Origin of the sequence: Buttiauxella izardii (assembly GCF_003601925.1) — a bacterium.
In the GTDB taxonomy this organism is placed as follows: Bacteria; Pseudomonadota; Gammaproteobacteria; order Enterobacterales; family Enterobacteriaceae; genus Buttiauxella; species Buttiauxella izardii.
In genome coordinates this window covers 57,672-114,017 of the sequence record NZ_QZWH01000012.1, presented here as the reverse complement: position 1 = coordinate 114,017, position 56,346 = coordinate 57,672, and the positions used below count along the sequence as shown (strand labels likewise).

Genomic DNA, 56,346 nt, shown 5'->3' with positions numbered 1-56,346 from the left:
AGAATATGGCGTGGGGTGATTTGCTCAACGGGCGTATTGACGCCTCGCTGGTGATGTCCGCAGCAGGCCAGGCGGGCTTCCTGAGCAAGCCGCAGGGCAAAGGTTTTGGCTTTGTGGGCAAACCTGTCAGCGATGACACAATTCTGGGCAGCGGTATCGGTTATGGCCTGCGTAAAGGCGATGCAGAAACCAAGAAACAGCTGGATGCGGCTATCGACAAAGTGCGGGCCGACGGCACGATCACCACACTTGCGAAGAAGTATTTCCCTGGTATTGATGTCGCGGTGAAGTAAGTTTTTTGTCCGACAAACGGTCCACTTTGTGGGCCGTTTTTTCATCGTATTCCCATGTACATGAAAATAATGCTTCCCGGCGCGTAAAGCTCTGTGTAGGTGATTGGATTTGTCGTGATTTTTGTCTAGAGTGTGCGGTCTAGATTTTGCCGTTGTTCTGCCCCGCGCGGAGCGAAACACATCGACATGAAGGACAATCTTTCAGGCATGAACCGTAGACGTTTTATCAAAGCCTCAATGGCTCTCGCCGCAGTCAGCGGCACCACTTCAATTGCCACGCTGTTCTCCCGTGCCGCTTATGCGAGCGAGTCCGAAATTGCCGATGGTCGCACCACTGAATTCGATTTCTCCGTGCTTCAGTCAATGGCTCATGACCTGTCGAAGAAACCCTGGGTCGGCAAACCGCGCCCGTTGCCTGATACGCTGGCGAACTTAACGCCGCAGGCTTATAACGCGATTCAGTATGACGCCGAGCATTCGTTGTGGAACAACATCGAAAACCGCCAGCTCGACGTGCAGTTTTTCCACGTTGGCATGGGGTTCCGCCGCCGTGTGCGCATGTTCTCTGTTGACCCGGCATCCCATCAGGCGCGTGAGATTCACTTCCGCCCTGAGCTTTTCAACTATAACGATGCGGGCGTAGACACCAAACAACTCGAAGGCCAGATCGATCTTGGATTTGCGGGTTTTAAAGCCTTCAAAGCGCCAGAACTGGCGCGTCGCGACGTGGTTTCATTCCTCGGCGCGAGCTACTTCCGTGCGGTCGATAGCACTTATCAATATGGCCTGTCTGCACGCGGGCTGGCGGTGAACACTTATACCGATCAGCTTGAAGAGTTCCCGGACTTCACTTCGTTCTGGTTTGAAACCGCGAAAGCGGGCGACACCAAATTTGTGGTTTACGCACTGCTCGACAGCGCAAGCGTCACCGGGGCGTACAAATTCACCATCAATTGCGAAGCCGAACGCGTGGTGATGGATGTCGATAATCACCTGTATGCCCGCGAAGATATCAAGCAATTGGGCATCGCGCCGATGACCAGTATGTTCGCCTGTGGCACCAACGAACGCCGCATGTGCGACACCATTCACCCACAAATTCACGACTCCGATCGCCTGGCGATGTGGCGTGGCAACGGCGAGTGGGTGACGCGCCCGCTGAACAATCCGCAGAAATTGCAGTTCAACGCTTATCTCGATAACAACCCGAAAGGCTTCGGTTTGCTGCAACTCGACCACGAGTTTGCCAATTATCAGGACATTATGGGTTGGTATAACAAACGCCCAAGCCTGTGGGTTGAGCCGCTGAACAAGTGGGGCAAGGGCGCCATCGGCCTGATGGAAATCCCAACCACGGGTGAGACGCTCGATAACATCGTCTGCTTCTGGCAGCCAGAAAAACCGGTCAAAGCCGGTGACGAGCTGGAGTTTAAATACCGACTCTACTGGAGCGGTTTGCCGCCAATCCAGTCGCCGCTGGCACGTGTTTACGCGACACGCACCGGTATGGGCAGCTTCCCGGAAGGCTGGGCGCCAGGTGAACACTTCCCGGAAAAATGGTCGCGCCGTTTCGCGATTGATTTCATCGGCGGAGATTTGAAAGCCGCGGCACCGAAAGGTATCGAGCCGGTGATTACGCTGTCTAACGGCGAAGCCCGTCAAATTGAAATTCTGTACGTGGAGCCATTCGACGGCTACCGGATTCTGTTCGACTGGTATCCAACGGACGACTCAACGGCCCCGGTGGATATGCGCATGTTCCTGCGCTGCCAGGGCGATGCCATCAGTGAAACCTGGCTGTATCACTACTTCCCGCCAGCGCCGGATAAACGTAAATACGTTGATGACCGGATTATGAAATAACTGATGAAGCCCCGTAAAAAATGCGGGGCTTTTTTTATGGTGGATGACGCTTATTCTTCGGACGTCAGTTTTGTGTGTCGGGTTTTGTAGGTCGGATAAGCGCAGCGTCATCCGACACGACCAGAACCAAAATCTATTCCAACGGCCCGCCGAGAATGGTTTCACACATCCCGGAAAGCACGCGCTCGCCGGTTTCGCTTTTCAATTCTTCATACCAGCTATGGGTGATGTTCATATCCTTGCCGTGGGTCACATCGCAGCGTTTACGCGCTTTAAGTACCAGATCTTTAACGCGATAAGCGCGTTTTTCCTGGTAGCGTAACAACGCATCTTCAACCCCTAGTGAGTTAGTTTGCAATGCCATCGCTAGCACAACGGCATCTTCCATGGCGGCGCATCCACCCTGGCCGATATCTGGCGTGGTGCTGTGACCTGAATCACCCAGCAGTGCAACACGCCCGCGAACCAGTTGCATAAATGGTTCGATATCATGAATTTCTATGCGATTTGTGGTTTCCGGGTTAATTGTAGAAATCAGTTTTTGTACGGGATCTGCCCAGCCAGCGAAATAACGGGTTAAATCCACCTTCACCGTGGTGCGGTCTTCTGGCAAACCTTTCTCCAGCGGCACATCAAAGAAGAAGTAAAAGCGATTCCCGGAAACGGGCATTAACGAAACGCGTTTTCCTTCACCCACGAATGTCGTCCATTGATTCGCTGGGGCAATAGATTCGTCAATTTCCACCAGTCCATTCCAGTTAACGTAACCGGCATAACGGCGCTCGGTCTGGTGGCCTAATACATAAGGGCGGATCACCGAGTGGGTGCCGTCGGCGGCAATTAATACGTCACCCTCGGCGACATGACCATCTTCAAACCAGGCCCGCACGCCGCCATCGAACTCTTCAATACGCGCCACGCGTTTGCCAAACTGGATATCTGCGCGGCCATAAGTATAAATCAACATGTCTTGCAGTTCTGCCCGCGCCACCGGGTAAGGGCGCTCGCCAACACTTTTGATTAAAGGATCGAGACTAAAACGCGTCAAGGTTTGGCCGTGGACAAATTCCTTGTAGGCCATAAATTCCATCGGCCCGCCCAATTTTTGGAGTGGCTCTTTCATGCCAAGCCAGTTCAGGCATTTCACGCCATTGGGCCAAATTGAAATCGCCGCACCGACGGGTTTGATTTCTTTCACCGCTTCATAGACTTCCGTGGCAATGCCACATCTTTTCAGGGCAATTGCTGCCGAAAGTCCGCCAATGCCGCCGCCAATTATGATCGCTTTCATCTCAGTCTCCTTTGGGTTACAAAGATGTTAAGCAATATCTATACCAGGCCTTAAAGCCGCGTGAGTGCTGTAAAGTTACATACAATTGGGCAATGGTGGGGATCGCCGCTGGTGCAGCGTGGATTTCTGCACCATTATTTTCCACAGAACATGATTAATGAAGGAGACGATGGGTGCGGGATTCAGATAACTGGCCGGATGATGTGATTACAGTGGATGAGAATATTGCGCTGCATTCCATTCATGAAAGTCACGCTGATGAAATTTTTGCGCTGGTGCAAAAGAATAAAGCCTGGCTACAAACGGCGATGGATTGGCCGCAATATGTCATCTCTGTAGAAGATTCACGCAAAATGGCCCAGGGAAATTACATTCTGCATCATCGCGGTTTCGCCAAAATGTTTCTGATTAGGCTCAATGGAAATATGATCGGCGTGGTTTCGTTTAACCAAATTGAGCCAACCAACAAAACGGCGTACATCGGTTATTGGCTCGATGAGAATGTTCTTGGGCAAGGTGTGATTTCCCGCGCCTTAGACGCGGTGATGCAGAAATATGCAAATGAAGGCCTGGTGCGCCGTTTTGTTATCAAATGCATTGTGAGCAACACCGCCAGCAATCGTGTGGCGCAACGCAATGGCTTTGCACTTGAGGGGCGTTTGAAACAAGCCGAATATCTTAACGGCGAGTTTCACGATCAGAATATTTATGGGCGAATAATCGAAAAGCTTTAAAACACCCCATAAAACGGCGAGCGCGTAACACGCTGTTCGCCATTAATATCTTTAATGCCGCGAATATGAATCAGCTCGCCATCCAGGCCGTCGACCGCGGCTTTATCGTAAATCTGCACATTATTCTCTATCAGAACGTTCCCGGTGACTCGCGCCTGGCCGTAAATTTGTACCTGGTTATCGAGCTGAATAGGGCCGCCGATAAGCGTGGCGTCATCGAAAATATGCACCTGGTGTTTGAGGACGCAGTCGCCTTCAATAAGCGCGTTGCCGTAAACCTGAGAAGAATAACGAATGGTGGGGATTTGGTCGTCACCGCGTCCGGCAATAATTCGTGCGTTATCAAACACGCGAGCGCAGTCGCAAACCCAGATATTGTTTTCGTCGTTGCCCTCCAGAATCGCCTGGCCGAAGACTTCAGCGCGGTGCTCAATAAAGGCGTTATTCACCACGGCGTTGCCAAATATCTGAGCCTGATGAACCACGCGTGAGGCATTTACCGTGGCGTTGCCATAAATTTGCAGCAGTTTATCGTTGTCGGCGGTTAGCCCACGAACGGCGATCACCTGGCTGCCATTAAGAATGCGAGCAGCATCGTAAATTCGGCATTCGCCGCTGATTAAAGATTCCTTCACGACACTTTGCCCACTGACGTGCGCCTGGTGGCAAAGGGTGGATTCCCCATGAATTTGTGCGTCATCATTAACGCTTGAACCGCCGTAAACCACGCTTTCGCCGCCATAAATCCAGCAGTTTCCGTGCTGACTGAGGTTGTCTTCGCATTCAATCCAGCCACCGAGTTGCCCGGTTTTAACATCACTGAAATCGTAAAGCGCGACCACTTGCCACAGTTTGACCTGCTGTTTTTTGCCGTCGACCAGATAGTCGTGCAGCCGCGAGTCGCCGGTTAATTGATACTTGTTCATCGCTTTATCCCAGAGAGTTCCCTTTTAAACCGTAGCAGATTAATCCCCATATGGCGTTCTGCGGCGCATTCGCATAAAATGCATCTAAAATACATTTTATAATTTAAACGAAATGAATAAATCAGTAACACGCACCATGCTCAATCTCCCGGCTGGTTATTTTGGGATGGTGCTTGGGACCATTGGGATGGGGTTTGCGTGGCGTTATGCTGCCACGATTTGGTCGGTTTCCCCCCGGATTGGCGAGGCATTTGAAAGCCTGGCGATCGCCATCTGGCTGGCGTTGGCGCTGGCATTTGTGGTGCGGCTGGTGAAATATCCACAAACGATTCTCGACGAAATCCGTCATCCACAAAAGGGCAGTTTTATCAGCCTGTTTCCGGCAACCACCTTGCTGGTTTCAATTGCTATCGCACCTTATATTCGCCCGTTAGCGGTGGGGTTGTTTGCCTTCGGCGCGGTGGTGCAACTGGCTTATGCCGCCTGGCAGAGTGCCGGTTTATGGCGTGGCAGCCACCCGCATACTGACACCACACCCGGATTATATTTGCCGACCGTTGCCAATAACTTTATCAGCGCGATGGCCTGCGGGGCGTTGGGATATCACGACTTGGGGATTCTGTTTTTCGGCGCGGGCGTGTTTTCATGGTTAAGCCTGGAACCCGCTATTTTGCATCGTTTACGCAGCGCCGGGGAACTCCCGCCGCCAGCTCGCACAGCGCTTGGGATTCAGCTGGCACCCGCCCTGGTCGCCTGTAACGCTTATCTGAGTGTCAACGACGGCCAGCCTGATTTCTTTGCCAAAATGCTGTTCGGTTACGGTCTACTGCAATTGTTGTTTATGCTCCGCCTGATGCCCTGGTATTTGAAGCAGCCGTTTAATGCTTCGTTCTGGAGTTTCTCATTTGGTATTTCAGCCCTTGCTGGCACAGCGCTGCACCTTAGCCATGCCAGTAATGACGGGCTTTTTACCGCACTCGCGGTGCCGCTGTTTATCTTCACTAATTTCATTATTGGCCTGCTACTGCTGCGCACGGTTATCCTGCTTTATCAGGGGAAATTGCTGTTGCGAGTTGAACGGCCTGCAAAAAGGATAAATTAAAATGCTTTCTGAAAATTATTACACCGAGAAATACGGCTTAACGCGTACCCATTCTGATGTGCTAAATGCAGCAACGATCGTCTCGCCGGGTAAAACGCTGGATCTGGGCTGTGGGAGCGGGCGCAACAGTTTGTATCTGAATCAGAAAGGGTTCGATGTTACCGCCTGGGATAAAAACCCAATGAGTATCAGCAATCTGAATAAAATCATTGAAGCGGAAGGGCTGAAAAATATCACCACTGATAATGTGGACTTGAACGCATTAAAATTCGATGGTGAATATGATTTTATTCTTTCAACCGTGGTGATGATGTTTCTTGAGCGTAATACCATCCCCGGCCTTATTGAAAATATGCAGCGTTGCACCAAAGCGGGGGCTTATAATTTAATTGTCGCCGCGATGGATACCGAAGATTTTCCTTGTAATGTCGGTTTCCCGTTTGCTTTTAAAACAGGCGAATTACGTGATTACTACGCGGAATGGGAATTAATTAAATACAATGAAGACGTCGGCGAATTGCATAAAACCGACGCACAAGGGAATCGGATTAAATTACGCTTTGCAACGATGCTGGTGCGTAAAAATTAAGCGGGTGGCCAGGCGCGATTTTGTAACACAATGCGATAACCATCGTGATCAATAAACGTACGCCCGGCAACATCCCAATACGGATTAAAACTATTAATGGTTAAAAAACCTGCATTCAGCATTTGCTGACAGGTTTTTTGCCATTGGTCTTTATCCGGGTAATAAAGCACCAATAAGTCATCAACCGTGGCCGCAGGCTCCACGGGATGGCGGTGGCAAACCGTGAATTCCAGGTGCCAGCTTGCATCCTCCGGCCCAAGCATCACGCCGCTAAAACCATCATGCTCACTAAACTCGCCGATTTCTTTTAAGCCTAAACCCAGGCAATACATCTCTTTGCTTTGGCTGAGATTTGTCACCGGTCGAGCAATCCGTAGATGAGGTGTCATGTCTGCTCCTGTTATTTTACCTACGCTTAATCCTAATTCATCTGCAACTAAACTGTTAATTTTTCGTCATTCATGCTTTTGAAACAAAATTTACAAGCAATTTCCGAATTTGAAATAAGTAGCATTTAAACCTCATTATTCCCAGGGCTTTGTTGTTATAACGCGCACGCTTACATGAAATCTACAGGGAGTAAGAGTAATAATGCGTACATCAATTTGTTTTAAAGCGGCATGTCTGGCGGGAGTATTAGCGCTAACGGGTTGTGCTTCTAAGTTACCCGCGCCTGAAAAATACTCAGGTTTTCTAAAAGATTATTCTGGCCTACAGGAAACAAAATCCAACTCAGGCAAAGATATTATGCGTTGGATTGATCCTGATTTTAAAGGCAGTAATTACGACAGCCTGGTTTATAACCCTGTCACCTATTATCCGGTGCCAAAACCATCAACGCAGGTGGGGCAAAAAGTACTGGATGGATTATTAAACTACACCAACACCCAGCTTAAAGCGGCGGCCGCAGCACGTAAGCCGCTGGTGACGACGCCGGGCAAGCATAGCCTGATTTTCCGTGGTGCCATTACTGCGGTGGATTGTTCTAAAGAAGGTCTGCAATTCTACGAAGTGGTGCCAATCGCGCTGGTCGTAGCGGGTACACAAGTCGCCACCGGGCATCGCACCATGGACACCAACCTGTACTTTGAGGCTGAGTTAATTGATGCGGCGACCAACAAAACCGTGATGCGTGTGGTGCGCAAAGGGGAAGGTAAAGACCTGAGCAACGAAAATACCCCAATGACAATTGATACGCTCAAGCAAGTGGTCGATGACCTGGCGACCGACGCCACGGTATTCGATACCGAACAGAAGCAGTAAATGAGAAAAGGGAGCCTGGCTCCCTTTTTTGGTTTTCTACGCCGTCCGTTTGCGCCACGGCAGGGCGCTAAACATCCCCGGTTTTGAGAACATCACCAGGTTGCCGAGTAAAATCATACACAGCCCGATAATCGCATTACTGTGCCAGACATACCCTTCATAAATCGTCGAAAGACTCAGCGCCACCAGCGGGAACAGCAGGGTGCTGTAAGCCGCCTGGCTGGCACCAATGCGCCCGACCAGCGTGAAGTAAGCGCCAAACGCAATCACCGAACCAAAAATCGCCAGGTAGAACAGCGAACCAAGATAGCGCAGCGTCAATTCCGGTATAAACGAATCTCCGCGAACCAGCGCCAGCACACCCATAATAATGGTGCCGTAAAACATCGCGTAGGTATTAGTGGAAAGCGTTTCAAGCCCACGGCGCTGATGGCGAGTGCTAATCATATTCCCCAGTGAAAAACCGAAGGTGCCCAGGGCGCTTAAACCAATGCCCAACAGCAACGAAGGCGCGAGTTGTGTGGCGACTAAATCATGCCAGAACAGGGCGATCACACCGGCAATGCCGAGCACCGCCGCAGGCAGCAAGTTTTTGCTCGGGCGCTGGCGGAAGAAAATCATACTGTTGACCGCATTAAACAGCACCGCCATCGAGAAAATGACTGATTCCAGGCCGGAGCTGATGTATGCCGCCGCATGATAAAAGCAGACGAAGTTAAAGCCGAAAACGCAGCCGCCTTGCAGCATACAAAACAGATGGTCACGCAGGCTGATACGGCGCAAACGTCCCATCGCCGACAGAACCACCAGCATCACCACCGCTGCCACCGCAAAACGCCAGAAAATAGAAACCGGCACCGACACCACGCCTTGCTGCATGTAAATCGCCAGCCAGGTTGTGCCCCAAATCACCACCACCGAAATATAAAGTAATGCATTCATTTTGTTATCTCCCCAAACGGATTGCGGGAGTATTCGTCAAACCGAGCGTTAATGCTTTCACGTGGTTGCGCGGCTTGCATATTCTTGCGGTTTTATTTGCCCGGCAATTTGTTAAAGGCTGGTAACAGGCGCGCGCACTCCTTAAACTGTCATTCCCAACCTGATGGTAACGCGCCATGACCCAGCCCTATCACGCATTTGAAAATCTTCGCCAGCACAACGCGGTGCTGGAAGATAACGTGCAGCTAGGTTCTGGCATTCAGCTGTCGGCCTGGTCCAATAGCCTCGATCGTGTGACGCAATGCAGCAACCACCACACGTTGAGCATGTACGTGAATGAAGGTTATGAAACCTATCAGAAAACGTCGGCAGGCTGGAAAAACGGCGGCGGGCCAGATCGCTTTTGCCTGATGCCGGAAGAGAGTGAAACGACCTGGGATATCCGTAATCAGTTTTCGTTTGTGCATCTGTACTGCACCGACGAACATCTGCGCCATATCGCCGAACAAATCTGGGATCGCAGCCCGGCGGCAATTCAGCTGGATGAGAAAACCTTTAGCGAAGACCCGCGTATCACGCAGCTGTATCGCCACTTTTTGTTAAGCAGCGACTGGCAGCAGCAGGCGAACCATTTGATGTTAAGCACCGCATCGACCTTGTTGATGACCCACATGGTGCAGAATTACAGCAACGTGCAATGGCGCTTGCCGGATGTGCGTGGCGGGCTGGCACCTGCGGTGTTACGCAATATTCAGGCGTATATCGAACAGCACCTTAGCGAGCCGTTAACCTTGAGCGAACTGGCGCTGGAGGCGGGGTTAAGCGAGTTTCATTTTGCGCGAATGTTCAAGCAATCGACCCAGCTCGCGCCGCATCAATATGTGATGCTCCGCCGTATGTCACGCGCTGAAGAATTAGTGAAAAACAGCCCGTTATCACTGACGGATATCGCGATGGCCTGTGGGTTTAGCTCCGCAAGCCATTTCAGTAACCGCTTTAAAGCCACGCTTGGCGTGACGCCATCGCAGTTACGCGCGACGAGTAAATGAGAACAGGGCGTAGCAAATTCCGCCCGCCACCAACCCCCAAAACGCCGAACCAATCCCCAGCAAATTCACGCCCGAAGCGGTGACCAGAAACGTCACAATCGCCGCATCGCGCTCGCGTTCATGATTAAGCGCCTGATACAAACTCCCGGCGATGGTACTCAGCAGCGCCAGCCCCGCCAGCGTATGAATATAGGCGACAGGCAAGGCCGTGAGCAGCGTGGTGATCGAACCGCCAAACACACCCGCCAGCAAATAAAACACGCCAGCCGCAGTGGCGGCCAGCCAGCGTTTTGCCGGGTCAGGATGCGCTTCGCTGCCCTGGCAAATTGCGGCGGTGATCGCCGCGATACAAATGGAAAACACGCCAAACGGAGCCAGAATCAGGGCAATCAGCGCGGTGACGACAATCAATGGCGACACCGGAACGTCATAGCCCGACGCTTTTAACGTCGCAACGCCCGGCGCATTTTGCGAAGCCATGGTGACGAGGAAGAAGGGAACACCGATGCCCAGCAGGCTGGAAAGCGAGAAATGCGGCATTGTGAATTCCGGCATCACCACCGCGACCGGCACGCTGCCGCTTTGCAGATTTCCGCTGACCAGGCAAACCACCAGACCCACGATCATCGCAACCACCACGGCGTAGCGCGGAGCCCAGGTTTTTGCCAGCAACCAGCCCAGCAACATGCTGGCGCACATTAAGAAATTGCCTTGCAGCGAAGTAAAAGCATCAAGGCCGAAGCGCAGTAAAATACCGGCTAACATGGCGGCGGAAAGCGTTGAAGGGATCAGGCGCATCAGGCGGGCGAACAAACCCGTTGCGCCGCAAATCAGAATCAAAAATGAAGCGAAAATAAACACGCCGATGGCTTCATTGAGTGAATGGCCCGGCAAGCTGGTAGCCAGTAGCGCAGCACCCGGCGTTGACCATGCGGTCAGAATCGGCGTGCGATACCAAATCGTCAGCGCTAAGGTGCTGATTCCCATGCCGATACCCAGCATCGTCAACCAGCCTGCGATTTGCATGGTGTTGGCACCCGCAGCTTCTGCGGCCTGCCAGATAATCGCCGCTGAACTGGCGTAACCCACTAATACCGCAACAAACCCTGCCAAAACCGTGGGTAACGGAATCGAAATTGAGCGCATCTTATTTTCCTTATTGTTGACGGCAAAACTATAGCATTACCCCGCTATAGATTTACAAGCCGTTAACAACAGGAGGTGACTCAAGCGCCTGATCGAGGTAAACCAATGCGTTCTGGCGCTCAAGCGGGCGTGAAAAATAATAGCCCTGCATAAACGGAATGCCGCATTCTTCAAGCAACTGGCGTTGTTTGTCGGTTTCCACGCCTTCCGCGATCACGCTGAAATTAAGGCTGCGGGAAATATTCATCATCGCCTGCACAATCGAAAGGCCTTTCAGCTCGATATTCTGAATAAACGAACGGTCGATTTTGATGTAATCAATATTCATATTCTGAATAACCGACAGGCTGGAATATCCGGTGCCAAAATCATCCACCGAGAACTTCACGCCGCGCTGCTGCAACTGGCTGACTTTCTGGTTGATCATCATTTGATCGGACTGGAATATCGACTCCGTCACTTCGAGATGCAGTAAATGGCCGGGAATGGCGTAACGTTCAATCAGGCGATTCACGTTATTCACAAACCCTTTGTCATAAAATTGAATCAGCGAAATATTCACGCACATGCAAATTCCTGCATTGTGCTTATTCATTTGCGCCAGGGTTTTGCACGCTTCTTCTAATACCCAGTGCCCGGTCTGCACAATGCGCCCGCTTTGCTCCATTAAAGGAATAAATTCGACCGGGGATATTTCTTTTTCCTGATAACGCCAGCGCATCAGGGCTTCAAAACTCACGACCTGGCCCGTGGCATCGACAATCGGTTGATACATCAGGCGAAATTCATTGCGCTCAAGCGCGCCTTTTAGCGCTTCATTTAGCGTGATTTTACGATGTAGATCGCGCTCCAGCCCCATATTGTAAAAAGCTAAACGCTCCGGATATTTGCCCTTTTGCGAATACATAGCGATATCCGCCAGTTGGATAAGCCGCGTAATTGAGCTTTCGTGTTCCGGGCAAACTGAAATACCGATAGTGGCGTTCAGGGTGACGTTTTGCTCATCCAGGCGGATAGGGCGTGACAGGCTCTCGATGATTTTATCGGCCAGTTCGCTGATTAAAACCGGGCAATGCTCTTTCAACAGCAGGATAAATTCATCGCCTCCCCAACGGCAGATTAAATTCCCGCTATCAATAAATTTCTTCAATCGGTCGCTTAACGCGACTAACACCCGGTCGCCGACATTGTGCCCAAGTGTGTCGTTAATGTTTTTAAAGCCATCAAGGTCAATAAAGAAAATCGAAAAGCCCGAGATTTTTTGCTCTTTAAATTCCAGCTCAACATTCTGTGCGGCTAATAAAAACGCGCTGCGGTTATACAACCCAGTGAGGGAATCTTTATTGGATATTTCGTAGACTTCACGCGTTCTGACGCGAATGGTTTCTTCCATACGTGAAACCAGTTTTTTGTTTCTGTAGCGCAGTAATATCGCTTCTTTGATGTATTTTGACGAACGAACAGACGAGACAATCATGATGGCGGTAAAGCAAATTCCCAGGCCGCCGAGATTAATTTTATATTGCTCCGGTTGCATCAGCAGCAATATCGACATGGGCATTAAAATAAGAATGTTGTAAAACGAGGCGAGCAGCAGATTGCCGGAAAGAATACTGGTGGCACCGCCCGCCATAGCGGCGAGAATCACATTAGTGGTGCTTAATTCTTCAATCGAGAATTGGGGGTAGAAGATGACAGCGTACAAACTCCACATCGCTGCACTAAGCAAACACCCGCAGCCAAAACGCAGTAACCAGGTCTTTCTGGTTTTAAATTCTGCATTACTTTTTAACCACATACGCGTATCAATGACCCGCATGATGAGGATCAAACTCATCACCAGCCACCAGGCGAATTTGTCATTGAAATTCGTGTCATCAATGAATGTGAAGGCGAGAGCACTGGAAGCAACGAAAGTAATCAGAATGCCCGGTAATGAGTTGTTGTATAACAGCCTGACGCCTTCAGATTGATAAAGCTTTGAGTGTTCTATATTTTTTGTCATTTCCCATCATCTTTAACCGAATCATTCAGAAGGCATCTACATCAATAAGCCTAATGTGATTACATTATGTAATTATTTTTCCTGTAATTATAATTAAAAATGGCTCGCCGTAGAAGGTCGATTTTCGCCAAACGCCAGCCAACGGGCTGCCGGGTATATGCTTACGCGTCCATTCTGACTACAATAGCCGCCTTTCGTCCATAACACAGAAAATAGACCCACTATGCGCCTGCACGCCAATCATCTCGAATTACTCAGCCCAGCCCGTGACACGTCCATCGCCCGCGAAGCCATTCTGCATGGCGCGGATGCGGTCTATATTGGCGGGCCTGGTTTTGGCGCACGCCATAATGCGGGCAACAGCCTGCACGATCTCGCAGAACTGGTGCCGTTTGCACACCGTTATGGAGCGAAGATTTTCGTCACGCTTAACACTATTTTGCACGACAACGAACTCGAGCCTGCGCGCCGCATGATCCACGACCTGTATCAGGTTGGCGTCGATGCGCTGATCGTGCAGGATATGGGCGTGCTGGAAATGGACTTGCCGCCGATTGAGCTGCACGCCAGTACCCAGTGCGACATTCGCAGTGTAGAAAAAGCTAAATTTTTGTCTGATGCGGGCTTCTCGCAAATCGTTTTAGCCCGTGAACTGAACCTCAACCAAATTCGCGCCATTCATGAAAACGTTGACGCGACGATTGAGTTCTTCATTCATGGCGCGTTGTGTGTGGCGTATTCCGGCCAATGTAATATCTCTCACGCTCAGACCGGGCGCAGTGCAAACCGTGGTGATTGCTCCCAGGCTTGCCGCTTGCCGTACACGCTAAAAGACGATCAGGGCCGCGTGGTGGCTTATGAAAAACACCTGCTGTCGATGAAAGACAACGATCAGAGCGCCAACCTGGCGGCGCTGGTGGATGCGGGCGTGCGTTCCTTCAAAATCGAAGGGCGCTATAAAGATATGAGCTATGTGAAAAACATCACCTCATATTATCGCCAGTTGCTTGATGAATTAATGGAGCAGCGCACGGATTTAGTTCGCGCTTCTTCTGGCGTGACCTCGCACTTCTTTATTCCGTCGCCGGATAAAACCTTCCACCGTGGCAGCACGGATTACTTCGTTAACGAGCGCAAAATCGACATCGGCGCGTTTGATTCGCCGAAATACATTGGCCTGCCGGTGGGTGAAGTGCTGAAGGTTGGCAAAGATTTCCTCGATGTGACGGTGACCGATTCGCTGACCAACGGCGATGGCCTGAACGTGCTGATCAAGCGCGATATCGTCGGCTTCCGCGCCAATACCGTGGAAAAAACCGGTAAAAATCAGTATCGCGTCTGGCCGAATGAAATGCCGGAAACGCTGAAAAACGTCCGTCCGAACCATCCGCTAAACCGCAACCTCGACCACAACTGGCAGCAGGCGTTGACCAAAACCTCCAGCGAGCGCCGCATCCGTGTGGATCTGGAACTCGGCGGTTGGGAAGAACAACTGGTGTTAACCGCAACCTGCGAAGACGGCGTGAGCGTGACGAAAACGCTGGAAGGGCAGTTCGACGTGGCGAACAACCCGGAAAAAGCGTATTCCAGCCTGCGCGATAGCCTGGCAAAACTCGGCCAGACCATGTATCAGGCTCGTAAAGTTGACCTGAATTTGCCTGCGCCGTTATTCGTGCCAAACAGCCAACTCAACCAACTGCGCCGTGAAGTGATTGATGCGCTGACGGATGCGCGTATTGAGCAATATCAGCGTGGAACCCGTAAGCCGGTCAGCGTTCCCGCGCCGGTTTATCCGGAAGAACACCTGACTTTCCTCGCCAACGTTTACAACCATAAAGCGCGTGAGTTTTACCAGCGTTACGGCGTGAAACTGATTGATGCCGCTTATGAAGCGCACGAAGAAAAGGGCGAAGTGCCGGTGATGATCACTAAACATTGCCTGCGTTTTGCGTTTAACTTATGCCCGAAACAGGCGAAAGGTTCAGTGAAAAGCTGGAAAGCGACGCCGATGCAGCTGGTGCATCAGGATGAAGTGTTGACGCTGAAATTCGATTGCCGCCCGTGTGAGATGCACGTGATTGGCAAGATGAAAAATCACATCCTGAAGATGCCATTGCCGGGCAGCGATATTGTGGCGTCCATCAGCCCGGACGAGTTGTTGAAGACGATGCCGAAGCGCAAGTAATCTTTGATTGTCGGATGACGCTTGCGCTTATCCGACCTACAAAACCCGACGGGGCATTTGATGCCCCGTTTTTAATTCTGCGCCCGCAACTGGTCGATCATCCAACGCCCGGCGGGGCCTGGCGGCGTTTTATTCGACCACAACACATCCACGTCAATACGCTGCGGCCAGCCCGCCACCGGCAATTCTTGCAACACATCGTGACCAAATTGCTCCACCAGCCAGCGCGGCAAAATCCCCCAGCCAAACCCTTGTTCCGCCATTTCTAACAACATCAATAACGAAGGTGACGACCACATCGGGCCGCCGCTTTTATTGCGCATCGGGTCGGTGAAAGTACTCAAACTGAGCTGGCGCACGGTTTGTAACGTGTCCATTTCGACCATCGGCAAATGGGCTAACTCATGCTGGCGGTGAATAAAAATCGCCATTTCCGCGCCAACCTGCAAACGCGCCACCGTCACATCCAGCGGGTAACGCGGCTGCACGCGCAACACGCCAACATGGGCGCGACCAATCTGAATCAGGTCGATCACATCCTCATCTTCAGCAATCAAACACTCAAACTCGATATCCGGAAAGCGCTGCGAAAATCGTTGGAGAATGGACTCGTGATGCGTCGTTTGCCAGACATCCGACAGCACAAAACTCAGGCGTGGCTCGACATTTCCCGCCAGGCGCACCGAGACTTCATTAAGCCGTTCGCTCGCCGCCACTATCGACTGGATATACGGCAGAACATGTTTGCCCTGCTCGGTGAGCGCGGGCTGGCGGCTCTGGCGGTCAAATAACGTGACACCTAAATCTGCCTCCAGATTGGCAATCGCGCTGCTCACCGTCGACTGGCTTTTTTTGAGTTTGCGCGCCGCCGCAGAAAACGATCCGGTTTCAACTGCCTGCAAAAACGCTTCAAGAGATTCGGGAGAGTAATTCATCGTCTATCATCCAAAATAATTCGAGATGCAGGAAGGCGGCAAGTGAACGAGTCCCGATGAGCTTACATTAGTAAGTGATTCGGGCGAGTAAACGTAGCCAACGCACCTGCAACTCGAAGTATGACGGATGTATCGCTTTTGTCGATGGCTAATCACTTAACTCTACCACTAATACCGATGATAATGCGTGCCATAGCCCTATTGCTAAAAGTGAATCTGGAGTTGAATGATGCAGTCCCAAAAAAGAACATTTGCCGAGCGCGTTATCCACGCGGTGGGTTTTGAAGTTATCGCCATTGCGATCTGTGCGCCGCTGGCGGCGTGGATTATGAATAAGCCGCTGTTCCAGATGGGCGCGCTGGCGATCATGCTGTCGACCGTCGCGATGGTGTGGAACATGATTTATAACGCCGGTTTCGACAAGTTCTTCCCGGTCGGGCAAAAACGCCGCTTGCCTTTGCGCATCGCGCACTCGCTGGGCTTTGAAGGAGGCTTTATCCTGATTGGCCTGCCGCTGGCGGCCTGGATGCTGAACATTTCTTTATTGCAGGCGTTTATGGTTGAGATTGGATTCTTCCTGTTCTTCCTGCCATATAGCGTGATTTATAACTGGGCGTATGACACTTTGCGCGCCCGCTGGACGCAATGTCCGGCGCAATAACTTCCCTCAGAGCGCACCGTCACGGTGCGTTCTTTTTTTTGCCCGCGTCTTTTGCCACCAAATCGCGCAAATCCCCCCGCAAAATGCACTAAAACTGACATGGCATATTTCCTGCTTAAATCATGAAACGGCTACATGACCTTAAGCGAGGGAATTATGATCAATATGGACCCTGGTGCTGCGTCTTTTTTTGATGAAATGTTTGCGCTCGACGGCAATCATCGTGGCCATTACGGCAATTACTGGAACTGGCTACAGCGTGCCGACAGTTCGGCGGTAATGCGCAAGAAGCAGGAAGCGGCGCTGTTGTTCCACCGCGTCGGAATTACTTTTAACGTCTATGGCGACGAAGACGGGGCCGAGCGCTTAATTCCCTTTGATAGCGTGCCGCGCATTATTCCCGCCGCCGAATGGGCGATGCTCGATGCCGGGATTCGCCAGCGGGTGCAGGCGCTAAACCTCTTTTTGCACGATATCTATCACGATCAAAATATCCTCAAAGCGGGCGTGATCCCGGCTGAACAAGTGCTGGCAAATGACCAGTATCAGCCGTGTATGCAGGGCATCAACCTGCACCGCGATATTTACGCGCACATCATTGGCGTGGATATGGTGCGCGGCGGCGACGGGCAATATTACGTGCTGGAAGACAACCTGCGCACGCCGTCCGGCGTTTCATACATGCTCGAAAACCGCAAAATGATGATGCGGCTTTACCCAGAATTATTCGCCCAACAGCGCATTCGCCCGGTCGAACGTTACCCTTCGCACCTACTGCAAACCCTGCGGGAAAGCTCGCCGGTTAATGACCCGACCGTCGTCGTTCTCACGCCAGGCCGCTTTAACAGCGCCTATTTTGAACACAGCTTCCTGGCGCAACAAATGGGCGTCGAGCTGGTGGAAAGCGCGGATTTGTTTGTCAAAGAGGGCGCGGTATTTATGCGCACTACGCTGGGGCCATGCAAAGTCGACGTGATTTATCGCCGGGTGGACGATGGGTTTCTCGACCCGCTGGCGTTTCGCCCGGATTCGATGCTTGGCGTGCCGGGTTTGCTGTCGGTGTATCGCACTGGCGGCGTGGTGCTGGCGAATGCGATTGGCACCGGCGTGGCTGATGACAAATCCATTTATCCCTATGTGCCCGCCATGATCCGTTTTTATCTCTCCGAAGAACCGATTCTGAATAACGTGCCCACCTGGCAGTGCCGCCATGCGGATCAACTCGGTTACGTGCTGTCTCGCCTTGAACAAATGGTGGTGAAAGAGGTCCACGGCGCAGGCGGTTACGGCATGTTGATTGGCCCGGCGGCCAGCAAAGCGGAAATCGAAGCCTTCCGCGCGGTGCTCAAAGCTCGCCCGCAAAACTATATCGCCCAGGACACGCTGGCGCTGTCAACGTGCCCGACGTTTGTCGAAGAAGGCTTGGCACCGCGCCATATCGATCTGCGCCCGTTCGCATTGTATGGCGCTGAAACGCGCTTAATCGCAGGCGGCTTAACGCGTGTGGCGCTCAAAAAAGGCTCGCTGGTGGTGAACTCATCGCAAGGCGGCGGCACCAAAGACACCTGGGTTCTGGAGGACGACACATCATGCTAAGCCGCACCGCCAGTGAACTGTATTGGATGGCTCGTTATCTGGAACGCGCTGAAAACATTGCCCGCGTATTAGACGTCACCAACCGTTTATCAATGATGCCATTTCGCGAAACCGGGCATCAGGATTTGCAGGTGCCGCTGAATTTAACCGGCAGCGGGGCTGCGTACTGGGAGTATTACCAGCAACTCACCATGCCGGGGATTTTCGACTACTTTGCGTTGGATACCCGCAACCCGAGCAGCATTTATAGCTGTTTCCAGTCGGCTTGGGAGAACGCCCATGCGGTGCGCGGTAGCTTGTCATCAGAAGTGTGGGAAAGCATCAACTCGGCGTGGATTGAGATGAAACGGCTGCGCAAAGAAGGCGTCAACAGCAGCAATGCCGATGACTTTTTTGACTGGGTGAAAGAGCGTTCACACCTGTTTCGTGGCGCGATGTTTGGCACCATGCTGCGCAACGATGCGATGTCGTTTATCCGCATCGGCACATTACTGGAACGCGCCGACAGCACCGCGCGTTTATTGGGCGTGAAAAACCAACTGCTGGATAACGACCCGGACGCCGTGCGCGAGCATTACCGCATGGACACTTTGCTGCGCGCAGTGAGTGCGCGCGAGGCGTATCACAGTATCTACAAGCAGCAACTGGTGCGCGAAATGGTGGCTGATTTGCTGATATTACGTAGCGAAAGCCCGCGTTCTTTGCGGTCGTGCATCGAAGAAGTGGTCAACCAACTGGAATTGATTGGCGGCCACAGCGCCAACGCACCACGCCGCCTGGCGCATGTTCTGCATGCCGAGCTACGCTTTAGCACATTGGATGACGTCATAGATTCCGGCCTGCAACCCTGGCTGACGCGCTTTTTAAGCCAGGTCAACGCGATTTCCGAAAGCATCCAATACACCTATCTGGAGGCACAATGAGACTGACAATCGAACACAGCACGCATTACAGCTATGACGAGTTGGTTAAGCACAGCACGCAGTATTTGCGCCTCACGCCGCAGGAATCGCTGCATCAGCACATTATTTCCTGGGAGCTGGCGCTACCGGAAGAGGCGGTACAAACCACCGATGCTTTTGGCAATATTCTGCATGTTTTGACGCTCGACCGTCCGCATCAGTCGATCAGCATTAAAGCGACGGGCGTGGTGGAAATTGCCGAAGGAGAAGCGCTGGACGATGGCACTCACGAAGCACTTTCGCCGCTGGTGTGGTTGCGCCATACGCCGTTAACGCAGCCGGATGGCGCGATTCTGGCCTTTGCCAATCTGCACTGGCGCGAAACCGCGCCGCTGGAAAGCCTGACGGTGATGATGGGTGAAGTGCTGGAACGCATGCCCTATACGCCGGGCGGCACGGACGTTAAAGACAGCGCCGCGCAGGCATTCGAGGCTGGCGTGGGCGTTTGCCAGGATCACGCGCATGTGTTTGTCGCCTGTTGCCGCAGCCTGAATATCCCGGCGCGTTACATCAGCGGTTATCTCTACACGCCGGACAGCGCGCATGTGGCGATGCACGCCTGGGTTGAAGCGCTGGTAGAAGGGCGCTGGCACAGTTTTGATATCACCAACAACACGCGCAATACCTGCCACCACCTGAAGCTTGCGGTGGGGTTTGATTATCTCGATGCCTGCCCGGTGCGCGGCGTGCGCATTGGCGGTGGCGACGAAGGGATGGAAACGGTGGCGGCGGTGCAGCGCATGCAGGGCCAGCAATAACTCACATCAGGAATTAACTATGACTTACTGCGTTGCCATGCGCTTAGCCAGCGGCATGATTTTTGTCAGCGACTCGCGCACTAACGCGGGCGTTGATCACATCTCGACCTTCAAAAAATTGCACGTCTTCCAGCGTGGCGATGACCGCACGCTGATCATGCAAAGTGCCGGTAATCTGGCGACCACGCAAAGCGTCATCAACCTGTTGCAACACCGCGCACAAGACGCCACCACGCAAAATCTCTACACCGTCAGCTCACTTTACGACGCCGCCGTTCTGGTGGGGCAAACTTTAAAAGAGGTAATCGCCCGTGACGGGGCAGATTTCACCGCCACGTTTATTCTCGGCGGCCAAATTCGCGGCGAATCCACGCGCCTGTTTCACATTTATGCCGAAGGGAATTTCATCGAAGCGACCAGCGACACGCCGTATTTCCAGATTGGCGAAAGCAAATACGGCAAACCGATCATTGACCGGATCGTCAGTTACGACACCAGTCTGGAACAGGCGGTGCAGTGCGCGTTGATTTCCATGGACTCGACGCTCAACTCGAATTTATCCGTTGGCCTGCCGCTGGATGTGATGATGTATCAGGCCGAGAGTTTTGACGATTCACAACAATACGCCATCACCGCGCAACACGAGTATTTCAGCGAGATTCGCAATATGTGGGGCAGTTGCCTGCGCTCGGTGTTTGACCAATTACCACCGCTGCGGCTGAGGGGATAATCCGGCACATTTGCAGGATTGTGCAATCATCTGACAGCATTGCTCTAAAGAAAAACCAGCCTCCAGGCGACACTGAACCGGTCAAAACACACCTGGAGCGCAACATGAAAACCATCAATAAAATCTATATCAACGGCCAGTTTGTTACCCCGCACGGTGTAGAAATCATCGACCTGATTAATCCGACTAACGAAGAGAAAATTGCCGAGGTTCAACTGGCTGATGTGGACGATACGCGCCTCGCCATTGCCGCCGCGAAAGCTGCATTCCCGGCGATGCGTCTATCAACGCGTGAACAGCGCATGGCCTGGTTGCAACAATTGCATGATGCGCTAAAAGCTCGCGAAACCGAGCTTATCGACACCATGGTTGAAGAGTATGGTTGCCCGCGATCCTTTGCAGAAAGTACCGTTCAACGTTCTTACCTCGGTTTTTTACAAATGCGCGATATTCTTGCCGACTATGCTTTTGAAACCCGCGTCGGCGGCGCAAACGTGGTGATGGAACCACACGGTGTTGTCGGGCTGATCACGCCGTGGAACGCAAATTACGGTTTTATTGCGGGCAAACTCTCAACGGTGATTGCCTCGGGTTCAACCGCCGTCATTAAACCCAGCGAAATGAGCGCCCAACAAACGGCGCTGATCACCGAATGTTTGCACGCCGCGGGCTTGCCGGATGGCGTGATTAACATTGTGACCGGGCGTGGCGACGTGGTGGGGGCGGAAATTACCCGTCATCCTGATATTGCTAAAATTTCGTTTACCGGCTCAACCGTTGTTGGCAAAACCATTGCTCGTGGCGCGGTGGATACGCTCAAACGTGTGACGCTGGAATTGGGTGGGAAGTCAGCCAATGTGCTGCTCGACGATGCGGATCTGGAACGGGCGATTCCGCTCGCGTTACAGGTGATGTCGTGGAACAGCGGCCAGGCGTGCATTGCGGGCACCCGATTGCTGGTGGCGGAAAGCCAACTTGAAGCGGTGAAAACGCAACTGTGCAAACATATTTCGCAGCTGGTTCCGGGCGAAAACATCGGTACTTCGGTGACGGCGCAGCAGTTTCAACGCGTGCAGGATTACATCCGCAAGGGCATAGAAGAAGGTGCTGAATTACTGTGTGGTGGCGAAGGGCGCGCAGAAGGTTTCGAACGCGGTTACTATGTGAAACCGACTGTTTTTGTTAATGTTCGCAACGATATGACTATCGCCCAGCAAGAGATTTTTGGCCCCGTGTTATCGGTAATCACTTATAAAGATGACGCCGAGGCTGTGGCAATCGCCAACGACACGATTTACGGCTTGCAAGCTTATGTGAGCGGCAAAGATGCGGCGCGTACCGCAGCGGTGGCGGACCAGTTAATTGCCGGGCGGGTGTTTGTAAACGGTGTTTATGACGAACCGAATGCGCCATTTGGCGGCTTTAAACAATCAGGGCTTGGGCGCGAGTTTGGCACTTACGGGCTGGAAGGGTATCTTGAACCGAAAGCCATTATGGGGCATTGATATGCCAGAAGAAGTGAATATTCAGCGGCCTGAGGGCCGCATTTTAGCGGAACTCTGCCAGCGCGTGGCGGAACATTATCAGCGTAGTGGCTCGTCGGAACGTGATTTTGTGACGGCGTTGCCATGGCTGAGTTTTGTGCGCATGCCTGAGCCGACCGTGCTCAATCGCGGCATGTTGCAACCCTCGATGTGCATCGTGTTGCAGGGGCGCAAAAAGATGTTAATCGGTGACAACGTCACTGAGTATGGGCCGGGCAGTTATTCGCTGGCAGCAGTCGATATGCCGGTTTCCGGGCAGGTCACGCAAGCTTGTGAATCCGCGCCTTATTATGGTTTGCGTATCGATCTGGACAGCAAAGAAATCGCCGACTTAATCGTTTCTTTGCAAATCACCCTGCCAGAAAAACAGCAAGAAGTGGCGAATGTCGGAGCCTGGGTCACGCAATCAGATGAAGCGTTACAGGATGCCTTTTTGCGCCTGGTTAAACTGCTGGATGCGCCTGACGACCTGCCGGTTTTATCAAAACTCGTCAAACAGGAAATCCTTTATCGCCTGGTCACAGCCCCCGCGGGTTCGGCATTCTGGAAACAGACGCTCGCGTGGACGCAGGGTAAAGGCGTAAACGAAGCTCTGGCGTGGATTAAGCGTCATTTTGCCGAACCCCTGAAAATTGACGAGCTGGCAAAACGTGTCGGGATGAGTTCATCGAGCCTGCATCACCGCTTTAAAGCGCTGACCATTATGAGCCCGTTGCAATATCAAAAGCAGATCCGCCTGCTTGAAGCGCGACGATTGCTTCTGACCGGCAGCCTGGATGTGGCGAACGTTGCCTGGCAAGTGGGTTACGAATCGCCGTCGCAATTTAATCGTGAATACCGCCGTTCGTTTGGCGCAGCCCCATTGCAGGATGTGGAAACGCTGCGCCAGATGGGCGTTACGCTGTAGTTTTGCGCGCCACAATAAACAAACGTGGGAATAGCATCAGCACATTTCCGTCGTGCTGCGGCGGGTAAGCCAGCTGCAAAAGCGAGTGGTAACGTGCCAAAAAGGCCTGCTGCTGAATATTGTCCAACCCCGCCAGATAAGGGCGCAACCCGGTCGAACTCAGCCATTCAATAATCGCCTGCGCCGATGGCATGACGTGGAAATAAGTGGTGCGCCAGATGTCCACCGTGCAACCTGATTGCGCCAGCAGATCGTAATATTGCTGCGCGGGCAGCAACTCTTCGCGCCCGGAGTCCGGTTGACCTAATTCAGCCGCCACCTGGCGCATTAATGTGTGCGTCGGTTCCTGCCAGTTATCCGGCATCTGCACCGCTAACACGCCGCCTTCAGCCAGTTGCGCGGCAAGGTGTGGAAACAGCGACGAATGATCCCCCAGCCATTGCAATGACGCATTCGCATAAATCACATCCTGTTTCACCGCCGGTTGCCAGTGGGCGATATCGGCGCTCTCAAACTGACAATTCGGCAGTGCGACACGCGCTTTTTCCAGCATCGCCGGAGAATTGTCGACACCCGTTACGGTCGAATGTGGAAAGGCTTTATGTAATAGCGCCGTGCTATTGCCGGGGCCACAGCCTAAATCAGAAATATTCCGCGCTTCGGGATGTTGAATGCGTGCGGCTAATTCGGCAGCCGGGCGTGTGCGCTCAGCTTCAAACTGCAAGTAAAGGGCGGGGTTCCAGTCCTGCATGTCTCTTCCTCCGGCTAAAATGAAATATAAGTCTTAATGATTCAGAATTGTGCTTCTCATAGATTACGACAATATGTTGTAACGTAATGCGTAAAATCAGGTAAGGAAAACCGTTATGAAAGTGACACGCAAACAGGAAAAAGTCATTCGGCACGCGCTGGAAGGCTGGCGTAAAGAAGGGGTTCTCGACGAAACCGAGCAACAGCGGTTGCAGCAAAATCTCTCAATTCAACTTTTCGACTGGCAGCGCCTGAGTCGTTACGCCTTCTGGATTGCGCTGGCCTGCGCGATTATTGCTATTGGAAGCCTGGTCGCCGACGAATATTTGATGGCTCTGTTATTCGATTTTGGCTACGTCACCCGCGCCGTGATTCTGGCAATTATCGCCGCCGCACTTTATTTCTGGGGTTTCCGTCGGCAAAAACTCACGCCGGAAAAACGCTACAGCAATGAAGCTATTTTATTCCTCGGCGTGTTATTCACCGCGTTATGTTTATCGCAGGTTGGCATGGCACTGGATACCGGCAGCGGCAATGTCGCACCACTCTTTTTACTCGGCTGCGCAATCTACGCCGCAATTGGCTATTTGAGCCGTTCCGGGCTTATCTGGTTATTCTGTTTATTGGCGTTGGGCAGCTATTTCGGCACGTCAACAGGCTACGCTTCCGGTTGGGGCGCTTATTGGCTTGGCATGAATTACCCGATTCGCTTTGTATTATTTGGCGGCGTATTACTGGCGGCCTGTTACGTGCTGAAAACGCCTTTACAGCAACGTAATTTATTCAGCGTCAGTAAAGCAATGGGGTTGCTATATTTGTTTATCGCGTTGTGGATTTTGTCGATATTTGGCAATTATGACTTCGACGTCTGGCAAAGCGTGCGCCAGATTGAATTACTGCACTGGTCATTATTATTCGCGCTGGCGGCGATTGCCTGTATCTGGATTAGCCTGAAAACCGAGGACGGTATGCTGCGCGGATTTGGCCTGACGTTTCTTGGGATTAATCTCTACACGCGCTATTTCGAAATGTTCTGGGATGACACCAATAAGGTGATTTTCTTCCTGCTGCTCGCCATCTCGCTAGCCCTTGTCGGGCGCTACGCGGAGAAGATTTGGCGGGTTGGAGAAGGGCGTTAGTTTTAAATTGGGGTGGGTGCCGATTAAAATCTGGAATGACAGGAAGACTTAGATTTCAAGTGCAGCAAGGATTGCTGCTTCCATTTTTTCCGGGGTGGAGTACGGTGCAAAACGCTTGAGCGGTTTGCCATCGCGCCCGATCAGGAACTTAGTGAAGTTCCACTTGATCCGTCCCCCCAGCACGCCGGGCAATTCGTCTTTCAGGTAACGAAACACCGGGTGTGCAGCGGCGCCGTTGACCTCCACTTTCTCAAACATCGGGAAGCTCACGCCGTAATTAATGTGACAGGTCTGCGCGATTTCTTCGGCGCCGCCGGGTTCCTGTTTACCGAATTGATTGCAGGGGAAACCCAGCACCACCAATCCTTGGGCGGCGTATTTCTTGTAGAGTGTTTCAAGGCCAGCGTATTGCGGCGTGAAGCCACAATGGCTGGCGGTATTCACCACCAGAACCAGCTTACCCGCGTAGTCGGCCATTGAGATAAGCTGGCCGCCCAAACTGGTTGCTGTAAGTTGATGAAAGGGGGGCATAAAGGAATCCTCAAAGTCGAACGAAAAGAACAACAAACCTGCGACCATTAACCTGCTCACGTTGAATAATACAGCATGATGTTAGTCGCGGGGGAGTTTGGCACTAAACCAAACGCCGTGCCAACAATGGTATAAGGCTCTCAGGCTTATTGAGGTGAAAAATAAGCCTAAAATCATTAAGTATTCATTTTTCACTGGAGGGCAACATAATGCGCGTCAGTCAGCTTCCTCACTCAGCTTCTCACGCATAAATTCAATAAACACCTGTGTTTTCGCGGGTAGCAGTCGCGTTTCAGTCAGAGCATAAATCGTGACCGCTTCCCCCTTCCAGTCAGGCAATACCCGGGTCAGTTTATTATCCGCAACGTCTTCCCCGACAATTTTGTCAGGCAAAATCGCAATGCCTGCTCCCATTGAGGCAAAACGACGCATCATACCAATGCTGTTCATCTGAAAACGCCCGGAAGTTCTGATGCTTATCCGGTTTTCTTCGCGCTGTAAGTGCCATTGACCGGGCTTATCCTGCCGCATACCAATACATTCATGATCCGTCAGCTCATCAGGGTTACCGGGAGTGCCATTCTGAACTAAATAGTCGGGGGATGCGTAAAGGCTGCGTGTAAGCGACCCGAGCTTGCGTGCAATGAGGCCAGAATCGGGCAGACTTCCCATGCGCACAGCCAGATCATAGGGCTCTGACACCAAATCAACATTTCTCGGTGTTAAATCAAAATCGAAGCTGATACCCGGATAGCAATCTGAGAACGCTTTGATAATCGGCGCGAGAATAACTACCGCAAAATCGGCTGGTAAAGAGACCCGCAGCATGCCCTGCGGCTGAGCCAGGAGAGAACCCAGTTGTTCATGTGCCAAACGCGCTTCATCAATGATGCGCCGGCTTCGTTCGTAATAAATCAGACCGGCTTCGGTCAGTTCAATCTTACGCGTTGTCCTATGTAACAGCCTGAGACCGATAAACTTTTCGAGCTCGTTTATCTTACGCGACAGCGTGGAATTAGGCATGCCGAGGGCTTCAGCAGCGCCACGAAAACTGCGTGCTTTGACGACCTCGACAAAGTAAGACATGTGGTTGAGAAGTTCCATGTTGATTGTGCCATGAGTGGAATATTCAATTCTGATATTAACTATTTATCCCAAAAACTAACAGGCTATACTTTGATTATTCGCAGGGGAGATAAAAAAACGCCTGCTTAAATCCTGATAAGAGTTGTTAAGTATCAGGTGCTTAATCATAACCTACAGGATAACTATCATGAGTTTTGAAAAATTCACCGCAGACAACGCTGCCATGCTGTTAATTGACCATCAGGTCGGCACTATGGGCTGGGCCAAATCCATGCCTTTTGAAGAACTGAAACGTAATGCGCTGATGCTGGCCAAATCTGCTGCAATTCTGAATATGCCGGTGGTACTGACCTCAAGCATGGAAGAGTATGCACAGGGCCCGCTGGTTGAAGAACTGAAAACCATTCTGCCAACAGAATTTGAAGCAAGAATCAAACGCCTCGGCATCGTTAACGCCATGGATGATGAGAACTTTGCAGCCGCAGTTAAGGCGACTGGCAGGAAGAAACTGATTATCGCGGGCGTGACCAATGACGTTTGTACGGTATACCCGGCACTGACGCTGGTTGCTGCAGGCTTTGACGTGCAGGTCGTTGCTGACGCCGGTGCTTCACCAACCAAAATGGCTGATGAGATTGCGCTACGCCGCATGGACAAAAATGGCATTACCCTGACCACAACCAACCAGCTGATTGCTGAGCTGGCAGGAAGCTGGGCAACACCTCAAGGTGAGAAACTGGTCCAGGTATTAATGGAATCCTTTCAGTAATAAATAAGCCAGCAGGCTCGTGCGGCAGCGTTTACGCCTTCCGTGCGGGTCAGTCTTCCCTGACAGGCGAGTAACGACAATGCTTAAAATTGAAAACAGCAGTAAACATCAGCATGGCTCTGGCGGTTTCGGTATTGATATTCTCTGGCCGGGAATGGTGCAGGATTCAGACGACAGTGGTATCGGTGCAATCGGCCGTATTGACCAGGCAAACGTCAAACCCGGTACGGTAATTTCCATGCATCCTCATAAAGATGATGAAATTCTCACCTACATGCGTAAAGGCAGAATGCTGCATCTGGACACGGTAGGTAATGAGGAGGAAATTTCTGATACCCGACTGATGCTTATGAACGCCGGGCACACCTTCCAGCATGAGGAACGTATTCTGGGTGAAAAAGGCGAATCAATGCAGTGTCTGCAGATATTCATCCGTCCCTCTGAAAACGACCTGGCGCCACAGGTTCAGTTTCATGACTTTGGCACGCCTTACAGTGACAATAACTGGCGGCTGATTGCCGGCCCTGAAGACGCGCCGTTAACTTTTCGTTCTCAGACATGGATACAGGACACGCGGCTTGCTGAAGGTTGCGAGCTGAAGCTGCCGGTTGTTCCGGTCAGTAATGTGGTGCGCCTGTTATATGTCTTTGAGGGCGAAGCCCGGATTGGTGATGCCATTCTGAATACGGGTGAAAGCATTATTATCGAAGACGACGACGTTCACACCGTCACCGCGCTGGATACCACTGATCTGGTGCTCTTCACCACTGACCCGGCGGCAAAAGTTTTCCGTGGCGGGATGTTCAGTGGAAATATGCGCCCGCGCCTGTAAAGGCATTTATAAAATTTCAAAAGCAGCGCAGTCATTCTTTTCAGCTTATTGGCAGTAATACTGCATTGTTTTACCGACCTATCTTCTTATCAGGCTACAGGAAAGAAAAATGGATAAAATATTCACCCCGTTCAAACTCGGGCATTTAACGCTGAACAACCGTCTGGTGATGGCCCCGATGACCCGTAGCCGTGCTGAATATGACGGCACGCCGGCTGAACTTGCGGTTGAATACTACGCACAGCGCGCCGGGGTGGGTCTTATTGTTGCAGAAGGGACACAGCCCAGCGATGACGGACAGGGTTACTTAATGACGCCCGGCATTTACACCGACGCGCATGTGGCTGGCTGGAAACAAATCACTTCAGCCGTTCACAATAAAGGCGGTCATCTGTTCATCCAGCTTATGCATACCGGCCGCATGAATCATCCTGACAATACGCCGCACCACCGTCAGGGCGTGGCTCCTTCCGCTATTGCCCCCGGTGTACAGATGTTTACTGCAACCGGCATGCAGGATATTCCGGTGCCTCGCGAACTGACAACGGAAGAAATCCACAACACGGTTGCTGATTTCCGTTATGCGGCACGGCGTGCGGTTGAGGCCGGTGCCGACGGCGTGGAAATCCACGGTGCTAATGCCTATCTGATACACCAGTTTTTAGCACCAAGCGCCAACCAGCGCAGCGATGAATATGGCGGCTCCATCGAGAACCGTGCCCGTTTTGCGCTGGAGGTGGCGGCAGCTATCGCAGAAGAAATTGGTGCAGACAAAACCGCGATCCGTTTATCCCCGGGCAGCCAGATTTGGGGTATTAATGAAGGTGAAGAAGGTCCGGCGCTTTATCGTTACCTGGTTGCTGAGCTGAATAAGCTCGGACTGAGCTACCTGCACATTATGCATATGGGCAATGAGACACTGCTGGGTGAATTGCGGGCATTATGGACACAGTCGCTGATACTGAATCGCCCCGGGAAAAGCAGAGAAAACATCGGTGATGATATCCAGTCCGGACTTGCGGATCTGGAATCTTACGGACAGATGATTCTGGCAAACCCGGACTTCATCAACCGTATTAAAACAGGGGCTCCACTGAACAATGCCGATCCGGCAACCTATTATGGCGGTGGTGTCGAAGGATATATTGATTATCCCGAAATGCAGTAATTTATTATGCCAATTATAAGGATAAGCCTGTAGGCATATCCTTATAATGACTTATCCAATTTTAAATGAATCCATAATAACTTCTTCAATATCCTTATAAGCAAAGTGAGAAACAGGAATGCATTCGAGCATTTTAACCCATAGATAATGAGCTTTCCTGCATGCAACTTTCTATTGTTTCGCCAAATATTTCCGCATCAGTGCATTTTGTAGTGTCACGCCACGACGGACTGGAAAACCCCGTTCCACTACATGAAAGCCGTGTCGTAGAAAGAACTCTTCCGCAGCCTTACTCACATTTGAAGTAAGTTCAGCAATTCCAAGTTGTCTGGCTTCTTCATGAATGCAATTCATCAGTAGTGTCCCTACTCCCTGTCTCGGGTAGGTTCCCGAGACAAAGAAATGGTCAATGTACCCATTTGTCTGAACATCTGCATATCCAGCTATTTCACCATCCACTTCAACAACAAAGGGGCGCAGCTCCTTCATGTGATTGGCCCATTGTTCGGGGTCGATATCTGGTGGAGCCCAGGCCTCTAATTGTTCATGTGTGTAGTAGTGTGATGCGATGGTATGTACAGATGATAAAAAGACCCTGAATAACGCAATTTCATCCCCCTTAGTGAACCTTCTGATTTTCATAAAACCTCATTTGAAGAATTGGTTTAGCAGCGTTAAAAAAGCCGCTAACAATAAGCGGCTTTTAATATAAATCATTCAGAATAGCAGTGTTCCTGTGCCGGGAAGCTACCGTCTTTGACAGCGGCAATGTAGCTTTTTACCGCGCCCTGAATGTCATCCTGTCCCCTCATGAAATTTTTCACGAATTTTGGTGCCTTGCCGGTGATGCTCAGGCCAAGCATATCGTGAAGAACCAGTACCTGCCCGTCGGTGTCAGGGCCAGCACCGATGCCGATGACCGGTATTGAAACCGCCTCGCTCAACGCTTTTCCCAGCGAAGCCGGTACTGCCTCAACCAGCACCATCGCCGCACCCGCCTGCTCAAACTTTTTCGCGGTTTCGATCAACGCTTCTGCTTGCTTGCTGTCACGACCCTGAACCTTAAATCCACCAAAGACGTTAACCGACTGCGGGGTGAGACCGATATGAGCACACACAGGTATGCCGTTGCGCGTCAGTTGCTGCACCGTGTCACACAGCCACTCCCCGCCCTCAATCTTGACCATCTGGGCACCCGCCTGCATCAGCTGTGCCGAGCTGTGCAGGGCCTGCTCTGTCGAGGAGCAGGTCATGAAAGAAAGGTCGGCGATGACGAAGGCACCGTTGTTTCCGCGCTTTACGCAGGCCGTGTGATAAACCATATCTTCCAGTCTGACCGGCAAGGTGCTGTCATGGCCCTGCAAAATCATCCCCAGTGTATCGCCGATGAGGAGCATCTCAACGCCCGCCGTGCTCAACTCGTGTGCAAACGTGGCGTCGTAGCAGGTGAGCATGGTGATCTTCTCGCCACGCTGCTTGAGTTTTTTCAGGTATGTCAGAGTGATTGATGGCATGGTGTTCTCTGTTAACTCGTTGGGTTAATAAAGGTTGTTGCGGGTGCGATAATACTGATTTTCGCAACGCTTAATTGTATTTGTCGATTTGCCAGATGCCTTCGACCCCCGGCGTGCCGCAGCGCACATAGGGTATCTGCTGCATGATATGTTGTTAATTATCCTGTTTGGTCGTGCGTCAGAGAAACTGCTCTGCCAGCAGCAGGGTCGCAATAATAATCATCAGGCCGCCCGAAATCCGGCTGACATTCTGCGCCGCACGCGGGCGCGTCCGAAGCACCGTGCCGGAGCCATAGCCCACAAGCAGGTAGACCACGCCGCAGCTGAACACATGTAACAGCCCCAGCGCGATCATCTGCAGCGGAAGCGGCCATGCTGCGTGGACGTCGGTGAACTGAGGCAGCAGGGCCAGAAACAGCAGAAAGACCTTTGGATTAAGCCCGCTGATGCAAAAGCCCTTGAGCGCCCACTTCATTCGCGAACCGGCATCTCCATTCTGCCCCGCCGCTGGCGCGGACGGGTGACGCAGCATGCCTATGCCGAGCCAGAGCAGATAGCCAGCCCCGGCCACGGTCAGAACGGTCAGCACGCCCGGCGCTCCCGTAATGACCGAGCCGACTCCCGCTGCCACGATGAGCGTTGCAACAAGATGGCCGCTTAGCATACCGGCAACTGCTGGTACAACACGGCGTCCCTTGATGCCGGCTGAAATGGCGTAAGCCCAGTCGGCACCGGGCGTGATAACGAAAAGCACGGAAACAGCCCAGAATGCAACGAACATATTCAGTGACATATGCCGTTATCCTTATTGACCCCATCTCTTAGCGGTCTTTTATCAATTACTGAAACCTGCATGTAGGAAAACCTTAACCTGTCTGATACGTTTGGAAGAGAAGAAAGAATATCGCTTTTAATACGGAATGTGCTTTCATATAAAGCTCAAAAACGTATGAGAGTCGGGAGGTTTTCAGGAATGGATCGAACAAACTGCAATATTCTTGCGCAGCTCCAGCGAGATGGGAGACTTTCGCTCACTGACCTGGCGGAACGGATAGGGATCAGCCTGTCATCCTGCCAGCGTCGGGTCAGAGCGCTTGAACAGGAAGGTGTGATCAGCGGCTACCGGGCGTATCTGGATCCGGCCAGATTAGGACTAAGCTTTTCAGCCATAGTTTTCGTTACCTTGCGCGAGGGAGACCGACAGGCTGTCAACGCCTTCGAGGCGGCGGTAGAAGAGATACCGCAAATTATCCAGGCGCAGCGACTGTTTGGCGACCCGGATTATCTGCTCCACGTTATCACCCGGGATTTGCCGGCTTTTCAGGAGTTGTATGATGAAAAACTCTCCGGTTTAGCAGGCGTGCAGAGACTTACCTCAACGCTGGTGATGAAAACGGTCGTTAAAGATCGCGCGCTGCCTGTCTGACGCTTGTGATGGGCGTCAGATTCGATATTTTTAAGATGTGTTGTGGCGTGGAGAAAACGTTGTGCTGAGGATCTGTAAAAAGTTGAACTTCCGCTCCTGGCACGGAGCGGAAGGGGCATGGTACTGAGGGTCCGCTAAGAGCGATCAGCGGAAATTAACATACCTTAGAAAGTGGCCAAATTTAGTTATCCACTACACAGAGCAAGAAAATGCATCTTCTAGCATAAATGCTCGTAACCGATAAGGTACCGGGCTATTACGAAACCTTATTTCTAAGCCAGCCCGCCAACCCGGTGTCCAGTATGAGTTTTGCAAGCCTCGTGGGCCCAATCATAGTAACGCCTTCAGCACGGAGATCCTCACTCAATGCACCTCGATGCCAGACAAAGAACATCCGATCATAGCTGTTACTTGTCTGGAACATTGACAGATATTCAGAGAATACAGACTGCTCAGCAACAGACTTCACTTGCACAAATGCCCGTTCTCCGGTGGTGGGAAGCTCAAGCTCAATATCGACCGTCTTCTGTGTCCTGCCAAGGCTCCCGGTTCTTCTCCATCCGCTGGCGGAGAAAATCAGATCTACGAGCAACTCAAAGTCCTGCCAGGTAAGCAAACTACACAGTCTGTTAATAGCTTTCAGGTACTGAGCTTCAGCAATATCCGCGTCGATGATTTCCGGCGATTGCTCATCATTGATTTTTCGCAGGGCGTAATCGGCCAAATGCACATCACAGATGGTTCCCCGGTAATTCTGTGTAGCGAGTAAAGCACCGCTCAGGATGGAGTGAGAGAGAAGGTTCCCGGCCAGACTATGGCTGTGCCATCCGTTCACTGTGGAGCGGGTTCTGCTGCCATCATCCAATTCGGTGACCTCTCCGGAAGGTTGGCACCAATGCAATAACCCTTGGCTGAACGTAATGAAGAGTATATCGGGGGTGGCGGTGTAAAACGTCCTTATCTGCCTGACATCACTGGTGGCAGTGGACTGGTTATTTTTCCTTACTTTTAACCAGACTTTATTCACTTCCTCCCACTTCCCCTCAAGGCACATCTGATGGGGCGTCTCGTGGTACCCAAACTTAATAATGCCAGATGTCAGGCACTCATGTTCCCATTCGCCTCCCTCTCCCAGCTTGATATATTTAACCGCAGTCGCCTGGATCTTTTCCAAAATATAATCACTCCGCTAAACTAATATTCCTGACTGAATATTTCTTACTTTACGTCTGAACTGGGCGCAAAGGCGCGTATTTCTTTTACCGAGATAAATCAGCGTGGTGACAGATGGTGATGACATTACGCATCATAAAGATCTAATAGTTTGAATATCCCATCCAAGCTGAACATGAGCTTTTAAATATCTGACCTGCCGCCATGTTCGTACAGTCCGCTCCTGACCCGGAGCGGACTGGATACAAGACCATGAGGTCCGCTGTGAGCGAACAACGGACGTTGGCCTTTCATATATATACGATTTACTCACTGGCCTTCTCTGACGTATATATCATAGATTCAGGGACTCATTAGTATGATCGGAGATTGCATATGTTGATATATAACGTTTTTGGGCGGCATATTGGCGTTCAACGTAAGAATGAACGATGGCTGGTATTTCGTGCTGACCTGACGGAGAGAAAGTTTTCTCGACTTTATGACATAGCTATACCAGACGATATGACAGAAGGCGAGATTGCCGGCTGGTTGGGTGACATTTTCCATGAAGCCGCAACCGAGCGTCATCCAAATGTGGAACGCATCGAATAAGGATTTAACGGATAGCATTACATTGAGTCCGCTCCTGGCACACAGCGGACAAATGCTTGGCGATTATAGTCCGCTATGCGCGGGAAAGACGCTAGCCACAAACGTGCAAATCAAGCTGTTTGAATGTCTCCAAACGTCAATGGTATGACTACGCGCAATACCAGCCTGCGACCTTACTCCTGACAACTTCGAACCAGCAAAAGTTTAAGTGTTAATATTTTGTATTCCAATATGGCGAAATGTAACTCCTTGGTTATATTTAAAAACGACAATACTCCATAGTCGTAAATGTTATTTAAACCAATGAATTATTACTCGATGTAACTACTCGGATAATCTGAGTAATTTGAGGGATCACCTATGAGGAATAGAAATGAGACTTAAATTAATAGTCAAAAGTCTTGCTCTGGCAGGGCTGCTTTCATCCACAGTACTGACTCCACTGTTTGCGCAGGAAGCCCCCAAAGAGGCAACGGCATCAACAAAACAAGCCAATGATGCACTCTATAACCAACTTCCCTTCTCTGATAACACCGATTTTACCAACGCACATAAAGGCTTTATTGCTGCAATTCCCACTGATGTCATAAAAGGCGAGCAGGGGAATGTGGTCTGGGATCCGCAGAAATATGCCTTTATTAAAGAAGGGGATAAATCGCCGGATAGTGTCAACCCCAGCCTGTGGCGTCAGTCCCAATTAATTAACATCAGCGGCCTTTTTGAAGTGACCGAGGGTGTATACCAAATCCGTAATCTCGACTTATCCAATATGACCATTATTGAGGGTAAAGAGGGTATTACTGTCGTTGACCCACTGGTTTCTGCTGAAACAGCAAAAGTCGGCATGGATTTGTACTTTAAAAATCGTGGCAATAAACCTGTGGTCGCGGTGATTTACACCCACAGCCACGTTGACCATTACGGTGGTGTGCGTGGGGTTGTCGACGAAGCTGACGTGAAATCAGGCAAGGTGAAGATTTACGCCCCGGCAGGCTTTATGGATGAAGCCGTGTCCGAGAACATTATGGCGGGGAACGTCATGAGCCGCCGCGCCAGCTACATGTACGGCAACCTGCTGAAGCCTGATGTTAAAGGCCAGGTGGGTGCGGGTCTGGGTACTACGACTTCTGCCGGGACGGTGACATTAATCGCCCCGACGAACTACATCACCAAAACCGGACAGAAAGAGACGATTGACGGCCTGACCTACGATTTCATGATGGCGCCTGGCTCTGAAGCACCGTCCGAAATGCTGTGGTACATCGAAGAGAAAAAACTCATCGAAGCTGCGGAAGATGTCACCCACACCCTGCACAATACCTATTCCCTGCGCGGCGCGAAAATTCGTGACCCGCTGGCATGGTCGAAATATATCAACGATGCCATTAACCGCTGGGGTGACAAAGCCGAAATCATTATGGCTCAGCACCACTGGCCGACGTGGGGGAATGAAAACGTTGTTAATCTGATGAAAGGTCAGCGTGATATGTACCGCTATATCAACGACCAGACCTTACGCCTTGCAAACACCGGCCTGACACGTGATGAAATTGCCGCTAACTTCAAACTTCCTGAAGGCCTGGCGAAAACCTGGGCAAGCCGTGGCTACTACGGTTCGGTGAGTCACGATGTTAAAGCGACCTACGTGCTGTACCTCGGCTGGTTCGATGGCAACCCGGCAACACTCGATGAACTGCCGCCAGAAGAAGCCGCGAAGAAATTCGTCGAGTACATGGGCGGTGCCGATAACATCCTGCAAAAAGCGAAAACGGATTACGAACAGGGTAATTATCGCTGGGTTGCGCAGGTTGTCAGTAAGGTCGTATTTGCCGATCCAAACAACGAGGCGGCACGTAATCTGGAAGCTGACGCACTCGAGCAACTGGGATATCAGGCAGAGTCTGGACCATGGCGTAACTTCTACCTGACCGGCGCGCAGGAATTGCGTAATGGGGTTCAGAAATTGCCGACCCCAAATACCGCAAGCCCGGATACGGTGAAAGCCATGTCGCCGGAGATGTTCTTCGATTACCTCGGGGTTCACATCAATGGTGAAAAAGCGGCAAGCGCTAAAGCGGTGTTTAATATCGATCTCGGCAGCGACGGCGGCAAGTACAAACTGGAGCTGGAAAATGGCGTACTGAACCATACCGCAGGTGCTGAAGCGAAAGACGCGGATGCGACTATTACGCTTAACCGTGAAACGCTCAATAAGATCATCCTGAAAGAAGAAACCCTGAAGCAGGCTGAAGATAAAGGCGAAGTGAAAGTCACCGGTAACGGGGCGAAGCTCGATGAGATGCTGGGCTACATGGACAAGTTTGAGTTCTGGTTCAACATCGTTACACCATAAATAATTCCCCTGCGGCGTCGCGGTTGCAGGGGTTTACTTCAGGTAATCCTATGCGTCTTTCCTACTCGATTTTACCTTCAATATTATGCCTTGCTTCATCTTATGCCTTAGCTGCGCAAGAGCATGCCCCGGATGCGGCGCAGGCAAACAACCCTCTGGCGAATATGACTGCATTTAATATGCAGAACTATTACATCGGGGATGTGAGCGGTACGGATAAGGATGCCAATCAGTTCTGGTTCCGTTATGCGCAGCCTTTTTCATTAGGTGACAGCAAATGGCTGTTGCGTGGTTCGCTACCGATTAATACCTATCCGGTTGCGCCTGGTGGTGGTCATAAAACAGGTTTAGGGGATCTGAACTTATTTGCGTCATGGCTTATTGATACCGGCAATCCGGCAGTGAGTTTTGGTTTCGGTCCGCAAATTACGGCGCCGACTGCGACTGAAGATGCGCTGGGAACAGAAAAATGGTCTGCAGGCCTGGTCAACGTGCTCTTCGATGCCAGTTCGCCAAAATTCCAGTACGGTTATCTGGCCTCATGGCAGCATAGCTTTGCCGGTGAAGACAACCGCAGCGACGTGAATTTGGGTACTTTCCAGCCATTTTTATTCTATCAATTGGGTGGTGGCACTTATCTGCGAGCGGCGCCTATCTGGGTCTATAACTTCCAGAATGATAGCTACAGTGTACCGCTGGGTTTAGGTATTGGGCAGGTTATCAAGCAGGATAAAACCGTTTACAACTTCTTTGTGGAGCCTCAAGGTTCGGTTGCAGACCGGGGGCCAGGACAGCCTCACTGGCAGATTTTCTTCGGGTTAAACCTTCAGTTCCTGGATTAATCCTTCGTGGTTAATTAGATTTAGGGGCTTGCGCCCCTTTGCATCAGGCACTTTGACGGAAATTCCAAAAATCGGCGAAAAGGATAATTCCGTCATTACATTTCCCTGCGTTTGTCGCTATTCAGCCACTCTATACGTCAAATACCCCGCAATACCGCCACCGCCATCTTTTGGATGATGTGCTCCTTCCGATACGGGAACTTCCGGGAAATCAAAAGGCGAAACGCCTTCGATGCAGGCGACGTTCACGCCGTATTGTTCGGGGTTAGAGCGGCGCTGGTGGAAGGTGTAAATGCCGCATACCGAGCAGAAGAAATGCTTCGCTTCGCCCGTGTTAAAACGGTATTCCGTGAGTTTGTCTTTGCCCTTAATCACTTCAATGCCGGAAAGCTGCGCCGAAACGGCAACCGCGCCGCGCATCCGGCAAAATGAACAATTGCAGCGGCGGATAGTATTGAATCCGTCCGTCAGTTCAACGGTAAACGCGACCGCACCACAGTGGCATTGAGCAGGCATTTTCTTATTCATAGCGACCTCAGTTTCAGTTTTGATACCCATCAGCTTAGTCCGGGGCTGTCTTTTCATGCCATCTTTTGCGAGGATAGCGCCAAATTTCGGCTTTCAGTAAAAGGGTAATAAACATGGCTAAGCATCCTACCGGCAAGCACCTGCGCGCACCGATTGTCGTCGATGACAAAAATCTGTTGGTTTACGTGGTTCGCGGTTCAAAAATTGAAGATATGCCAGCCGATGAAGATGAAGATTATCCGGGCGATATGCAGATGCTAATGCCGCAACTGTCGAAAGATTTTGATGTGGAATTAAACGAAGCGATTGCTGAGTGTGAATCAGGTGATGTGATTGTCTTTATGTGCACCACGGATATGATTTTTGAGTACGGTTATTCAAAAATCAAAGCGATGCGTGTGGCATAAAAAAAGACCCCGGCGCAATGCCGGGGTTTGTTCTGTTAGTGGCCGTAAAAAATCTCGCCTTTCATCGCACGTAAAATCTTGCCTTCCGCGTCAGTAATCAACACGTAGTTGCCGCCCATGTACGTCCAGTGGCTGCCTGCTTCAGGTGCCGGGAGGTGGCGAATTTTCCAGGCGTCAATCTGGTATTCCTTGGTGCGATACAAATCCGGCACGATGTCGCCAATTTTGAATGGCTTGTAATCGGCGTGGAACTCCTGGATATCAAAAGAAGAACTTTGCGGGGCAGGGGTCGCTATAGGGGCGGGAGCTGCAACCGGTGCATCTGCGGCAAACGCCGGAAACGCCATTGGCAAAGAACCGGCCATCAAAGCCGCTGAAAAAACAAATACATTCAATTTACGCATATCTTCTCCAGATACATTCATCTGCTAACTGTCAAAATAATGCCGTTATCTCTATCACGTTGTTTCGCGTGAAGTAATCATTTTTTCGTTACTTGAAGTAAATGTCTTGCGGTAAGCGCCGGGTGTGGTGTCGAGCTTTTCCCCGAAATGATGGGGCACGTTATTGCAATTTTTCGTTGTAACGCCAGAGCCATTCGACATAACTCGCGCCCCGCGTATAGTGGTGTCTCACCCACACGAGGAGGTTCTATGAGTTATGTTACTGATTATCCAGCCGCTGCGCCTGAAATTGCTGCTGCTCATTTTCTCCAGCGTCTGAATCTCGAAACAGATTGCGATGATGTGCATAGCGCGATGAAAGAAGAGGATGTGGATTTTGTGCTGTTGCATGTGGTCGGCTCGCCAGAAGCTTTTGCTCGCCGCCATATTCCCGGTGCGTTGCATTTGCGTCATCGTGATATCTCCGCTGAACGGATGGCCGAGTGGCCCGCCGATACTTTGTTCGTGGTGTATTGCGCCGGGCCGCATTGCAACGGAGCCGATCGCGCCGCACTGAAACTGGCGCGTCTGGGTCGCCCGGTAAAGATTATGATTGGCGGAATAACCGGTTGGGCTGACGAAGGTTTTAGCTTTAACTGAGGCGTGAATTTGCTATCCGAGAGACGCTAACTGAGTGTAATCTTGGCCCACTTTTGTCATCCCTGAAGGAAGTTACCATGTCGATTTACAGCGAAACTAACGCTCAGTTTATTCTCGGTTTAAACAATTTATCTGCGATTCTTGATAAAGCCGCCAACTGGGCAAAAGAGAACGGCAAAACAGAAGAAAGCCTGCTGAATGCGGCACTTGCAGAAGATATGTATCCGCTGGTGCGCCAGGTACAAATCACTACGGATATGGCGAAGCGCGGTGTTGCTCGCCTGGCAGGCGTTGACGCGCCGGTGATGGAAGATAACGAAACTACCATCGCCCAACTTCAGGCACGCATTGCCGCAACGGTTGAGTTCATGAAGGGCATTACCGACGCTCAGCTGGACGGCGATGACGAGCGCCCAATCGTAGTGATGGCGCGCGAACACGAACTGCGTTTCACCGCTCGCAGCTACGTGTACAAATTCGCCACGCCGAACTTCTATTTCCACTTCACAACCGCTTACGACATTCTGCGCCAGGCGGGTGTGCCGTTGGGCAAACGCGATTTCGTCGGCCCAATTTTTTAACTATTTCTAAATAATCAGTGCGCCTAGCTCAGCCGATAATGGCGGTTCGGGCGCACTTTCTCCGGCAAGTCCTCGCTTCCATCCATATCATGTAAATCGCGCTCGATGCTGTTGCAGATGGCGTCCAGCGGCAAATCGTTGTCTTCGGTGCCAAACGGCTCCTCCAACTCCTCGGCCAACGTGTCGAGAGAAATAAACGTGTAGGAAATAAACACCGATAAGAACGGCGTCATGTAATGCAGATCTGTCACCAGCGCGAAGGGCAGCATAATGCAAAACAGGTAAACGGTACGGTGCAAAATCAGCGTGTAGGCAAACGGTACGGGTGTGCCCGCGATGCGCTCGCAGCCTCCGGCCACCGCCGAAAGATCGTTAAGATGATGATTCAGACTGCTCCACACCACATCAGAAATCAGCCCTTGCTTGCGTTTATCGGCAAGCCAGTCGCCCATCAGCATCAGAATGCGATGACAAGGCGCTGCGCTTTTCATCACCCACTGCAAATCCTCTTCCTTAAGATACTTTTTCAGTGTTTCTTCCACCGGGCGCTTACGCAACGTCAGCCGTAATGCCTGGCAAAACGCAATCTGCAAATTCACCAGCGCGCTGATCTGGCTTTGATCTTCACCCAGCACGCTTTTCGCCTCGCGCAAAAATGAACGCTGCGTAATCGCCAGTTGCCCCCACAGCGTGCGCGCTTCGTTAAAGCGGGCGTAACAGGCGCTGTTGCGGAAACCTAAAAAGATAGCAATCGCCACGCCGAGAATACTGAACGGGGCGGTGGTCAGCTTGATGCCGAGGGTTTCATACCAGGGGAGAAAGAAAATGACGCTAATGGAAAGCGCGAGGTTCAGTAACAGGCGTGAATAGATTTTTTGTAGAACCGAACCATGCCAGACAAATAAGCGGATAAACCAGTGTTGATGCGGGCGAACAATCATAATCGGGAGGCTCAAAAACAGGACGTCATATTAGACGGCAAAGTGTGATGCAGATCAACTTGCAATTCACATCACCTTAACAACATGAATTATTTTCAATAACCATGAAAGATCTTCGTTTGTTCTCATGTCTCGCATCTGCCATTCTCAACTTCATGATTTAGCCGTCCAGATGGCCATAAGTTCAAATAATGAATTATCACCTGCCTAAATTAATTAGCCAGGGAAGGAGAAAAAACATGACACAAACCACCACTCATCGCGCCCCGTTCCGTGCCGATATCGTCGGCAGCTTCTTACGCCCGGCGACCATTAAAAACGCCCGCCTGGCTTTTGCTGCGGGCGAAATCGACGCATCACAACTGCGTAAAGTGGAAGATGACGCGATTCGCGCCTCCGTTGAACAGCAATGTGCCTGCGGTTTGCACGTCGTAACCGACGGCGAGTTTCGCCGCGCCTGGTGGCATTTTGACTTTTTTGACGGCCTGCAAGGCGTGGAACGTTATGAATCAGAGCAGGGGATTCAGTTCAACGGCGTGCAAACCAAAGCGCACAGCGTGCGAGTGGTCGGCAAACTGGGCTTTGGCGAACACCCGATGCTGGAAGATTTCCGTTACCTGAAAAGCATCAGCGGCAACGCGGTGCCAAAAATGACCATTCCTAGCCCGAGCGTGCTGCATTTCCGTGGCGGACGTAATGCCATCGACAGCACCGTCTATCCTGATTTAAAAGAGTATTTCGACGATCTCGCCGCCACCTGGCGCGATGCGATTCAGGCATTTTACGCAGCAGGCTGCCGCTACCTGCAACTCGATGACACCGTGTGGGCCTATTTGTGCTCGGACGCGCAGCGTGAAGAAATTCGCCAGCGCGGCGACGACCCGGATCAACTGGCGCAAATCTACGCCGATGTGCTGAATAAAGCGCTGGAAGACAAGCCTGACGATTTGGTTATCGGCCTGCATGTTTGCCGTGGGAACTTCCGCTCGACGTGGATTTCAGAAGGCGGTTACGAGCCGGTGGCAAAAGTGCTGTTTGGCACGGTCAACGTCGATGCGTTCTTCCTTGAGTACGACAACGACCGTTCCGGCGATTTCGCGCCGCTGCGCTTTGTGCGTCCGGGCCATCAGCAAGTTGTGCTGGGTTTGGTGACGACTAAAAATGGCGAACTGGAACACCCGGAGCTGATTCAGGCGCGGATCAACGAAGCGGCGCAGTATGTTGATATCAATCAGATTTGCCTCAGCCCGCAGTGCGGTTTTGCTTCGACAGAAGAGGGCAACAGCCTGACGCCTGAGCAGCAGTGGGACAAAGTGCGTCTGGTGACGGAGCTTGCCGAAAAGGTTTGGTAAACGGTTTTTGTCGGGGGCGCTTACGCTTGCCCGACCTACAAGGGCATGATTTGATTTTGTAGGTCGGTTAAGCGAAGCGTCACCCGACAACAAATTACGCCAGCTTGAACACCGCCACCGTCTCATTCAGCGCCTGCGACTGCTCTTTCAAAGACATCGCCGCCGCTGAAGCCTGCTCTACCAACGCGGCATTCTGCTGCGTCACCACATCCATTTGCACCACGGCCTGGTTGATTTGTTCGATGCCACGGCTTTGCTCACCGGTCGATACCGCAATTTCTTCCATCAATCCGGTCACTTGCTTAATGGCGTTGGAAATTCGCTGCATACTTTCGCCCGCACGATTTACCAGATTGCTGCCGATATTCACCTGCTCACCAGAAAGCTCAATCAGCTCTTTGATCTCCTTCGCGGCTACCGACGAACGCTGCGCCAGGTTGCGCACTTCACTGGCGACCACTGCAAAACCACGGCCTTGTTCGCCCGCTCGCGCCGCTTCAACCGCCGCATTCAGCGCCAGAATATTGGTCTGGAAAGCGATATCTTCGATGATGCTGATAATGTTGTCGATTTTGCTGGAACTGGACTCGATATTGCGCATTGAATCAATCACTTCGCTGACAATTTCATTACCATCATTGGCCGCCACCAACATGCCGCTCGCCAACTTGCTGGCCTGATGGGAATTCTCAGAAGTGGATTTCACCGTCACGGTAAGCTGCTCCATGCTGGCGGCGGTTTCACCCAACGACGACGCTTGTTCTTCGGTTCTGGCAGAAAGATCGGTGTTCCCGGCGGCGATCTCTTCGGAAGCGTAAGCCACCGTCTGGCTCGATTCACGCACCTGGCCAATGATACTCGCCAGCGAAACGCGCATCTGTTCCAACTCGCGCATCATCGCGCCAATTTCATCCTTCGCGGTGGCGACAATCGGCGTGTGCAGCAGGCCGCTCGCGATTTCAGTGCAATGCGCTTTGGCTTTATCCAATTCATTAAGCACGCGTTTTTTCAGTAACAGGAATGCCGAGCCAAGAATAATGGCGAAAATCAGCGCAAAAATCGCGATGCTCACCAGGCTTTGCTTAAAGCCCGATTGCGCATCTTTATTAAGCTGTTGCGCGTACTGTTCGCGAAACGACAGCAGCTTATCCAGCGCCACTTCAAACTGTTTATCTAACTGCGGCAGGGTGGTTGTCACCAGCGTGCGAGCACGTTGCGCATCATTGGCGGCAACCGCATCAAGTAACGGCTGCAAACCTTGCTCGCGATAATTCACAAATGCGCTTTGATACGCCTCTGCCAGCGTTTGTTCGCCGGGCTGTTTTGGTGCTTCCAGATAGGCCTGGAACGCAGAATTGGCTTTGCCGAGAACGACTTTTGCTCCATCCAGCGCCAGCTGACTTTGATCGCTGGAACCTTGCTCGCGTTCTTCTAACGCTTCCATGGCGCGAACGCGCATGGTGCGGCTATGGTTAATCGGGTCGATAACCGACAACACCACGCGAATTTCACGGTTAACGTTATCCAGAGACTGATTGCTACGAGTTAAAGACCAGATATTGGAGGCGGTACTGGCTAAGAAAATAAGCAGTAAGGTGCTGAAAACTAAAATCGAAAAACGCCTGACGGACATACGAAACCCTTATGTTTATAAAAATGACCTGACTCGTTTCAGCCAGCACTGACAGGGTTATCGGCATTTGGAGCGGGAAATTTAGCGGACTTATTTCCGTCATATTTCTGTCATAAGGCTGCTTTATAAATCGATGACCAAAATAAGGGATGCGAACATCATGAAATTAAAACCTTTTGCGCTGTTATTGACCTCACTTTTTTCTCTGGCAAGCCAGGCGGCGGAGCCGCAAATTGATCGTTACGTTGTCACCTTCCCGCAGGGCGACCATGTCGAATACAAAGGCACATACGCCGAAAACTTCCCAAATGGCCTGCCCGTTGGCGTGGGTTCAGGGCTGCAATTTGTCCGTAAAGATGGCGATGCGCTGGTGTTCGCGACAGTAACCGATCGCGGCCCCAATGCCGATTCACCGAAATCAGGCAAAAAGGACTCGAAGATTTTTGCCAATCCGAAATTCACGCCATTGCTGATGACCATCCGCGTGGTCGACGGCAAAGCCGAGGCTAGCGATGCCCACGCATTACATGATGAAAACGGCCCAATTAGCGGCTTGCCGTTACCGGAAGGATTGATTGGCGCGACCAATGAAATCGCCCTGAGCGACACATTGCAGCAACTGCCGAGCGATAAACGCGGGCTGGATACCGAAGGCATCACGCCAGACGGCAAAGGCGGTTACTGGCTGTGCGATGAATACGGCCCGTTCATTATCAATATCGACAGCAATGGCAAAATCCTCAAAAAGCACGGCCCGCAGGCGGAACAAGGCGAGCAGGGCGTGGCGGGCGGTTTGCCAAACATTATCAAATGGCGTCAGGCCAACCGTGGCTTTGAAGGCATCACGCGTATGCCAGACGGGCGTATTATCGCGGCGGTGCAAAGTACCCTGGATATCGATGGCAAAACTAAAAATACGGCCCAGTTTACCCGCCTGGTGAGCTTCAACCCGGAAACCGGCAAAACTGAAATGTACGGCTACCCGATTGACGTTGAGGTTTATAAAAAGGCCAAAGACGCCAAAATCGGCGATATCGTCGCGCTCGATAACAACCGCCTGCTGTTAATCGAACAGGGCGGCGATAAAAACAAAGTGATGCGCAACCTGGTGTATGTGGTTGATCTCAGCCAGGCGAGCGATTTAAGCAGTTTCGATAAAGAAAAAGCCCCTGAGTTTGACGATGCCGCACAATTGAAAGCGCGTGGCATCAAACTGGCGGAGAAAAAAGAAGTTGTCGATTTGCGCAAATTGGGTTGGCAGCAGGAGAAAGCCGAAGGCATGACGCTGATTGATAACCAGACCATTGCGGTGATCAATGACAACGATTTCGGCCTGCAACCGTTGCTGGAAAACCCGGATGCCGATGCGAAAAAAGCCGACGATTATGAAGTGGATGGCAAAGGCCATTTGACCCGCGACGGCAAAGAAGTGGCGACCAAAATCTCGTTAAAACCGCTGGAAAAACCGGAGTCACAAAATGAGCTGTGGGTGATTAAGTTGCCGGAAGCGTTGAATTAGTTTTCTAGGGGCAACGGCACCGTTGCCCCTAAGTTATTCCGCCGATGAACTTGCCATCACATTCCGAATGGACTCCACCAGCGCCGTTGCCGCAGGTGAGAGTTCAGTTCCCATTAACCGGGAAATACCAATCTGCTCCAGAATCAGCGGTTCAAATGACGGCAAGCGCACAAGATCATTACTATAAGTTATATCCGTTACGATGGACTGCGGCAGAATACCTAATAAATCCGTCTTTTTTAATAGCCATAATATATTGAAAAATGAAACCGTCTCGATAGTGGCGTGGGGCGGATCGATATTTTCATTGTAAAAGGTATGATCAAATTGCTTACGTAAAGTGGTTTCAACTGGCGGTAATATCCATGCTTCCTTTTTTAATTCCTCAAGGGTGGCATGCGGATTTTGTTCCAGTGGATGACCTTTGCGGGCGACAACTATAGCATTTTCACTAAATAAGGCTTCCTGAGAAACCACCGCGCTGGAACTAATATCAGATAATCGACCAATTAAAAAATCCAGTTCACCAGAAAGCAGGCGCGGTAATAACTCTCCGCTGACACCTTCGATAATTTTAATGCGAATATCCGGGCGTGAAATGCTTAATTTTGCAATCGCCGCCGGAACCAGATAACTCGACCCGGTTAATAAACTGCCAATAGCCACTTTTCCGGCATGGCCCGTTCCCAGTGCACTGATTGCCTGCGAGACATGGTCGAGTTGTGCCAGCACCATTTTGCTACGGTCCACAAACGCACGTCCCAGCTCAGTGGGCGTCACTCCCCGGCGATTTCTTAAGAATAGTTTTGCGCCGACTGCATCTTCCAGATCGAGCAGTAGCTTACTGGCCGTAGGTTGCGAGACATTCAGCGAACGTGACGCGTGAAGAACACTGCCGTATTCGAAGAGGGCGATGGCCAGGCGAAAATGCCTGACGGTTGCCCAGCGTTCCAGTCTGTCGAGTTTCATAAGATATCCATTTTTTGCATACCACATGCAATATATATGTTATTTACGAATATCACAAACCTCCTTATACTTGATTTTAATTAATCGACCAGGAGTTATTGCGATGAGCTTAAATAATCTTGAAACAGTGAAAAAATACTTCAAATATTGCGTTGATGGAAAAGATGCTGAGCGTGTAAAAGAATATTTTGATAAAGACGTTATTATTCATCGTCCTGATTGTGACGCACCGATTCATGGCGTAGAAAATTTTAAAAATGCACTGCTTGAACATGTTATTAACCGCTATGAATCTATTGAAACGACATTCAGTAAAGAAGTGGTGACTGATAATGTGGTGGTGGTTCATTTGAAGCATGTCGCGCGCGGTTCTAATACCTGGCATGGCTTTGATGTTCATGGGAAAGATGTCACCTGGACGGCACTGACTTATTTCCGTTTTAATCCCGAAGGGAAAGTGGTTGAAGAAATTGTCGAACGCAATGAGTTATTTATGGCGAAGCAGGTCGGGATTATTGATTATCAATAACGGAATATCAGTAAAGCGCTGAATCCAGATTCAGCGTTTATATTTTTGCCAAATAAAACTACACCGATCCCCGCACCAATAATTTCCAGTCCAGAATCTCATTCACGGTTTCAGCTTCCGGGTTATCAATCCGCTCCAGCAACAATTGCACACTGCGCACGCCAAGCTGATGCATCGGTTGTTCAATCGTCGTCAGTGGGGGATAAGTCACCGAGCCAAACGGCACGCCATCAAAGCCCATCACGGCCACATCTTCCGGCACCCGCAAGCCTTGCTCGTGCGCGTAATGCATTGCGCCACCAGCAAGCGCATCGGAAATCGCAAATACCGCATCCGGCGGTTCCGGCATGGTGAACAACTCCGCCATCGCCTGCACGCCAGCCTGATATTCCAGGCTATCGGCGTAAACCACCGCCTGCCAGTTCTTACCGCAGGCGGCGCGATAGCCCGCTTCACGCTGTTGGGAATAGAGATAGCGCAAATCGCCGTTAATCAGCGCAATACGCTTGTAGCCTGACGTTGCAAGGTGATCAACAGCCGCCGCCGCCGCTTTAAAGTTATCAATAGTGACAGACGAAGCGCGATAACCCGGATCGCCTTCACCGCATTGCACCCACGGCGAATCGCCAATTAGTGTCGTCAGTCCGGGCAAGCAACTGATGGCATCCATGGTGATTACGCCGTCGACCACTTTGCCGCTCAACAGGCGCAAATAGGCCGACTCGCGTGTGAGGCGCGATTCAGAATTACACAGCAGAATGTGGTAACCGTGCTTTTCCGCTTCCTCTTCAATGCCACGCACCACGCGGGCGCAGAAGGGGTTGGTGATGTTCGACACCAGCACCAGCAACATGCGGCTGCGGGACGTGCGCAACTGGCGCGCCAGCAAGTTAGGTTGATATTCACAAGCTTCAATCGCCGCCAGCACTTTGTCGCGCGTGTCCGGTTTCACGGCGGGGTTGCCGTTCAAAACGCGGGATACGGTCGCGGTGGAAACACCGGCAATGCGCGCCACTTTATCTATCGACATGTTGATCCTTCGCACGATCGGTTGAAATGTGAACCACATTCCAGATTTCAATCAATGGTATCAAATAATTCATCAGCATGATGGAAGTCCTTCTGAAATCGATTACATTTTTAATGAAACGTTAATGTAATCGATTACAAAAATAACCTCTTACCCTTAAATCAATACTCTGTCCCGGAGGATCTATGTCTTCTCAGTCGGCTGTTGGAGCGCAAGTGGTCACGCACAAATGGGTGATCCCGCGCCTGTCGTTAATGATGTTTCTCGAGTTCTTCGTCTGGGGAGCCTGGTATGTCACGCTTGGCGTGGTGATGGGCAAGTTCGGCCTGAGCGCGTTAATTGGTGACGCGTATTCCACCGGGCCAATCGCCTCGATCTTATCGCCGTTCGTGCTTGGCATGTTGGTCGACCGTTTCTTCGCTTCGCAAAAAGTCCTCGGCGTCTTGCACCTCATCGGCGCGGCGCTGCTGTGGTGGTTGCCGGGCATGTTTGAAAGCGGGCAGAGCGGCCTGCTATGGGTCGTGTTTGCCTACATGCTGTGCTACATGCCAACCATCGCGCTGAGCAATAACGTGGCATTCCATAGCCTGGCAAACAGCGAAAAAGGCTTCCCGATTGTGCGTGCGTTCGGCACCATCGGCTGGATTGTTGCGGGGCTTATCGTCGGCACCAGCGGCCTTTCAGACAGCACCGGCATCTTCACTTTGGCAGCCATCGCCTCCGTGGTGTTGGGGATTTACAGCTTCACGCTGCCGAACACGCCAGCGCCGGATCGTGGCAAACCGCTGTCGATGCGCGACCTGGTTTGTGCCGATGCCTTCGCACTGCTCAAACAGCGCCATTTCATGGTGTTTATCATTTGCGCCACGCTGATTTCGATTCCTCTGGCGGCTTACTACGCTTACGCCGCTCCGTTTATTTCTGCGGTTGGCTTCGAGAACGTTAGCGGCGTGATGGCATTAGGGCAGATGTCTGAGCTGTTGTTTATGCTGTTGATTCCATTCTTCTTCCGCCGTCTGGGCATCAAAATGATGCTGCTGATCGGGATGCTCGCGTGGTTCGCTCGTTACGCTATGTTCGCCCTCGGTATCACCGAAGAAACACGCTGGATGATCTACATCGGCATCATTCTGCACGGAGTGTGCTACGACTTCTTCTTCGTCATCGGCTTTATCTACACCGACAAAGTGGCGGGCAACAAAGTGAAAGGGCAAGCACAAAGCCTGCTGGTGCTGTTCACCTACGGCCTCGGGATGTTGATCGGTTCGCAAATCAGCGGCGCGGTATTTAACCGTTCCGTCACCGCGCAAGGAGCCGAAGGCTTGCTGCAATGGCAACAATTCTGGTGGATGCCAGCGATTGCGGCGGTAGTGATTGCAGCCATCTTCTTCTTTAGTTTCAAGTACAAAGAAGGTGCGCAGCATGGCAAATAAGCCGCTGCGCGTGTTGGTTGTGGGCTGTGGGAATATGGGGGCTGCCCACACCCTGGCGTATCAGCATCTGGATGAGTTCACGCTTTGCGGGCTGGTGGCTCGCGGCGATTCAAAAGTGCGCCTGCGGGCGCAACTTGCGACCGATGTTCCATTGTTTGAAGATTTACAGCAGGCGATTAAAGAAACTCAGGCCGATGCGGTGTGCATCGCCACCTGGCCTGATAGCCATGAAGCGCTGGCTTTAATCGCGCTGGCGGCGGGTTGCCATGTCTTTCTCGAAAAGCCGCTCGCCACCACGGTGAGCGGGGCCAAACGGGTTGTCGCCACCGCGAAGCTGGCCGGCAAGAAACTGGTGGTCGGCTATATTTTGCGCCACCACCCGGCGTGGCAGCGGTTTATCGAACTGTCGCACGGCTTAGGAAAACCGCTGGTGATGCGCATGAATCTGAACCAGCAAAGCAGCGGCAGCGCCTGGCACACGCACAAAATGCTGATGCAGTCGCTTTCGCCGATTGTCGATTGTGGCGTGCATTATCTCGATGTGATGTGCCAGATGACGCAGTCCAGCCCGCAATCGGTAAGCGCCATTGGCGTGCGTTTAACAGACGAAATCGCAGCCGATCAATTTAACTACGGGCAGTTGCAGGTGCGTTTTAACGACGGTTCCGTTGGCTGGTACGAAGCCGGTTGGGGGCCGATGATGAGCCAGACCGCGTTCTTTATTAAGGATGTGATTGGTCCAAAAGGGTCGGTTTCCATTGTGGCTCGTGAGGCTGGCGGTGAAGGGCAGTCGGCTAACGTTGAAGCGCACACGCGCACTGAATCTCTGCGTTTGCATCATGCCGAACTCAATGCGCAGGGCGAATTTAGCCACCAGGATGAATGGCTGAGTGCCAGCGATGAACCTGATCATTTTGCTTTATGCCAACGTGAACAGCAGTTTTTTGCCCGAGCCATTGTTGAGGATCTCGACTTAGCACAGCATCAGCAGCAGGCGATCGACAGCCTGGCGGTGGTACTGGCCGCTGACCTTGCCGTGCGTGAACAGCGCACGGTGTTGATTAAGGAGATGTTGTAATGAAAACCCTGAAAGGGCCGTCCATATTTCTCTCACAGTTTATTTCCGACAAAGCGCCTTTTAACTCCCTCGACACGCTCGCCGCGTGGGCGGCGGGTTTGGGCTATAAAGCGGTGCAATTGCCAACCCATTTGCCGCATATTTTTGACCTTGCCAAAGCCGCCGAAAGCCCGGAATACTGCGCACAAATTCGCAGCGTATTAAGCAATATCGGGCTGGAAATCAGCGAACTTTCCACACATTTGCAAGGGCAGTTGGTTGCTGTGCATCCAGCTTATGACGCCGCTTTTGCAGGATTTGCACCGCCAGAATTGGCAAACGATGCAGCCGCTCGCCAGCAATGGGCGGTAAGCAGCCTGAAACATGCCGCTCGCGCTTCGCAAAACTTAGGGCTAAAAGCTCACGCGACGTTTTCCGGCGCGCTGGCCTGGCCTTATTTTTACCCGTGGCCACCGCGTAACGAGCAGTTAATCGACGAGGCATTTCGTGAGCTCGCCGCCCGCTGGTTGCCGATTCTAAATGCTTTTGATGAAGCGGGCGTTGATGTTTGTTTTGAGCTGCATCCCGGCGAAGATTTGCATGATGGCGTCACGTTTGAGCGTTTTCTGGCGCTGGTTGATCACCATCCGCGCTGCAACATACTTTACGATCCAAGCCATATGCTGCTGCAACATATGGATTACCTCGGTTTTATCGACCACTATCACGCGAGAATTAAAGCCTTTCACGTCAAAGACGCGGAGTTTTTACCGTCGGCAAAAAGTGGTGTTTATGCCGGGTATCAGCCGTGGATGGAGCGGCCTGGGCGGTTCCGTTCATTGGGCGACGGGCAGGTCAATTTCAACGGCATCTTCAGCAAACTGGCGCAATATGACTATGACGGATGGGCTACGCTTGAATGGGAGTGTTGCCTGAAATCAGGCGAGGCGGGGGCGCGCGAAGGAGCCAAATTTATCTCCGACCATATTATTCCGGTTGCCGATTATGCTTTTGACGACTTTGCGATGCATGAGAGCGAAAAGTCTGCGGTGCGTCGCATGCTCGGGCTGGAGGATTAACCATGAAACGGCTTCGTATAGGAATGGTTGGCGGCGGTGAAGGCTCGTTTATTGGCGGCGTGCATCGTATCGCCGCACGGCTTGATGACCAGTTTGAGCTGGTCGCCGGGGCATTTTCATCATCACCGGAAGTGGCAAAACGCAGCGGTGAATCGCTGTTTATTGCCGATGAACGTAATTACGCCAACTGGCAGAAAATGGCGCAGCATGAGGATGCTCGGCCAGACGGCATTGAAGTGGTGTCGATTGTCACGCCAAACCATCTGCATGTGCCGATTGCCAAAGTGTTTCTGGAAAACGGCATTCACGTTATTTGTGATAAACCACTCGGCGTTACGCTGGCTGAAGCGCAGGAACTGGCACAGGTTATCGACCGCACAGGCCGCCACTTTATTCTCACTCATAACTACAGCGCACTGCCGATGGTTCGTGAAGCCCGCGCTCGCATCGCGAACAGCGAAATTGGCGATATCCGCGCCATCGAAGTGGAGTATTTGCAGGGCTGGCTGAACGACCGTTTAGAGCTGACGGATAACAAACAAGCGTCCTGGCGCGGCAACCCGGCATTCGCAGGAGCAGGCGCGATTGGCGACATCGGCACCCACGCCTGGCAGCTGGCGGCGTTTGTCAGCGGCATGGAGCCGGAAGTGGTACGTGGCGAACTGCTGACGCGCATTCCGGGTCGGGTGCTGGATGACGAAGTGTACGCCGAAATGCGCTATGCCAATGGCGCTCGCGGGCGTTTATGGGCAAGCCAGGTGGCACCGGGGTTCGAGAACGATCTGCGTTTGCGTATAGTCGGCAGCAGGGCGAGCATCAGCTTCCGCCAGCAACAGCCTGAAATCCTTGAAATCCACCCTCATCATGGCAACAGTTACGTTGTCACGCGTAACGGCGTCAATAACCATGATTCTGTGCGCCATCAGTGCCGTACACCCGCCGGGCATCCGGAAGGTTATCTGGAAGGATTCGCGCAAATTTACCGGGAAGCGGCGATTAAAATTCGCGGCGGAAATGCGCCGCTTCTGCCAGGTATTGCCGAAGGGCTGGCGGGGATGAAGTTTATCGAAACGGTGCGCGAGAGTAGTCACCGTGGCGGGGAATGGGTGGAGTGGTAAACAACCACTGTGTGCTTTATTACTTTTACATCCACGGAACATATAAAGAAACCCGCACTCAGGTGCGGGTTTTCTATGCCGAAAGGATATGCTGAATTGCAAGAAACATCGGCACTGCGCCAAATGCATTTGGCGGATCGTTGAGTTGCACGAACCCAAGCCGGGTATAAAAGTTAATTGCTGCTGGATCGGCATCCAGATACACACCCTTCACAGGCAGTGATTGATGGATAAGTTTAACTTGCTCAAAAAACTCCATAAGCAAGTCTTGCCCGTAGCCTTTGTTTTGTTCTTTCGTAGCCACACCTAACATAATCAGGCGTATCACACTGACTTCATTAGGTAAAGAAGCTGAAAACACGCCTGCAAGCTTCTCTTTTTCGAGACAATAGCCAGTGAAAGTACAAGCCCCTAACAATTCACCTGTGTTGGCGTCAATCAATGCTTTAGCAGCACAGTTCCCATCTTTAACGCTTTTCTTTAAGGAGTTGCGTATATAAGAGTTAATGACTGCATTGCCACAATCAAAATGCTTATTACTTGGGTAAGTAATATCAGCCTGATAGGCGTACACCATGACTTCATTGATATTACTTTGGCTCTCTTCCATCTTTTTTTCTCCGCATTAACGCTTGCAAAGCTAACGTTGGCGCAGCAGGTTCAGACAAGAGTTGATTAATTTGTTGCCAGCTTTGTGACGAGAGCTGACGACGACGCTGGTTGTCCAGCACGCTTTCTGCTCGCTCCAGAGCCGCATTTAAAATAAAAGCGCTCAAATCTAAACCCGCAGCTGCAGCCGCTTCACGAAGTAAATCTTTTAAGTCAGCGCTAGTTTTTAGTTCAACTCTCGCATTTTTGACGCTTCGACCGTCATTCGGAAATACCGCTACTTTGGACATACTGACCTCTCTAAACTTTTACCTGGTGCGGAATATGCCTTCGCCAGGGATTTTATACGGCTATTAGCCGTACCTTGGCAATTTACGGCAATCATAAATTCTTGTCAATTCGTACGGCTAATATCCGTATGCGCGTCACGTAGCCCGTCCCACGCAAAAGCTCAATAAAAAATAACGATACGTGCACCAGGTCGAGAATTCGCACAAAGATTAGGCGGCTAAGTTGTCGCCTTGCTTGATTGTTACTAGCTTTTTGATTGGTGTGGCTATTTTCCACCTCCCTCCTGTCCAGTCTGAACAAATGAGGAAACAATGAAAAAGCTGACGTTAAGTCTTATTACCTTAGCGCTCGCGGGCGTTTCTAACGCCGCGCTTGCCGATACCCTGCGTATGGAATGCCCGATTTCCCCCGGCGGTAAGGAATACTGCAACTACGTCAAAGATCGTTTTGAGAAGCAGACCAGCAACAAGCTGGAGTTCATCGAATTCCCGGCGGCGTCTGATGAAAAGCTGGCGCTGCTGCAACAACTGTTTGCCGCCAAAGATGAAAAGGCGGTGGATTTATTCCAGTCAGACACCATCTGGGTCGGGCTGCTGGATAAGCAAACGCTCGATTTAACTGATGCCGTTAGCGACATGAAGGGTGATTTCTTCCCCGGCCCATGGGCGAATGACACGGTAAACGGCAAGGTTAAAGCGGTTCCGGCGTATCTCGACACCGGCGTGCTTTATTACCGCAAAGATTTGCTGGAGAAATACAAAGAGCAGCCGCCAAAAACCTGGGAAGATCTGACGCGTATCGCCACCAAAATTCAGGACGAAGAGCGCAAAGCAGGGCATAAAAACTTCTGGGGGATGATCTTCCAGGGCAAATCGTATGAAGGGTTGACCTGTAATGCGCTGGAGTGGATTGATTCCTACGGTGGCGGTACGTTTATCGACGAAAAAGGGAACGTGACCATAAATAATCCGAAGGCCGCAGCCGCGCTGGATATGGTCGCGGGCTGGATTGGCAAAATCACGCCGAAAGGGGCGTTGGGCTACAAAGAAGAAGAATCGCGAGCCGTGTTCCAGAATGGCGATGCGCTGTTTATGCGCAACTGGCCGTATGCGTATCTATTGTCGCAAGGCGCGGATAGCCCGCTGAAAGGCAAAGTCGGCGTGGCTCCGTTGCCAGCCGGGCCGGATGGCAAATCGGCTAACGCGCTCGGCGGTTGGCAGTGGTCGGTTAACGCCAATACAAAAAACAAAGACGCGGCGATTGCGCTGCTGAAAATCCTCACCGATGCCGATTCGCAGAAGATGCAGCTTAAGTATTTAGGCTTCGCCCCGACGCGTTCCGCACTCTATGAAGACAAAGCGGTTCTGGAAGCTGCGCCGCATTTAACGATGTTTAAAGACATCTTCGCCAATGCCGTTCCTCGCCCGGCAACAGCGACCAAAAGCCAGTATCCGCGCGTCTCTAACGCCATCTTTAACGTGACCTTCAAAGTGCTCAATGGCGGAACCGACGGCAAAACTGCCGTGGCGGATCTGCAAAAACGCCTTGAGCGCGTGAAAGGCAAGGACTGGCATTAATTGGCGCATTCAGGCTATCAACAGCGACGCCACCGTATCGCGTGGATACTGGTGGCGCCCGCACTTTTGCTCCTTGCACTGGCGGCGGGTTGGCCGCTGGTGCGCACCTTCTTTTTCAGTTTCACCAACGCCATGCTCGACAATCCGTCCGAGTACCAAATGGTCGGGCTGGCAAACTATTACGCCACGCATGACGGCGACAGCAGCGGTGTTTTGGTTGATCCATTGTGGTGGCAGGCAGTCGGCAACACGCTGTGGTTTACCGTGGTGTCGGTTAGTTTTGAGCTGGTTCTCGGCATGTTATTAGCGCTTTTAATGAACCAGAAATTTCGCGGCCAGGGTTTAGTGCGCACTGCGATTCTGGTGCCATGGGCGATTCCGACTATCGTCAGCGCCAAAATGTGGGGCTGGATGTTCCACGATCAGTACGGCGTGGTAAACGATTTGCTGGCGAAGATTTTTGGCTACCAGGCGCATCTGGCCTGGATTGCAGAACCGTCACTTTCCATGTGGGCGGTAGTGATTGCCGATGTCTGGAAGACCACGCCGTTTATGGCGCTGATGTTGCTGGCGGCGTTGCAGCTTATTCCTAACGATCTTTACGAGGCCGCTCGCGTTGACGGGGCCAGCGCCTGGCAGCGCTTTAAACGGATTACGTTACCGCTGATTATGCCCGCGATGGTTGTCGCGCTGATTTTCCGCGTCATGGACGCGATGCGCATCTTCGATTTGATCTTCGTGCTGACCTCCAATAGCGAGGCCACCATGTCCGTTTCCGGCTACGCCCGGGAGCAAATCATCTCCTATCAGGATATGGGCATGGGTTCGGCGGCGTCAGTGCTGGTCTTTATGATGGTGGCGGGCATTGCTGCCTGCTTTATCCGCGTCTCACGCTTAAACGAGAAGGAGAAACGGTGATGAAAACTTCTCGTCGGCAACGCAAGTTTGGCCACAATCTGGTGATTTTCCTCGGCGCGACGTTCGCCGTTCTG

At 51.6% G+C, this 56,346-nt stretch carries 58 protein-coding genes (2 of these 58 running past the window's edge); 36 read left to right on the top strand and 22 right to left on the bottom strand.

Annotation, left to right across the window (positions count from 1 at the left end; all coding sequences use genetic code 11):
* Both D6029_RS07635 and D6029_RS07630 read left to right on the top strand, forming a co-directional pair.
* A protein-coding gene (locus tag D6029_RS07635; RefSeq protein WP_120064196.1) for an ABC transporter substrate-binding protein crosses the window boundary here: on the top strand, window positions 1-293 show its 3' portion. The gene continues 484 nt to the left of window position 1, outside the view; only the last 293 of its 777 coding nucleotides appear in the window; its start codon lies beyond the left edge, outside the window; the stop codon is at window positions 291-293.
* 207 nt (window positions 294-500) lie between these two features.
* Window positions 501-2,156: a glucan biosynthesis protein D gene (locus D6029_RS07630; RefSeq protein ID WP_120064195.1), complete on the top strand. Its 1,656-nt coding sequence runs from the start codon at window positions 501-503 to the stop codon at window positions 2,154-2,156.
* A 133-nt stretch (window positions 2,157-2,289) separates the two neighbouring features.
* Here the strand turns inward: D6029_RS07630 and hpxO are convergent, their stop codons facing one another.
* Window positions 2,290-3,447, bottom strand: a complete 1,158-nt coding sequence (gene hpxO, locus D6029_RS07625) for an FAD-dependent urate hydroxylase HpxO (RefSeq protein ID WP_120064194.1) — start codon at window positions 3,445-3,447, stop codon at window positions 2,290-2,292.
* Window positions 3,448-3,620: 173 nt separating this feature from the next.
* Here hpxO and rimL point away from each other — a divergent pair, with 173 nt between their 5' ends.
* Window positions 3,621-4,181 (top strand): 50S ribosomal protein L7/L12-serine acetyltransferase, encoded by a 561-nt coding sequence (gene rimL, locus D6029_RS07620; RefSeq protein WP_120064193.1) that lies wholly within the window; start codon window positions 3,621-3,623, stop codon window positions 4,179-4,181.
* Here rimL and ydcK read toward each other — a convergent pair.
* Entirely contained in the window at window positions 4,178-5,107 is a 930-nt protein-coding gene (ydcK, locus tag D6029_RS07615) for a YdcK family protein (RefSeq protein ID WP_120064192.1), read from the bottom strand. The genes rimL and ydcK overlap by 4 nt on opposite strands.
* A 112-nt stretch (window positions 5,108-5,219) precedes the next feature.
* On the opposite strand from ydcK, the gene tehA reads away from it, so the two are divergent.
* Both tehA and tehB read left to right on the top strand, forming a co-directional pair.
* Window positions 5,220-6,209, top strand: a complete 990-nt coding sequence (tehA, locus tag D6029_RS07610; RefSeq protein WP_120064191.1) for a dicarboxylate transporter/tellurite-resistance protein TehA — start codon at window positions 5,220-5,222, stop codon at window positions 6,207-6,209.
* 1 nt (window position 6,210) lies between these two features.
* On the top strand, window positions 6,211-6,798 hold the full coding sequence (gene tehB, locus D6029_RS07605; protein ID WP_418230250.1) for a tellurite resistance methyltransferase TehB: 588 nt from the start codon (window positions 6,211-6,213) through the stop codon (window positions 6,796-6,798).
* Here tehB and D6029_RS07600 read toward each other — a convergent pair.
* On the bottom strand, window positions 6,795-7,187 hold the full coding sequence (locus D6029_RS07600) for a VOC family protein (protein ID WP_120064189.1): 393 nt from the start codon (window positions 7,185-7,187) through the stop codon (window positions 6,795-6,797). The two genes, tehB and D6029_RS07600, sit on opposite strands and share 4 nt — an antisense overlap.
* A 202-nt stretch (window positions 7,188-7,389) precedes the next feature.
* Between D6029_RS07600 and D6029_RS07595 the strand changes: the two genes are divergently transcribed.
* The gene (locus D6029_RS07595; protein WP_120064188.1) at window positions 7,390-8,061 is read left to right on the top strand and encodes a DUF3313 domain-containing protein; all 672 of its coding nucleotides are present in this window, start codon (window positions 7,390-7,392) and stop codon (window positions 8,059-8,061) included.
* Window positions 8,062-8,097: 36 nt separating this feature from the next.
* Here D6029_RS07595 and D6029_RS07590 read toward each other — a convergent pair whose 3' ends face one another.
* Window positions 8,098-9,003: a DMT family transporter gene (locus tag D6029_RS07590; protein WP_120064187.1), complete on the bottom strand. Its 906-nt coding sequence runs from the start codon at window positions 9,001-9,003 to the stop codon at window positions 8,098-8,100.
* Window positions 9,004-9,179: 176 nt separating this feature from the next.
* On the opposite strand from D6029_RS07590, the gene D6029_RS07585 reads away from it, so the two are divergent.
* Complete coding sequence (locus D6029_RS07585; protein ID WP_120064186.1) at window positions 9,180-10,052, top strand: AraC family transcriptional regulator; 873 nt, start codon at window positions 9,180-9,182, stop codon at window positions 10,050-10,052.
* Here the strand turns inward: D6029_RS07585 and D6029_RS07580 are convergent.
* Together D6029_RS07580 and D6029_RS07575 are read right to left on the bottom strand one after the other, a co-directional pair.
* Complete coding sequence (locus D6029_RS07580) at window positions 10,032-11,198, bottom strand: benzoate/H(+) symporter BenE family transporter (protein WP_120064185.1); 1,167 nt, start codon at window positions 11,196-11,198, stop codon at window positions 10,032-10,034. The genes D6029_RS07585 and D6029_RS07580 overlap by 21 nt on opposite strands.
* Window positions 11,199-11,250: 52 nt before the next feature.
* Entirely contained in the window at window positions 11,251-13,203 is a 1,953-nt protein-coding gene (locus tag D6029_RS07575) for a putative bifunctional diguanylate cyclase/phosphodiesterase (protein WP_120064184.1), read from the bottom strand.
* Window positions 13,204-13,426: 223 nt separating this feature from the next.
* Between D6029_RS07575 and D6029_RS07570 the strand changes: the two genes are divergently transcribed.
* Window positions 13,427-15,388: a peptidase U32 family protein gene (locus tag D6029_RS07570; protein WP_120064183.1), complete on the top strand. Its 1,962-nt coding sequence runs from the start codon at window positions 13,427-13,429 to the stop codon at window positions 15,386-15,388.
* Between the two features lie 71 nt (window positions 15,389-15,459).
* On the opposite strand, the gene D6029_RS07565 is transcribed toward D6029_RS07570, so the two are convergent.
* Window positions 15,460-16,323, bottom strand: a complete 864-nt coding sequence (locus tag D6029_RS07565; RefSeq protein WP_120064182.1) for a LysR family transcriptional regulator — start codon at window positions 16,321-16,323, stop codon at window positions 15,460-15,462.
* Window positions 16,324-16,552: 229 nt separating this feature from the next.
* On the opposite strand from D6029_RS07565, the gene D6029_RS07560 reads away from it, so the two are divergent.
* The 7 genes from D6029_RS07560 to D6029_RS07530 all read left to right on the top strand — a co-directional run bounded on the left by D6029_RS07560 (window position 16,553) and on the right by D6029_RS07530 (window position 23,481).
* Window positions 16,553-16,984, top strand: coding sequence for a multidrug/biocide efflux PACE transporter (locus D6029_RS07560; protein ID WP_120064181.1), 432 nt, complete (start codon window positions 16,553-16,555; stop codon window positions 16,982-16,984).
* Window positions 16,985-17,140: 156 nt separating this feature from the next.
* Window positions 17,141-18,580, top strand: a complete 1,440-nt coding sequence (locus D6029_RS07555; RefSeq protein ID WP_120064204.1) for a circularly permuted type 2 ATP-grasp protein — start codon at window positions 17,141-17,143, stop codon at window positions 18,578-18,580.
* Window positions 18,574-19,503, top strand: a complete 930-nt coding sequence (locus D6029_RS07550) for an alpha-E domain-containing protein (protein ID WP_120064180.1) — start codon at window positions 18,574-18,576, stop codon at window positions 19,501-19,503. Before D6029_RS07555 ends, D6029_RS07550 begins: the two co-directional genes overlap by 7 nt.
* Window positions 19,500-20,300 carry a transglutaminase family protein gene (locus D6029_RS07545; protein ID WP_120064179.1) on the top strand — a complete coding sequence of 267 codons (801 nt, stop codon included), beginning with the start codon at window positions 19,500-19,502 and terminating at the stop codon, window positions 20,298-20,300. The genes D6029_RS07550 and D6029_RS07545 overlap by 4 nt, the downstream gene beginning before the upstream one ends.
* 19 nt (window positions 20,301-20,319) lie before the next feature.
* The gene (locus tag D6029_RS07540) at window positions 20,320-21,030 is read left to right on the top strand and encodes a proteasome-type protease (protein ID WP_120064178.1); all 711 of its coding nucleotides are present in this window, start codon (window positions 20,320-20,322) and stop codon (window positions 21,028-21,030) included.
* Window positions 21,031-21,134: 104 nt separating this feature from the next.
* Entirely contained in the window at window positions 21,135-22,535 is a 1,401-nt protein-coding gene (locus tag D6029_RS07535) for an aldehyde dehydrogenase family protein (RefSeq protein ID WP_120064177.1), read from the top strand.
* Complete coding sequence (locus D6029_RS07530; protein WP_244212382.1) at window positions 22,507-23,481, top strand: AraC family transcriptional regulator; 975 nt, start codon at window positions 22,507-22,509, stop codon at window positions 23,479-23,481. The genes D6029_RS07535 and D6029_RS07530 overlap by 29 nt, the downstream gene beginning before the upstream one ends.
* Here the strand turns inward: D6029_RS07530 and tam are convergent.
* The gene (tam, locus tag D6029_RS07525; RefSeq protein WP_120064175.1) at window positions 23,471-24,232 is read right to left on the bottom strand and encodes a trans-aconitate 2-methyltransferase; all 762 of its coding nucleotides are present in this window, start codon (window positions 24,230-24,232) and stop codon (window positions 23,471-23,473) included. The genes D6029_RS07530 and tam overlap by 11 nt on opposite strands.
* 115 nt (window positions 24,233-24,347) lie before the next feature.
* Here tam and D6029_RS07520 point away from each other — a divergent pair, with 115 nt between their 5' ends.
* Entirely contained in the window at window positions 24,348-25,370 is a 1,023-nt protein-coding gene (locus D6029_RS07520) for a DUF2157 domain-containing protein (RefSeq protein WP_120064174.1), read from the top strand.
* Window positions 25,371-25,418: 48 nt separating this feature from the next.
* On the opposite strand, the gene D6029_RS07515 is transcribed toward D6029_RS07520, so the two are convergent.
* Both D6029_RS07515 and D6029_RS07510 read right to left on the bottom strand, forming a co-directional pair.
* The gene (locus D6029_RS07515; protein ID WP_120064203.1) at window positions 25,419-25,901 is read right to left on the bottom strand and encodes a glutathione peroxidase; all 483 of its coding nucleotides are present in this window, start codon (window positions 25,899-25,901) and stop codon (window positions 25,419-25,421) included.
* A gap of 216 nt (window positions 25,902-26,117) precedes the next feature.
* Window positions 26,118-27,005: a LysR family transcriptional regulator gene (locus D6029_RS07510; RefSeq protein ID WP_120064173.1), complete on the bottom strand. Its 888-nt coding sequence runs from the start codon at window positions 27,003-27,005 to the stop codon at window positions 26,118-26,120.
* A 169-nt stretch (window positions 27,006-27,174) separates the two neighbouring features.
* Between D6029_RS07510 and D6029_RS07505 the strand changes: the two genes are divergently transcribed.
* The 3 genes from D6029_RS07505 to D6029_RS07495 all read left to right on the top strand — a co-directional run bounded on the left by D6029_RS07505 (window position 27,175) and on the right by D6029_RS07495 (window position 29,756).
* Window positions 27,175-27,756 carry an isochorismatase family protein gene (locus tag D6029_RS07505; RefSeq protein WP_120064172.1) on the top strand — a complete coding sequence of 194 codons (582 nt, stop codon included), beginning with the start codon at window positions 27,175-27,177 and terminating at the stop codon, window positions 27,754-27,756.
* A 79-nt stretch (window positions 27,757-27,835) separates the two neighbouring features.
* Window positions 27,836-28,588 carry a pirin family protein gene (locus D6029_RS07500; protein WP_120064171.1) on the top strand — a complete coding sequence of 251 codons (753 nt, stop codon included), beginning with the start codon at window positions 27,836-27,838 and terminating at the stop codon, window positions 28,586-28,588.
* 109 nt (window positions 28,589-28,697) lie between these two features.
* Window positions 28,698-29,756, top strand: a complete 1,059-nt coding sequence (locus D6029_RS07495) for an alkene reductase (RefSeq protein WP_120064170.1) — start codon at window positions 28,698-28,700, stop codon at window positions 29,754-29,756.
* A gap of 171 nt (window positions 29,757-29,927) precedes the next feature.
* On the opposite strand, the gene D6029_RS07490 is transcribed toward D6029_RS07495, so the two are convergent.
* From D6029_RS07490 to D6029_RS07480, 3 genes are all read right to left on the bottom strand, one after another.
* A complete protein-coding gene (locus D6029_RS07490) occupies window positions 29,928-30,398 on the bottom strand; it encodes a GNAT family N-acetyltransferase (RefSeq protein ID WP_120064169.1) in 471 nt (156 codons plus the stop codon).
* A 71-nt stretch (window positions 30,399-30,469) separates the two neighbouring features.
* A complete protein-coding gene (gene panB, locus D6029_RS07485; RefSeq protein WP_120064168.1) occupies window positions 30,470-31,270 on the bottom strand; it encodes a 3-methyl-2-oxobutanoate hydroxymethyltransferase in 801 nt (266 codons plus the stop codon).
* A 178-nt stretch (window positions 31,271-31,448) separates the two neighbouring features.
* The gene (locus D6029_RS07480) at window positions 31,449-32,063 is read right to left on the bottom strand and encodes a LysE family translocator (RefSeq protein ID WP_120064167.1); all 615 of its coding nucleotides are present in this window, start codon (window positions 32,061-32,063) and stop codon (window positions 31,449-31,451) included.
* A gap of 180 nt (window positions 32,064-32,243) precedes the next feature.
* Here D6029_RS07480 and D6029_RS07475 point away from each other — a divergent pair, with 180 nt between their 5' ends.
* Window positions 32,244-32,696 carry an Lrp/AsnC family transcriptional regulator gene (locus D6029_RS07475; RefSeq protein ID WP_120064166.1) on the top strand — a complete coding sequence of 151 codons (453 nt, stop codon included), beginning with the start codon at window positions 32,244-32,246 and terminating at the stop codon, window positions 32,694-32,696.
* Window positions 32,697-32,952: 256 nt separating this feature from the next.
* On the opposite strand, the gene D6029_RS07470 is transcribed toward D6029_RS07475, so the two are convergent.
* Window positions 32,953-33,870: a hypothetical protein gene (locus D6029_RS07470; protein WP_120064165.1), complete on the bottom strand. Its 918-nt coding sequence runs from the start codon at window positions 33,868-33,870 to the stop codon at window positions 32,953-32,955.
* Between the two features lie 374 nt (window positions 33,871-34,244).
* Here D6029_RS07470 and D6029_RS07465 point away from each other — a divergent pair, with 374 nt between their 5' ends.
* The 3 genes from D6029_RS07465 (at window position 34,245) to D6029_RS07455 (ending at window position 37,658) form a co-directional block, all read left to right on the top strand.
* A complete protein-coding gene (locus D6029_RS07465) occupies window positions 34,245-34,463 on the top strand; it encodes a DUF7661 family protein (protein WP_005182474.1) in 219 nt (72 codons plus the stop codon).
* A 373-nt stretch (window positions 34,464-34,836) separates the two neighbouring features.
* Complete coding sequence (locus D6029_RS07460; protein ID WP_120064164.1) at window positions 34,837-36,816, top strand: alkyl/aryl-sulfatase; 1,980 nt, start codon at window positions 34,837-34,839, stop codon at window positions 36,814-36,816.
* Between the two features lie 50 nt (window positions 36,817-36,866).
* A complete protein-coding gene (locus D6029_RS07455; protein ID WP_120064163.1) occupies window positions 36,867-37,658 on the top strand; it encodes a hypothetical protein in 792 nt (263 codons plus the stop codon).
* Window positions 37,659-37,775: 117 nt separating this feature from the next.
* Here the strand turns inward: D6029_RS07455 and D6029_RS07450 are convergent, their stop codons facing one another.
* Window positions 37,776-38,186: a GFA family protein gene (locus D6029_RS07450; RefSeq protein WP_120064202.1), complete on the bottom strand. Its 411-nt coding sequence runs from the start codon at window positions 38,184-38,186 to the stop codon at window positions 37,776-37,778.
* 113 nt (window positions 38,187-38,299) lie between these two features.
* On the opposite strand from D6029_RS07450, the gene D6029_RS07445 reads away from it, so the two are divergent.
* Window positions 38,300-38,593, top strand: a complete 294-nt coding sequence (locus D6029_RS07445; RefSeq protein WP_120064162.1) for a hypothetical protein — start codon at window positions 38,300-38,302, stop codon at window positions 38,591-38,593.
* Between the two features lie 35 nt (window positions 38,594-38,628).
* Here the strand turns inward: D6029_RS07445 and D6029_RS07440 are convergent, their stop codons facing one another.
* Window positions 38,629-38,997 (bottom strand): RcnB family protein, encoded by a 369-nt coding sequence (locus D6029_RS07440; protein ID WP_120064161.1) that lies wholly within the window; start codon window positions 38,995-38,997, stop codon window positions 38,629-38,631.
* Between the two features lie 249 nt (window positions 38,998-39,246).
* Between D6029_RS07440 and D6029_RS07435 the strand changes: the two genes are divergently transcribed.
* Window positions 39,247-39,636, top strand: coding sequence for a rhodanese-like domain-containing protein (locus D6029_RS07435; protein ID WP_120064160.1), 390 nt, complete (start codon window positions 39,247-39,249; stop codon window positions 39,634-39,636).
* A gap of 77 nt (window positions 39,637-39,713) precedes the next feature.
* Window positions 39,714-40,217 (top strand): DUF1993 domain-containing protein, encoded by a 504-nt coding sequence (locus D6029_RS07430; RefSeq protein WP_120064159.1) that lies wholly within the window; start codon window positions 39,714-39,716, stop codon window positions 40,215-40,217.
* A gap of 23 nt (window positions 40,218-40,240) precedes the next feature.
* Here the strand turns inward: D6029_RS07430 and D6029_RS07425 are convergent, their stop codons facing one another.
* Window positions 40,241-41,158, bottom strand: coding sequence for a bestrophin family protein (locus tag D6029_RS07425; protein ID WP_120064158.1), 918 nt, complete (start codon window positions 41,156-41,158; stop codon window positions 40,241-40,243).
* A gap of 239 nt (window positions 41,159-41,397) precedes the next feature.
* On the opposite strand from D6029_RS07425, the gene D6029_RS07420 reads away from it, so the two are divergent.
* Window positions 41,398-42,510, top strand: coding sequence for a cobalamin-independent methionine synthase II family protein (locus D6029_RS07420; protein ID WP_120064157.1), 1,113 nt, complete (start codon window positions 41,398-41,400; stop codon window positions 42,508-42,510).
* A gap of 94 nt (window positions 42,511-42,604) precedes the next feature.
* On the opposite strand, the gene D6029_RS07415 is transcribed toward D6029_RS07420, so the two are convergent.
* Window positions 42,605-44,143 carry a methyl-accepting chemotaxis protein gene (locus tag D6029_RS07415; protein ID WP_120064156.1) on the bottom strand — a complete coding sequence of 513 codons (1,539 nt, stop codon included), beginning with the start codon at window positions 44,141-44,143 and terminating at the stop codon, window positions 42,605-42,607.
* Window positions 44,144-44,303: 160 nt separating this feature from the next.
* Between D6029_RS07415 and D6029_RS07410 the strand changes: the two genes are divergently transcribed.
* Entirely contained in the window at window positions 44,304-45,662 is a 1,359-nt protein-coding gene (locus D6029_RS07410) for an esterase-like activity of phytase family protein (protein ID WP_120064155.1), read from the top strand.
* A gap of 33 nt (window positions 45,663-45,695) precedes the next feature.
* On the opposite strand, the gene D6029_RS07405 is transcribed toward D6029_RS07410, so the two are convergent.
* Window positions 45,696-46,631, bottom strand: a complete 936-nt coding sequence (locus tag D6029_RS07405) for a LysR substrate-binding domain-containing protein (RefSeq protein WP_167455983.1) — start codon at window positions 46,629-46,631, stop codon at window positions 45,696-45,698.
* Between the two features lie 103 nt (window positions 46,632-46,734).
* On the opposite strand from D6029_RS07405, the gene D6029_RS07400 reads away from it, so the two are divergent.
* Window positions 46,735-47,160, top strand: coding sequence for an ester cyclase (locus D6029_RS07400; RefSeq protein WP_120064153.1), 426 nt, complete (start codon window positions 46,735-46,737; stop codon window positions 47,158-47,160).
* 58 nt (window positions 47,161-47,218) lie between these two features.
* Here the strand turns inward: D6029_RS07400 and D6029_RS07395 are convergent, their stop codons facing one another.
* The gene (locus D6029_RS07395; protein ID WP_120064152.1) at window positions 47,219-48,190 is read right to left on the bottom strand and encodes a LacI family DNA-binding transcriptional regulator; all 972 of its coding nucleotides are present in this window, start codon (window positions 48,188-48,190) and stop codon (window positions 47,219-47,221) included.
* Between the two features lie 185 nt (window positions 48,191-48,375).
* On the opposite strand from D6029_RS07395, the gene D6029_RS07390 reads away from it, so the two are divergent.
* From D6029_RS07390 to D6029_RS07375, 4 genes are read left to right on the top strand one after another with little or no spacing between them, the layout of a single operon-like run.
* On the top strand, window positions 48,376-49,623 hold the full coding sequence (locus D6029_RS07390; RefSeq protein WP_120064151.1) for an MFS transporter: 1,248 nt from the start codon (window positions 48,376-48,378) through the stop codon (window positions 49,621-49,623).
* Window positions 49,613-50,701, top strand: a complete 1,089-nt coding sequence (locus tag D6029_RS07385; protein ID WP_120064150.1) for a Gfo/Idh/MocA family protein — start codon at window positions 49,613-49,615, stop codon at window positions 50,699-50,701. The genes D6029_RS07390 and D6029_RS07385 overlap by 11 nt, the downstream gene beginning before the upstream one ends.
* Window positions 50,701-51,759, top strand: coding sequence for a sugar phosphate isomerase/epimerase family protein (locus tag D6029_RS07380; RefSeq protein WP_120064149.1), 1,059 nt, complete (start codon window positions 50,701-50,703; stop codon window positions 51,757-51,759). Before D6029_RS07385 ends, D6029_RS07380 begins: the two co-directional genes overlap by 1 nt.
* Window positions 51,760-51,761: 2 nt before the next feature.
* Window positions 51,762-52,877, top strand: coding sequence for a Gfo/Idh/MocA family protein (locus tag D6029_RS07375; RefSeq protein WP_120064148.1), 1,116 nt, complete (start codon window positions 51,762-51,764; stop codon window positions 52,875-52,877).
* A gap of 73 nt (window positions 52,878-52,950) precedes the next feature.
* On the opposite strand, the gene D6029_RS07370 is transcribed toward D6029_RS07375, so the two are convergent.
* Complete coding sequence (locus D6029_RS07370) at window positions 52,951-53,487, bottom strand: GNAT family N-acetyltransferase (protein ID WP_120064147.1); 537 nt, start codon at window positions 53,485-53,487, stop codon at window positions 52,951-52,953.
* A complete protein-coding gene (locus tag D6029_RS07365) occupies window positions 53,468-53,776 on the bottom strand; it encodes a type II toxin-antitoxin system TacA family antitoxin (RefSeq protein ID WP_120064146.1) in 309 nt (102 codons plus the stop codon). Before D6029_RS07365 ends, D6029_RS07370 begins: the two co-directional genes overlap by 20 nt.
* Window positions 53,777-54,088: 312 nt before the next feature.
* On the opposite strand from D6029_RS07365, the gene D6029_RS07360 reads away from it, so the two are divergent.
* The 3 genes in view from D6029_RS07360 to D6029_RS07350 are tightly spaced (each overlapping or abutting the next) and all read left to right on the top strand, a layout consistent with a single transcriptional unit that may run on beyond the window.
* Window positions 54,089-55,354: an ABC transporter substrate-binding protein gene (locus D6029_RS07360; protein WP_120064145.1), complete on the top strand. Its 1,266-nt coding sequence runs from the start codon at window positions 54,089-54,091 to the stop codon at window positions 55,352-55,354.
* The gene (locus tag D6029_RS07355) at window positions 55,355-56,272 is read left to right on the top strand and encodes a carbohydrate ABC transporter permease (RefSeq protein WP_244212381.1); all 918 of its coding nucleotides are present in this window, start codon (window positions 55,355-55,357) and stop codon (window positions 56,270-56,272) included.
* Window positions 56,272-56,346, top strand: the beginning of a protein-coding gene (locus D6029_RS07350) for a carbohydrate ABC transporter permease (protein ID WP_120064144.1). It continues 771 nt past the right edge of the window; the window shows 75 of its 846 coding nt (coding positions 1-75); it begins with the start codon at window positions 56,272-56,274; the stop codon falls past the right edge of the window. The genes D6029_RS07355 and D6029_RS07350 overlap by 1 nt, the downstream gene beginning before the upstream one ends.

Bases quoted from the DNA above. Each gene is read 5' to 3' on its own strand.
- D6029_RS07565 (WP_120064182.1), bottom strand. From the start codon at position 16,323: ATGAATTACTCTCCCGAATCTCTTGAAGCGTTTTTGCAGGCAGTTGAA.
- D6029_RS07375 (WP_120064148.1), top strand. From the start codon at position 51,762: ATGAAACGGCTTCGTATAGGAATGGTTGGCGGCGGTGAAGGCTCGTTT.
- D6029_RS07590 (WP_120064187.1), bottom strand. From the start codon at position 9,003: ATGAATGCATTACTTTATATTTCGGTGGTGGTGATTTGGGGCACAACC.
- D6029_RS07545 (WP_120064179.1), top strand. From the start codon at position 19,500: ATGAGACTGACAATCGAACACAGCACGCATTACAGCTATGACGAGTTG.
- D6029_RS07455 (WP_120064163.1), top strand. From the start codon at position 36,867: ATGCGTCTTTCCTACTCGATTTTACCTTCAATATTATGCCTTGCTTCA.
- D6029_RS07365 (WP_120064146.1), bottom strand. From the start codon at position 53,776: ATGTCCAAAGTAGCGGTATTTCCGAATGACGGTCGAAGCGTCAAAAAT.
- D6029_RS07430 (WP_120064159.1), top strand. From the start codon at position 39,714: ATGTCGATTTACAGCGAAACTAACGCTCAGTTTATTCTCGGTTTAAAC.
- D6029_RS07540 (WP_120064178.1), top strand. From the start codon at position 20,320: ATGACTTACTGCGTTGCCATGCGCTTAGCCAGCGGCATGATTTTTGTC.
- hpxO (WP_120064194.1), bottom strand. From the start codon at position 3,447: ATGAAAGCGATCATAATTGGCGGCGGCATTGGCGGACTTTCGGCAGCA.
- D6029_RS07395 (WP_120064152.1), bottom strand. From the start codon at position 48,190: ATGTCGATAGATAAAGTGGCGCGCATTGCCGGTGTTTCCACCGCGACC.
- D6029_RS07425 (WP_120064158.1), bottom strand. From the start codon at position 41,158: ATGATTGTTCGCCCGCATCAACACTGGTTTATCCGCTTATTTGTCTGG.
- D6029_RS07510 (WP_120064173.1), bottom strand. From the start codon at position 27,005: ATGGAACTTCTCAACCACATGTCTTACTTTGTCGAGGTCGTCAAAGCA.
- D6029_RS07415 (WP_120064156.1), bottom strand. From the start codon at position 44,143: ATGTCCGTCAGGCGTTTTTCGATTTTAGTTTTCAGCACCTTACTGCTT.
- D6029_RS07550 (WP_120064180.1), top strand. From the start codon at position 18,574: ATGCTAAGCCGCACCGCCAGTGAACTGTATTGGATGGCTCGTTATCTG.
- D6029_RS07420 (WP_120064157.1), top strand. From the start codon at position 41,398: ATGACACAAACCACCACTCATCGCGCCCCGTTCCGTGCCGATATCGTC.
- D6029_RS07585 (WP_120064186.1), top strand. From the start codon at position 9,180: ATGACCCAGCCCTATCACGCATTTGAAAATCTTCGCCAGCACAACGCG.
- tam (WP_120064175.1), bottom strand. From the start codon at position 24,232: ATGCAGGACTGGAACCCCGCCCTTTACTTGCAGTTTGAAGCTGAGCGC.
- D6029_RS07630 (WP_120064195.1), top strand. From the start codon at position 501: ATGAACCGTAGACGTTTTATCAAAGCCTCAATGGCTCTCGCCGCAGTC.
- D6029_RS07370 (WP_120064147.1), bottom strand. From the start codon at position 53,487: ATGGAAGAGAGCCAAAGTAATATCAATGAAGTCATGGTGTACGCCTAT.
- D6029_RS07435 (WP_120064160.1), top strand. From the start codon at position 39,247: ATGAGTTATGTTACTGATTATCCAGCCGCTGCGCCTGAAATTGCTGCT.
- D6029_RS07450 (WP_120064202.1), bottom strand. From the start codon at position 38,186: ATGAATAAGAAAATGCCTGCTCAATGCCACTGTGGTGCGGTCGCGTTT.
- D6029_RS07440 (WP_120064161.1), bottom strand. From the start codon at position 38,997: ATGCGTAAATTGAATGTATTTGTTTTTTCAGCGGCTTTGATGGCCGGT.
- D6029_RS07480 (WP_120064167.1), bottom strand. From the start codon at position 32,063: ATGTCACTGAATATGTTCGTTGCATTCTGGGCTGTTTCCGTGCTTTTC.
- D6029_RS07410 (WP_120064155.1), top strand. From the start codon at position 44,304: ATGAAATTAAAACCTTTTGCGCTGTTATTGACCTCACTTTTTTCTCTG.
- D6029_RS07570 (WP_120064183.1), top strand. From the start codon at position 13,427: ATGCGCCTGCACGCCAATCATCTCGAATTACTCAGCCCAGCCCGTGAC.
- D6029_RS07390 (WP_120064151.1), top strand. From the start codon at position 48,376: ATGTCTTCTCAGTCGGCTGTTGGAGCGCAAGTGGTCACGCACAAATGG.
- panB (WP_120064168.1), bottom strand. From the start codon at position 31,270: ATGCCATCAATCACTCTGACATACCTGAAAAAACTCAAGCAGCGTGGC.
- D6029_RS07405 (WP_167455983.1), bottom strand. From the start codon at position 46,631: ATGAAACTCGACAGACTGGAACGCTGGGCAACCGTCAGGCATTTTCGC.
- D6029_RS07575 (WP_120064184.1), bottom strand. From the start codon at position 13,203: ATGACAAAAAATATAGAACACTCAAAGCTTTATCAATCTGAAGGCGTC.
- D6029_RS07490 (WP_120064169.1), bottom strand. From the start codon at position 30,398: ATGAAAATCAGAAGGTTCACTAAGGGGGATGAAATTGCGTTATTCAGG.
- D6029_RS07555 (WP_120064204.1), top strand. From the start codon at position 17,141: ATGATCAATATGGACCCTGGTGCTGCGTCTTTTTTTGATGAAATGTTT.
- D6029_RS07580 (WP_120064185.1), bottom strand. From the start codon at position 11,198: ATGCGCTCAATTTCGATTCCGTTACCCACGGTTTTGGCAGGGTTTGTT.
- D6029_RS07475 (WP_120064166.1), top strand. From the start codon at position 32,244: ATGGATCGAACAAACTGCAATATTCTTGCGCAGCTCCAGCGAGATGGG.
- D6029_RS07505 (WP_120064172.1), top strand. From the start codon at position 27,175: ATGAGTTTTGAAAAATTCACCGCAGACAACGCTGCCATGCTGTTAATT.
- D6029_RS07495 (WP_120064170.1), top strand. From the start codon at position 28,698: ATGGATAAAATATTCACCCCGTTCAAACTCGGGCATTTAACGCTGAAC.
- D6029_RS07385 (WP_120064150.1), top strand. From the start codon at position 49,613: ATGGCAAATAAGCCGCTGCGCGTGTTGGTTGTGGGCTGTGGGAATATG.
- D6029_RS07515 (WP_120064203.1), bottom strand. From the start codon at position 25,901: ATGCCCCCCTTTCATCAACTTACAGCAACCAGTTTGGGCGGCCAGCTT.
- D6029_RS07520 (WP_120064174.1), top strand. From the start codon at position 24,348: ATGAAAGTGACACGCAAACAGGAAAAAGTCATTCGGCACGCGCTGGAA.
- ydcK (WP_120064192.1), bottom strand. From the start codon at position 5,107: ATGAACAAGTATCAATTAACCGGCGACTCGCGGCTGCACGACTATCTG.
- D6029_RS07595 (WP_120064188.1), top strand. From the start codon at position 7,390: ATGCGTACATCAATTTGTTTTAAAGCGGCATGTCTGGCGGGAGTATTA.
- D6029_RS07400 (WP_120064153.1), top strand. From the start codon at position 46,735: ATGAGCTTAAATAATCTTGAAACAGTGAAAAAATACTTCAAATATTGC.
- D6029_RS07380 (WP_120064149.1), top strand. From the start codon at position 50,701: ATGAAAACCCTGAAAGGGCCGTCCATATTTCTCTCACAGTTTATTTCC.
- D6029_RS07460 (WP_120064164.1), top strand. From the start codon at position 34,837: ATGAGACTTAAATTAATAGTCAAAAGTCTTGCTCTGGCAGGGCTGCTT.
- tehB (WP_418230250.1), top strand. From the start codon at position 6,211: ATGCTTTCTGAAAATTATTACACCGAGAAATACGGCTTAACGCGTACC.
- D6029_RS07600 (WP_120064189.1), bottom strand. From the start codon at position 7,187: ATGACACCTCATCTACGGATTGCTCGACCGGTGACAAATCTCAGCCAA.
- D6029_RS07560 (WP_120064181.1), top strand. From the start codon at position 16,553: ATGCAGTCCCAAAAAAGAACATTTGCCGAGCGCGTTATCCACGCGGTG.
- D6029_RS07360 (WP_120064145.1), top strand. From the start codon at position 54,089: ATGAAAAAGCTGACGTTAAGTCTTATTACCTTAGCGCTCGCGGGCGTT.
- D6029_RS07465 (WP_005182474.1), top strand. From the start codon at position 34,245: ATGTTGATATATAACGTTTTTGGGCGGCATATTGGCGTTCAACGTAAG.
- tehA (WP_120064191.1), top strand. From the start codon at position 5,220: ATGAATAAATCAGTAACACGCACCATGCTCAATCTCCCGGCTGGTTAT.
- D6029_RS07535 (WP_120064177.1), top strand. From the start codon at position 21,135: ATGAAAACCATCAATAAAATCTATATCAACGGCCAGTTTGTTACCCCG.
- D6029_RS07445 (WP_120064162.1), top strand. From the start codon at position 38,300: ATGGCTAAGCATCCTACCGGCAAGCACCTGCGCGCACCGATTGTCGTC.
- D6029_RS07500 (WP_120064171.1), top strand. From the start codon at position 27,836: ATGCTTAAAATTGAAAACAGCAGTAAACATCAGCATGGCTCTGGCGGT.